This is a genomic window from Sphingobacterium sp. MYb388 (assembly GCF_037479535.1).
Classification (GTDB): Bacteria; Bacteroidota; Bacteroidia; order Sphingobacteriales; family Sphingobacteriaceae; genus Sphingobacterium; species Sphingobacterium anhuiense.
Window position 1 is genome coordinate 1 of the sequence record NZ_JBBGYV010000012.1, and the last position, 57671, is coordinate 57671.

The window sequence follows — 57671 nt, forward strand, 5'->3', positions numbered from 1 at the left end:
TACTGAAAAGAAACTCATAATAATCTGATCTTTCGAGATAGTACTCTGATTGATAGGGATACTATTGGGAATATTTGGAAGTATATATTGCTTCGTAATGTACACCGCTAGCAGCGATGGAAGAATAAATAATGTTGTTGTTTTAAAATCAATTTCTTTTTTGTACACGTGTCCAATGGAGCCTATTAGTGATATTATGCTAATGGTAAATAAAGAATAATCAAGTGCCTGGATGGGCTCTATATGAAATAAGTAAACAAATATAGGTAGTGTTAAAATACTGCCGCCACTGCCCATAATACCCATTGTGAGGCCTACAGCTATTGCTAATGTGTATCCGAGAATGAGTGATAATTCCATCATATTATTCCTTTTTTTTCAAAGGTATGGCCTTATTAAATCATAAAAGGTAACATAAGTTACCTTTGAGTGTTTTATTTTATTCATTAAAGTAGCTGGATATTATTCCTTTGCAATAGAATCCTCCCTTGGTTTTCTAATGATTTTAATATGCGCGATACCACTACACGAGATGTATTGAGGTCATTGGCAATTACTTGGTGTGTGATGTCAATGTCTTGTGATTGAATGATTGTTGCTTTTTCTTTTAAGTAGTTCATGATCCGAACGTCCATTTGCAAAAAAGCGATGTTGTCGACGGTTGTTAGCATCTCATTGAGTCGATTGGAGTAGCTCTCCAAAATAAAATTTCTCCAGGATTTATAATGCCCCATCCAGCCATCTAGATATTGATTGGGTATCATAGCAACTATAGTATCGGTATCAGCAATTGCTCTGATTTCACTTTTTTTTGCCCCAACACAACAAGCTATAGACATGGCGCAAGTATCTCCTTTTTCTAAAAAGTATAATAACAGTTCACCTTCTTTTTTGTCTTCGCGAATAATCTTGATGACGCCATCTAATAGAAGTGGCATAAATTTAATATACTGACCAATGTCTATGATTACTTCGCCTGCTTTAAATTTTTTGACGATGGCAACTTGTTCGATTTCTACGATCAATTCTTTCTCAAAAATTCCAGAAAATGCTTGTTGAACTGTGATCATTTGTTAGTGTTTAATGAGGTAACTTATTTCTTAAAAGGCCATATAACCACGTTCCCAGGAGTGCAAATACCAGTACAATTCCCATGGTCCAATATCCTGCTCCTAGGAGTGTAAACATTGGTCCGGGACATGCGCCGGTGAGCGCCCAGCCTAACCCAAAGATTGTTCCTCCAAGAAGGTAGCGTGTGATACTCCTGTTTTTATCTATGAATTGAATATCTTGGCCACTCGTATCTTTGATATTCTTACGTTTGATTATTTGTACAATTATAATTGCTGTGGTTAAAGCTGTACCAATTATTCCATACATGTGAAATGATCTGAATTGGAACATTTCATATATGCGGTACCAGGAAGCGGCCTCTGACTTATACATGATGATACCAAAGAGTATTCCAATTAATATAAATTTTAACTGTTTCATAAGGATTTAGAAAATAAGTGGGAATATAAATTGAACCATGATGATCCCGCCAATAAAAAAACCGATAACGGCAATCAATGAGGGCAATTGAAAGTTGCTCAATCCGGAGATGGCATGTCCTGACGAGCATCCTCCAGCATAACGGGTCCCAAAACCGATTAATAAGCCACCAATGCTTAAGAGTAAAAACTGAAAAAGTGAGCCATCAAATAGAAACAGACGGTCGGGCATATATCCTTGTAGATTTTCTATAATACCTAACGATTGAAGGTCAAGGACACTTTTGCTGTTAATATCAGGTGTGCTCCCATCACTTAGATAGAAATGCGCTATGAATCCCCCGATTATAGTGCCTAGTACTACTAATAGATTCCAAATCTGTGATTTCCAGTCAAACCGGAAAAAAGAGCTTGTTTTACCTGCCCCTGCTATTGAACACATTGTTCTTAAATTATTGGACATCCCAAAATCTTTGCCCTGTTTTAGTAATAAAAACATGATAAGGGCAATCAATGGACCTGATATATACCAAGGCCATGGTTTTTGAATAATTTCATACATAATAATCAATCCTAATGTGACACAAAGTAAAGGAAGAAAAAAGAGAAAGATTGTAACTTTAGTTACAATCTTTCTCTTTTTATGTATTTGTTACATGTCGTAATATTCTAATTTACTGTCTTTTAGTGATTGACAGAGATTCTTGAGATCATCTTCCGATTCGAATAACTTATTTCTCCAAGCTCTGACGTGCGCTCCGGTTTTTAATTTAATGATGATAAGATTGCCTCCCGATCGTCTTAAATTACGCACATAGTCTATGGTATTGAGCGGTATGATTTTATGAGAAGTGGGATCTTCTATTGTTAGAGATTCATTGTCAATAGTCCAAACTGTTGGTTTTCTTGAGCATTTTACGGCAATATACAAGACAAGAGGCAATGAAAATAAGGAGCCCATTATTTTTACTACTTCGGATAAAGGCAGTCTCGATACGATGTAAACAAGAGCTAGGACAAATAGCATCATGAGCAACATATATCTGCCCCGGTGTAATGTTGCAATCTTAAAGCTCAATTTTTCCATGTTATATTTTTAATGCAAAGAAACAGAAACCTGAGCTAAAACAAAAATGAGACAAGTAATTGCCTCATTTTATTATTATTACTCTGTTTCCATCTTTTGGACGAATTTTCCTTTATGGTCGATATAAAAAAAATCTTCTCCATTTTCTGAGACTAAAGATAACCCAGAATCGAACGGAGCTGCGTACTGATATTTAATGGGCGTGACAGGTTTGCCTTTTAAATCAATGAATCCATATTTTTCGTTCTGCATACAAAGCCAGAGATTCTCCCCACCGTTTGTTATAAATTCGAAAGCTGCACTAAGTTTTTTCTCCTGATGGTCAACTAGGTAATATAGTTCTTCTTCTGATATGACAGCTGTTCCATTTTGAAATTCGTGAATGAGTTCAAATTTAGTAGGAATGATTATCTTCCCAGTCCTGTCAATGACACCTGATCCAGTTTTTGTTGTTACGATGGCATGTTCATTGTCGAATTCACGGGCATAGCTGTATAATGCAGGAATAATGATATGAGCATTCGTATCCATAAATCCGTATTGGTCATTTTTTGAAAATAATAATGGACCATCTTCCGTTCTTGCTAAGTGTTCATATTGACATGGTATAACTTCTTTGCCTTCAAGATTTAATAGACCATAGCTATTATTAGAATCTACAGCTACGGCATATCCTGCAATGTATTCTTGAATAATGCTATATTTAGCAGGTGTAACTTGATTGCCATCCTCATCGGAGATACCAATGTATCCGGTGTTTTCGTCAAAATAGGATACTCTGTTTTCATCTAATTGAGTAGGTTCAAATGTGAATTGTTCTTCAGCTTTTTCGATAAGTTCAAAATCAGCAGGGATTTCAAATAATGAAGGATTTATTTCTGATGCTGTAACTTTAAAAGCTTGAATTCCCATTTCATAGGCTGATATGGATAATGCCGCGCCGGGGATCTTCTCTAAATAACCATATTCTCCCCAGTACATTTTAGGGAGAGCTTTCGTATACCAGACTTCAATAATTGGATTTCCTTCTTCTGTTTCAATTGGAAGTGTGATGATGGCTTTGTTACAGTTGTAGCCTGCAATTGATTTGGATTCTCCTGTTATAAATTCAACCTGTAGATCAGCTGTTGAGATGGGGTCTTCAGTATCAGTGACAGTTAATTTTCCTGATAACAGCTCCTCCTCATAATAGTTTTCATTATCGTAATCTAATGTATAGGCTTTGTGTTTGTTAAAGTCAGATATCTGAACTGTTTTATCCATAAATTTATTTTCTACTCGTAGGAAGTCGCGAGTGGAATAAAGATCTGCTACAGATTCTGCCTCTGCAACTCCGCCCATATGGAGAGCAAATTGAATTTTATACATTTTCTCCTGTGCATTGGAGAAATTAACAAAAATTAATAGCAGGATAAGTGTTTGAAAGTGTTTACTTTTCATTGTTTTTTCTATGAACTGCGAAATTATGCATTTTCTAAATTCTTTTAAGGGGTAAAGTTTGTTGCTGTGATTTTTTCGTTACAGCATTTCTTCAAATTGCTGTTTTAAATCGTTTCTGTATATTTGAAATTCAACCAAAACTAATTCTTTTATAATTCATGAAGAAGACCGCATTATTAATAGTTCTCTGTGTAGCAAAGGTGCTCGCTTTTGCTCAACAAAAGCCAAATATTGTTATTATCATTTCGGATGATCATTCGTACCAGACAATTGGTGCCTATGGTTCTACCTTGGGACATACGCCAAATATTGACAGAATCGCAACAGCAGGTATCCGTTTTAACAAGGCTTATGTAACGAATTCGATCTGTGGACCGAGTAGAGCTACTTTATTAACGGGAAAATATAGTCATAAAAACGGCTTTAAGGATAATGAAACATCAAACTTTGATCATAGTCAAGATTTGTTTGTTAAAGACTTACAAAAGGTAGGTTATAAAACGGCCTGGATTGGAAAACAGCACTTAGGTAATGAACCTCAGGGTTTTGATTATTTTAGCGTGTTGGTGGGGCAGGGACATTATTTTAATCCGACTTTTGTGAACGCAAATAATCAAAGAGAGACCGTTAATGGTTATGTGTCTGATATTGTTACGGATAAGGCAACTCACTGGTTGGATTCTTTAGATAAAAGTAATCCATTTTGTCTTGTTATAGGCCACAAGGCTACCCATCGTACCTGGATGCCTGATCCGCAAGATTTTGGCAAAAATGATGAAAAGGAATTTCCTCTTCCTGCAAATTTTTATGATGATTATGAGGGACGATTGCCTGCCGGGGGGCAAGAAATGTCAATTGACAAAGATATGCAGATGGGATATGATCTTAAAATGTACAACTCTGTAGCGGCAATGAAGAAGGAAGGCAATTTTTCCCGTATGAATGACGATCAGTGGCGTAAATACTTGGCCTATTATAAGCCTATCAAAGAGCAACTGGATATGAAGCAACTTTCTGGAAAAGCTTTGGCAGAATGGAAATATCGTCGTTATATGATTGATTATTTGAATACTGCTGAATCTATGGACCGTAATATTGGTCGCGTGCTGGATTATTTGAAGGAACATGACTTGGAGAAGAATACAATTGTTATTTATTTGTCGGATCAAGGTTTTTATATGGGCGAGCATGGATGGTTTGATAAACGATTTATGTATGAGGAGTCTTTCAGGACTCCAATGATTGCTAAATTTCCTGAAATGATTGCCAAAGGGACGGTATCCGACGCTCAGATTATGAATGTTGATATTGCTCCAACGTTGCTGCAGTTGGCAGGAGTGAAGAAACCCCAGGAGATGCAAGGTCAATCATTTGTTGATGTGCTCACTGGAAAAGATAAACGGGGACGTCAAAATTTGTACTATCATTATTATGAAAATGGAGAACATGCTGTTTCACCTCATTTTGGTGTGAGCGATGGACATTACAAACTGATCCGTTTTTATAAACGTTTCAATTCTTGGGAGTTATATGATCTTACTCAAGATCCATCTGAAATGAAAAATATTTATACTACTGCTCCCGCAAAGATTGTGAAGGATCTGAAAAAGAAATTAAAACGTGAAATCATGAAAGTGGAGGATCATGATGCATTAACTATCTTTAATAAAAAATTATAATGAAATTGGTAAACCACTATATTATTAGTCTGCTGACTTTAGTTGGCTCTGTTACTCAGGTAGAGGGACAGCAACAGAAACCTAATGTTGTTCTGATCTATGTTGATGATCTAGGATATGGCGACCTAGGAAGTTATGGCGCTACAAAATTAAATACCCCCAATCTGGATGCTTTGGCTTCGGAAGGAATCAGATTTACAAATGGTCATGCTACGGCAGCGACTTGTACGCCGTCTCGATATTCTCTAATGACGGGCAATTATCCATTCAGACAGACAGGTACAGGTATTTTACCAGGTGATGCTAAATTGATTATTCCTCAGGATAAAATAACGTTACCCAAAGTATTTAAAGATGCGGGGTATCAAACCGCTGTGATTGGGAAATGGCATTTAGGTCTTGGAAATCAAGTGGATAAGGACTGGAATGGGAGTGTCAAACCAGGTCCTTTGGAAGTTGGCTATGATTATTCCTTTATTTTTCCAGCTACTGCCGATCGTGTGCCAACTGTTTTCTTGGAAAATCATCATGTACTTGGTGTTAATAAGGCAGATCCGATAATGGTTTCTTATAATAAAAAAGTAGGTAGTGAGCCTACTGGTAAAGAAAATCCGGAGTTGCTGAAGATGAAAAATTCTCTTAATCATGGTCATGATAATACCATTGTGAATGGCATAGGTAGAATCGGATGGATGTCAGGTGGCAAAGAGGCTAAGTGGGTTGATGAAGAATTAACGTTAACATTTGCAGATAAAGCGATCCGTTTTATACAAGATCATTATCAAAAGCCTTTTTTCCTTACTTATAATGCCACCGAACCACATGTGCCTCGTATGCCTGCGACAATGTTTAAGGGTAAAAGTGGATTGGGTTATCGCGGAGATGCTATACTGCAACTGGATTATACTGTTGGACAACTGGTTAAAACATTAAAAGATAATAACGTATACGAGAATACGATTATTATTTTTTCTAGTGATAATGGACCTGTGCTGGATGATGGTTATGATGACGGTGCTGTTAGTCAGTTAAATGGACATAATCCATTTGGACCTTATAGTGGTGGGAAATATTCTGCATTTGAAGCGGGGACGCGTGTTCCTTTTATAATCAGCTGGCCAAAAATGATTAAAAAGGGTACTACATCGGATGCTTTAGTTTGTCAGGTTGATTTATTGAGCAGCTTTGCTTCTTTTCTGAATGTTAAATATCCTAAAGGGGAGGCTGTTGATAGTGAAAATACTTGGAAAAGCTTTATGGGTAAAGATCTGGTAGGAAGACCTTATCTAATAAAAGCATCAGGTACTTTGAGTGTATTAAAGGATAATTACAAATATATTAAGGCTGGTAAGGGCGCAAAAAGAAATAGCCTAGTCAATATTGAGCTTGGAAACGACGAGGTTGATCAATTGTATGATCTGCGCACAGATAAAGGAGAAAAAATCAACATTGCAAAAAATAATCCTGAAAAAGTCAATGAGCTGAAAGCGATTCTTGAAAAGGAAATGAATAAATAATTGACGGGGATTAATTTGATAGCTGGTATAAAAAAACGCATTTTTGCAGGATGTCATTTGCAAAAAAAATAATAGAATGGTATCATGATCATCAGCGTGATCTGCCTTGGCGAAATACAAGGGATGCTTATAAAATATGGTTGTCTGAAATTATTTTACAGCAAACCCGTGTAGAGCAGGGCATGCCTTATTACTTGCGGTTTGTGGATCGATATGCTGATGTTTTAGCTTTTGCTAACGCTTCTGAAGATGATATTTTGCATTTATGGCAGGGACTTGGGTATTATTCCCGTGGCCGAAATATGCATAAGGCTGCAGGAATTGTGCGTGATATGTATCAAGGTGAATTCCCTAAATCGTATGTAGAATTAATTAAACTGCCGGGAGTTGGGGAGTATACTGCAGCGGCGATTTCTTCTTTTTCGAATGATGAACAGCAAGCAGTGTTAGACGGAAATGTTTTTCGTGTTTTATCTCGTTATTTTGGTGTAGAGACGGCTATTAATACTCCTGCGGGTAAAAAAATCTTTACGCAATTGGCAAAGGATAATCTTGATCGAGACTATCCGGCATTGTATAACCAAGCGATTATGGATTTTGGTGCTCTACATTGTAAGCCAAAGGCTCCATTATGTGGTGAATGTGAATTGCAATTAGACTGTTTTGCCTATACGCATGGAATGGTGGCTGATTTACCTGTGAAAATTAAAGCTAAGAAAAGCAGAAATCGTTATTTTCACTACTTTATTATTCAAAAGGACGATGAAATTTTAATGTCTAAGCGTGGCGCATCTGATGTTTGGGAGAATTTGTATGAATTTCCTATGATTGAAACTTCTGAGGCTTTAGAAGGGTTGGAAATAACTGCTCATCCAGAGTTTTTAGCTTTATTTGGGCCAGAAGTTACAATAAGTTTGTTGCAACGGAATAAAAAACATGTTTTAAGCCATCAAAATATTTATGCGACTTTCTATAGCGTGTTAAGCTCTAGGGATTTGGAGCAAAAAAAAGTAAATTGGAATTATGTTTTATTAAAAGATTTGGATAAATTAGCTAAACATAAGCTCATATTTTCTTTTTTAGAAACAGCTAAATTATAACCAAATACCTTAAATATTATGTCAGGAGTCAACAAAGTTATTCTAGTAGGCCATTTAGGCAAAGATCCAGAAATTAGATATTTAGACAATAATGTCTCTGTTGCTAGTTTTCCATTAGCAACATCAGAAAATTTTAATCGAGATGGAAAACGTGTAGAGCAAACGGAGTGGCATACAGTTGTTCTTTGGCGTGGATTGGCGGATGTCGCAGCAAAGTATCTGACAAAAGGAAAGTTAGTTTATATTGAAGGACGCTTAAGAACGCGTTCATATGAAGATAAAGAGGGTATAAGACGTTATTCTACTGAAATTGTAGCTGAGAACTTCACCCTATTAGGAAGGAAATCTGATTTTGAACCTCCTACAGCTCCCCCTGCTCAATCTCATGCAGATAAGATTGAGAATAAGGAGGTTGAAGTCGATTTTACAGAGAATGAGAATGATAGTGATCCATTACCGTTTTAGGTGCTGGAATATATTTCGAAAAAGAGCATCTTTTTTAATGATGCTCTTTTTTTGTGATTATTTTTTTGCTCTTGTTACATAAATTTGAACTTCACTTACGAAAACCCTTTATCTTTTATAATATTTTGGTGTATCTTTGAATAATTATGTTGCAAGATAAAATAACGCAGTATACTGAGGAAATTAAGCAATTTGCTCCAACTTCTTCAGCTGATGTAGAAAATTTCAGATTGAAATTTTTAGTTTCAAAAGGTATTGTTAAAAGTTTGTTTGATGAATTTAAAACTGTTTCTGTAGAAGAGAAGCGTGTTTTGGGTATGGTATTGAACGAGTTTAAACAATTTGCTGAAAAAACATACCAAGAGGCTCACGAAAAATTTGGTGCGAATAAATCACAGGCTCAAAAGAGTGAAGGTGATCTTACTTTACCTGGTCAGGGTTTGAAGTTGGGATCCCGTCATCCACTGTCTTTGGTACGTAAAGAGATTGTTGAGATTTTTAAGAAATTGGGTTTTATCGTTTCTGAGGGACCTGAAATTGAAGATGACTGGCATAACTTTTCGGCTTTAAATTTTCCTCCGGAACATCCTGCTCGTGATATGCAGGATACTTTCTTTATTAAAAAACAAGAAGGGAATGATATTACATTGCGTACGCATACCTCATCGGTACAGGTTCGTTTAATGGAAGCTGGTAAGCCACCTTTCCGCGCTATTATGCCTGGTCGTGTTTATCGTAATGAAGCGATTTCTGCTCGTGCACACTGTTTCTTCCATCAAGTGGAGGGATTGTATGTGGATGAGAATGTTTCTTTTGCGGATTTGAAGCAAACATTGTTTCACTTTGTGCAGGAATTATATGGTGAAGGTACACAGGTGCGTTTCCGCCCTTCCTACTTTCCGTTTACAGAGCCATCTGCTGAGATGGATATTTCATGTACAATTTGTAAAGGTGCAGGTTGCCAATTGTGTAAATACTCCGGTTGGGTAGAGATCTTAGGTTGCGGTATGGTAGATCCAAACGTTTTAGATAACTGTGGTATCGATAGTAAAAAATACTCTGGCTTTGCTTTCGGTATGGGGATTGAGCGTGTCACCAATTTAAAATATGAGATTAAAGATTTACGATTGTTTTCTGAAAATGATGTGAGGTTCTTATCTCAATTTGAAAGCGAAATCATTTAATGATAGAACGAATAGATTATTTAATCACATTATCTATACTTTTAATCAAGAAATTGATTTTAAAAGGTATAGATAATGTGATTTCTTTTTTCATTAATGCAAATAAATATGTGTTTGATAATGAAATTTTATTGATGAATAATCGTATTTTAAACGTTGTGGTTGCTCGACGTTTGGTTCATGTACTTAAATTTTCAAGATAAATTTATGGAAGCAGATAAAATTATTGAATCTATCAAAAGATCTGCTCGAGAGCTATTTCGTAAGTACGGTTATAATAAAACCAGCGTTAATGAATTGGCAAAAAGAGCTAATATAGCAAAAGCGACATTCTATAAATATTTTGATAGTAAAGAGCTGATTCTTCACGCTATTTTAATGGAGTATATTCAAGAGAATGTGAAGGATATTCTGAAAAAGAACGTCGGAGAAGAGGATTTGGCAGTTTTTCTTGGAAATACAATTTTGAAAGTTAGCCGCCTTACTTATACAGTCTGTAATGAATTTGTAGGTTGGGAATTTATTCGTGAATCTGCTAATGCGCAGGAGTATTTAAAGACGCTCTCCGATGATTTAGAATTTTTATTGCTGAGTTCTTTTATTCAAAATGATACCATTGCAGCTTCTATCTCCGAAAAGAAGCTGACTTTCCTTATTAAGACGAGCAAAAACATTGTATTTTCATTTGCATTTACAGCGGTTACAGAAGCAGATGTGCGTAAAAATTTCATTTCTTTTCAAAAGGAAATTCTTCCTTATTTAGTTCACGCAACTATTCATTAAAATTCTGATCAAAAAAGCGTAATTTTGCGCCAATATGAGAAGAAGAAATTCACAAGAAAGATTAGTTTTCAACGATATCGCGATTATTGATATTGCAGAAGAAGGTAAGGGTGTTGGAAAAACAGATGATTTGGTATTGTTTGTTGAAAAGGCAATTCCAGGTGATGTGGTTGATGTTGAATTGATGCGCAAAAAGAAAAGCTTTGGTGAAGGTCGTATTCAGACCTTGAAGAAAGCATCTGAATATCGTGTTGAACCTTTTTGTGAGCATTTTGGAGTATGCGGTGGTTGCAAATGGCAACATATGACCTATGATGCACAGCTGTTGTTTAAACAGCAGTCTGTAGAAAATGCGCTCACACGTATTGGCAAAGTTGATACTTCTTCAATGGAGCCTATATTGGCATCTGGGCAGACGGAATATTATAGGAATAAATTGGAGTACACTTTTTCTAATAAGAAATGGTTGACGACTTTGGATGATAATGTGGAAGATATGAATATGGATGCTCTAGGTTTCCACGTTCCGGGAAGATTCGATAAGATTCTTAATGTTAGTCATTGCTATTTGCAAGAAGATCCTTCTAATGTATTGCGTAATAGTGTTCGAGAATTTGCTGTCGCAAATGCGCTATCATTTTATGATTTACGTGATCATAGTGGCGTGTTACGTAATTTAATCATTCGTATTTCTTCAACAGGAGAATTGATGGTGATCGTGGTGTTCGCTTATCCAGAAGAAGGACAAGTTGAGCTATTAATGTCTTTCATTAAGGATAAGTTTCCGTCAATAACTTCTCTTCTTTATATTATTAATCAGAAAAAGAATGATACGATTTTTGATCAGGAAATAGAGATTTATAATGGACGCGATTTCATTTATGAGGAAATGGAAGGTCTTAAATTTAAGGTTGGACCAAAGTCATTTTATCAAACGAACTCTGCGCAAGCTTATGAACTGTATAAAATAACCCGAGATTTTGCAGGCTTGTCTGGTGATGAACTTGTATATGATTTGTATACAGGCGCTGGTACAATTGCAAATTTTGTTGCTAAATATGCTAAGGAGGTTATTGGTGTTGAATATGTGCCGTCGGCAATTGAAGATGCGAAAATCAATTCGGAAATAAATGGCGTGAAAAACACGAAATTTTATGCAGGAGATATGAAAGATGTGCTAACGGCAAGCTTTATTGCTAAACATGGCAAACCTGATGTAGTCATTACAGATCCCCCTCGTGCTGGTATGCATACCGATGTTGTTGCACGACTATTAGAAATGGAATCTCCAAAAATTGTTTATGTAAGTTGTAATGCGGCGACTCAGGCACGTGATTTGACTTTATTGGCTGAAAAATATGATGTGGTTCGTATTAAACCTGTTGATATGTTTCCGCATACACAACATGTTGAAAATGTTGTTTTATTAAAATTAAAGGGATAATTATGGAAATAGAAGAGTGGTTTGGGGCATCGAAAAATAATGAAGATGATAGCCAAAAATCTAGTCCCCTAAAGAGTTTAAAGATCGATTTAGATTATTATAGTGATTCGATTAAGGAGATATCTTTAGAAATTATGGCTGAGGGCTTATCTGCGTATCCAATTTTTATAGCGCACCAACATGTTGTTAATGTCGGTGAATTGATTTTAGATCATGTCGAGCTAAAAACAAACTGGAGTATTAACGCTTCTACATTTGAAGAGCTTGTTGAATCAAATATTATTAAAGAGGATAGGAAAGACGCGTTTATCAAAAAGTTTAAGCGTGCACAGGATTTTATGTGTTTGTTAGTTATTGTTCCTGAAGGTGCAAATTTTGTCTTTTATCCTTATAAATAGGAATTCTTAAATATTTAAACTTTTTTAACAATTGATGTGTCAAACTATTATTACTTTTATTTAAATATGTATAGAAAAATAATTTGCCATATCAGTTTGCTTAGCTTCGTGTTCCTGTTTTTTTTAGGCACAAATGTTCAGGCACAACAAATACAGCGTATCTCAGGGATGGTGTTCGAAAAAGGGACTTCATTGCGTCTTCCGGAGGTGAATGTTCGTAATTTGAGGACAAATAAATCTGTTGTGTCCAATTCATTTGGTGTATTTGTAATTGAAGCATCTATTGGAGATAGTTTATCTTTTTCTAAAATCGGTTACGCTGAGGCGAAAACTTTAATTAGTGATCTTAAAGATTTCTATGTTGAATTGCAATCAGGAATTCGACTAGAGACCGTTATTATAGAACGTAAAACTAAGGAAGCGGAATTAAATGAAGCTATGCGTGACTACGGAAAGAAGGGCGTTTATAATGGTGGTAGTAATAAGTTTGGAACCTACTTGGCTAGCCCGGCCACTGCTCTTTATAACCTTTTTGGGCGTGAGGCTAAAAATGCAAAGCGTTTCAGTCGTTTTCTAGACAGTGAAAAAGAACAGTTGCAGGTGGATAAGGTTTTTTCTAAGGACGCTGTCCGAGAAATAACAAAATTGGATGATAAAGATTTAGATTCCTTTATGCGCATTTATAGGCCATCTCCGAATATGGTTGCAAATTGGCAACATTATGATTTTTTGGAGTATGTGCAACGTTCTCTTGCTGATTTTAATAAAAATGGCCGTCCAGAGGGGCTTACTCTTCCAGATATTGAAGTGAAGACACAGGAAAAATAATCAGTTTAATTTTATATCTGTCAACTATTGTCGACATTTTTGTTACTAAAATCGGCGTTTGTTGGCTATTATTTATTTTTTGGCATTCGGTTTGTTTCATATAGCTTTGGAATCACACTGGAAATATTATTTAAGATATTATAATTATGAAAATGAATAAGAAGTTAGCTGTTTTTGGTCTTACAGTGGCTACATCAGCAATGTTATTTGGGAGTTGTTCAACAATTCAAAATACAAATAATACCACAAAAGGTGGCGTAATTGGTGGGGTTGCAGGAGGTGCATTAGGAGCTTTAATCGGTAACAAGGCTGGTAGTACCGCTATTGGTACTATTGCAGGTGCTGCTATCGGTGGTGCTGCAGGTGTCTTAATTGGTAAGAAGATGGACAAACAAGCTGCCGAGATCGCTAAAACTGTTGAGGGTGCTGAAGTTACTCAAGCGGGTGAAGGTATCGTGGTTAAATTTGATTCAGGTATTTTATTTGATTTTAATAAATCTGATTTGAAAGCTTCTGCGAGAGAAAATATTAAAAACTTAGTTGCGACTTTAAATAAAGAGCAAGGTACTGATATCTTGGTTATCGGTCATACGGATAACGTTGGATCTTTAGATGCCAATCAAAAAGTTTCTGAAAACCGTGCTAATGCGGTTCGTGCATTTGCAGTTTCTCAAGGTTTAGCTTCCTCTCGTATCCGTACGGAAGGACGAAATTTCTCTGAGCCTTTGGAGAGTAATGATACTGAAGCAGGTCGTGCAGCAAACCGTCGTGTAGAAATTGTTATCGTTGCTGGTAATCAAATGAAACAAGAAGCTAAGAGCCAAGCTCAATAGGTCTGAAAAATATTTTATATTTAAAAAAGCGCTGATGTATCATCAGCGCTTTTTTGTTGGTTTTTATATTCATTTAGGTGCAATATTAATATGACAAACTGTCATCAATTCAATATTTATTCCTAACTTTGTAGTCTTTGAATTTTGAGCTATGTTAGATTTTGCGCATACAACTAAGGAACACGACGAGACGCGTCAAGGTGAAGCCTTATTGATTGAAAATAATGTTTCCAAAGGTAATGGACGTAAGTTATATATTGAGAGTTATGGTTGTCAAATGAACTTTTCTGATAGTGAAATAGTTGCTTCTATTTTATTGGAGACAGGATTTGAAACAACGAAAAACTATCAAGAGGCAGACGTGGTCTTTATCAATACATGTTCCATTCGTGAGAATGCTGAGCAACGTGTACGGAATCGTTTGAAAGAATTTGAATTTGCTAAGAAAAGCAATCCTGGTATGATCGTGGGTGTGTTGGGATGTATGGCAGAACGATTGAAAGCTAAATTCTTGGAAGAAGAAAAGTTAGTTGATGTTGTTGTTGGTCCTGATGCTTATCGTGATTTGCCAAATTTAATTTCACAGGTGGATGATGGAAATCGTTCTGTTAATGTATTGCTTTCTCGTGAAGAAACATATGCTGATATTAGTCCTGTTCGTTTAAACTCGAATGGTATCACAGCATTTATTTCGATTATGCGCGGATGCGATAATATGTGTTCGTTCTGTGTTGTTCCATTTACCAGGGGTAGAGAACGCAGTCGTGATGCTGAATCTATTGTGAAGGAAGCGCATGATTTGTTCAATGCAGGATATCGTGAGGTTACTTTGTTGGGACAAAATGTTGATTCATATAAATATACTGCCCCTACAATTGAAGGGCAGGAAGAAAGTGCTCCTGTTAATTTTGCGAACTTATTAGCATTGGTGGCTGAAGTGAACCCGTTATTACGTGTTCGATTCTCGACATCTCATCCAAAAGATATTACTGATGAGGTATTGCATACAATGGCAAGCTATGATAACATCTGTAAATACATTCATTTACCTGTACAGTCTGGAAATTCTAGAGTATTAGAATTAATGAACCGTACTTATGATAGAGATTGGTATATTAATCGTATTGATGCAATCAACCGGATTATTCCGGGTTGTGGTATTTCAACAGATATCATTACTGGTTTTTGTACAGAAACGGAAGAAGAGCATCAAGATACAGTGAGCATGATGGATTACGTGAAGTATGATTATGCGTTTATGTTTGCGTATTCGGAGCGTCCGGGTACATTAGCTGCTAAACGTTATGCTGATGATATTCCAGAAGAAATTAAGAAAAGTCGTTTAACAGAAATTGTTGCGAAACAAAGAGCACATAGTTTTGAACGTTTACAGCAATTTGTAGGTAAAAACCAACGTGTTTTAATTGAGGGTTTTTCAAAACGCTCGGATAAAGATTTTGCTGGTCGTAATGATCAAAATGCAATGGCTATTTTTCCTGTAGATGAACGTTATCAGGCTGGTGATTACGTTACTGTAATGATCGAGTCTTGTACTTCGGCTACTTTACTGGGTAAAATAGTAGATTAATTAGAATATAATAGAGGTCTTTATTCTTAAATTTAGAGGATGGATAATCAAGATATTAAGAATCGATTTGGGATTATAGGTAACTCACCTTTACTTAATAGGGCTATAGATATTGCCCGTCAAGTGGCTCCTACTGATATTTCAGTTTTGATCCAAGGGGAGAGTGGTAGTGGTAAGGAGGTGTTTTCACATATTATTCATCAATTAAGCGCGCGTAAACACGGTGCTTTTATTGCTGTTAACTGTGGGGCTATTCCTGAAGGAACAATTGATTCGGAATTGTTTGGTCATGAGAAAGGTTCTTTTACTGGGGCACATGAAGCAAGAAAGGGATATTTTGAGGTTGTTGATGGTGGTACTATTTTTTTAGATGAGGTAGGGGAGTTACCTTTAGGTACACAGGCTCGTTTGCTACGTGTTTTAGAGTCGGGTGAATACATCCGTGTGGGTTCTTCTAAGGTTCAGAAAACTAATGTTCGCGTAGTTGCTGCGACAAATGTTGATGTTTTTAATGCTGTACAAAATGGTAAATTTCGAGAAGATCTTTATTACAGATTGAACACTGTTCCCCTTCGTATTCCATCATTACGTGAACGTGCGGAAGACATTTATTTGTTATTTAGAAAGTTTGTTGTCGATTTTTCTGATAAATACCGCTCACCAAGCATACAGCTGACTGACGATGCACAACAACTATTGAAGACATACAGCTGGCCAGGAAATGTGCGCCAGTTGAAAAATATTGCGGAACAAATTGCCGTTCTTGAGAAAGAACGAGTTGTGGATGCGCGAATTTTACAAAATTATCTTCCTTCTGAAAGCCGTTCTACTTTACCAGCAGTAGTTGCTAATCAAAGTGGAAAGGATGATTTTTCAGAGCGCGATCTTTTATATAAGGTTCTTTTTGATATGAAGAAAGATATGGTTGATTTGAAAAAATTGGTTGTTGAATTGATTCAAAATGGAGTTAATCCTTCCACGTTTGATGAAAATTCTCCCTATATTAATCGATTGTATCAAGAGGTTGAACCTAGTGCTGATCGGCTTCAAGATCATTTGGCCGCTTCACAGACATTGACTATACATCAACCTAATGTGCTGAAAAGTAACCCGGGTCAAGATGGATATTTAAATTATGATACACAAGATGCCGAAGAAGTTGAAGAATCGTTATCTTTAACAGAGAAAGAATCCGATTTGATTAAAAAAGCGCTTAAGAAGCATCGTGGTAAACGTAAAGCGGCAGCGCAGGAGTTGGGTATCTCCGAAAGAACTTTGTACAGAAAAATTAAAGACTTAAATTTAGATTTATAATCTCGTTTATGAAGAAGCTTAGATCAAGTTTGCTACCGGGTTTTATCATGATAGCGATGTTGTTTTTTACAACAAGCTGTGGTGTAAAATATGGTTTTACCGGTGGATCTATTCCTGATGGGATGAAAACAGTGAGCGTATTGTACTTTGAGAATATTGCATCAATGGTTTATCCAACCTTAAGTCAGAATTTTACAGAAGCCTTAAAAGAGCGTATACGTAATCAATCGCGGTTGAGTCAGGTTAATGATAATGCTGATGCAACTTTTGAGGGTTTTATCACGGATTATACGATTAGTCCCGCTGCTGTTGAGGCAGGAACGGATCGTGCTGCATTAAATCGCCTTTCAATAACGATTAAAGTAAATTATCATAATAAAATCGTTGAGAAGGATAATTTTGAACAATCTTTCACAAGGTTTAAAGATTTTTCTGGTCAATTGCAATCGGCTCAAGAGGAAACATTAAATAAAGAAATTATTCTAATGTTGACAGAAGATGTTTACAATAAAGCATTTGCTAATTGGTAGTGGTTTGAGATATGGAAAATAGACGAATTTCAGACGATATAAACTTGTTTCATCAAGCGATCAACAATCCGTTATCTCTTTCGGAATCTGATTTGTTGTCCTTGATTGCCAAATTTCCATATGCGCAGTCTCTTCGTTTTGCTTATGAAAGACACCTCTACTTGCTAAATAGGGAAGTTCATAATATTTCTTCGACATTGCTTTATGCTGCTAATCCAAATTGGTTATATGAGTATCTGCATAAAGCTGTTCCTGTTGAATTACCTATTGAAGTTGAATCGGATGATTATATTGCTTTCGAAGATACAATTGATGATGTACAGGAGGATTCAACTGCAGATCTTGATAATGGAAGAGAGGAACTAAATGCTTTGATTCAATCCGGTGTAGCGCATGATTTTTTTCGATTGGAAAAAACCGATGATATTCTGGAGGAGATTAAAGATGATATTTCTAATGAACCAATGTTATCTGTGGAGTCGACCTTTGTCATAGGTCCTGTGGATGAAGAAGTGCGTGAGGAAGAGCGGATCAGTGTGTATGACGATGAGCTGATGCCTTATAGTTTTTTATGGTGGTTACATAAAACTCGTTTAGAGCATGCAGATACGTACCAGCCATTTTTGAAGGCCCCAAATTATCATGCCCATTCTGCAGAACAGCATGTGACTCGGTTTAAACAGACGATTGATGCTCAAGTTTTGGATCAACAGATTAAGGAGAATATTTTTCATCTGCAGTCTCCTGAGGTTAAGTTAAGCGAGGAATTTAAAAATACGGTACCATTTCAGGTAGAGAAGAAAAATACGGATCATCTGATCGAACGATTTATCAAAGAGGATCCGCAGATAAAACCTCCTCCTGCTGATAAGATTAATCTGGAAAATAAAGCAAGGAAAAGTTCGGAAGATCAGTATTCGCTGGTGACTGAAACTTTGGCCCGAATTTATATCGAACAAGGATTATATCCTAAGGCTATAGAGGTTTACAAAAAATTAGTTTTGAAATATCCAGAAAAAAATGCGTACTTTGCGTCGGAAATTTTAAATTTAGAAAAGAAATTAACTTAATACATATAGAGAAATGCAAGGAATATTAATTGCTCTTATAATTTTGGCAAGTATTTTATTATCATTTTTAGTTTTAATACAAAATCCAAAAGGAGGTGGTTTATCATCAGGATTTGCTGGTGGAACTAATATTATGGGTGTAAAACGTACAGGTGACTTTTTAGAAAAAGGTTCTTGGGGATTAGTGATTGCGATCATGGTTTTTTGTTTAGCATTTAATATCGTAGCTCCAACTACAACAGCTACTGTGGGTGGTGGTTTGGGTAATCAAATTGAAACTCCTGCACAAACTAGTCCATTGAATTTAAATAATACACAACAACCTGCTCCAGCTCAACAAGCTCCGGCACAGAAAACTGTAACAGATTCAACTAAATAGGTTGTTGTATAGAAATTGAAAGCCCCCAAGTAATTGGGGGCTTTTTTTGTATTGTCAGTTTTGTAGCGTGACAGCCTGACAGAATGTGAATGAAATCTGCCAGTGCCTTGTTTTTTCGATGCAAATTTGTCTCAAAAGTCTGCTCTTGGCTCTTTGGCATAATTGCTGATGACATTTAGATATAATTGAAATAGAACTAAAAATAAAATATATTATGGCATTAAACATTAAACCTATCGGTGACAGAGTAGTAGTTGAAGCTGCTCAGGCAGAAGAAAAAACAGCTTCAGGATTATACATCCCTGATACAGCAAAAGAAAAACCATCACAAGGAATCGTTGTAGCAGTTGGAACGGGTAAAGTTGACGAACCTTTGACTGTTAAAGTTGGTGATAAAGTTTTATATGGTAAATATGCTGGAACTGAAATTACTGTTGAAGGTAAAGAGTATTTAATTATGCGTGAGGCTGATATTTACGCGGTTATTTAATTTTTTTATATAGTATCCAAATGTAAATAAATTTGGTCTCTTCTGGGATCAGGTGAAAATTTCAAAAATTTAAAGATAATGGCAAAACAAGTAAAATATAACGTTGAAGCTCGTGAAGCACTTAAAAAAGGTGTTGACACATTGGCAAATGCAGTAAAGGTAACTTTGGGTCCTAAAGGACGTAATGTAATCATTGAAAAAAAATTCGGTTCTCCGGTTATCACTAAAGATGGTGTTACTGTTGCTAAAGAAATCGAATTGAAAGATGCCTTAGAAAATATGGGCGCTCAGATGGTGAAAGAAGTTGCTTCTAAAACTGCTGATCAAGCAGGTGACGGTACAACTACTGCAACTGTTTTGGCTCAGGCTATCGTAGCTCCAGGTATTAAATCTGTAGCAGCAGGTGCTAATCCAATGGATTTGAAACGTGGTATTGATAAAGCTGTAGCAGCAGTTGTTGCGAATTTAAAATCGCAATCTCAAACTGTTGGTCAAGACAATAATAAAATAAAACAAGTAGCATCAATTTCTGCAAATAATGACGAAGTTATCGGAGCTTTAATTGCGCAAGCAATGGAAAAAGTAGGTAATGATGGTGTTATTACTGTAGAAGAAGCAAAAGGTACTGAAACTGAAGTTAAAACAGTAGAAGGTATGCAATTTGACCGTGGTTACTTATCTCCATATTTTGTTACAAACTCTGATAAAATGGAAGCGGAACTTGAAAATCCGTACATTTTAATCTATGACAAAAAAATCAGTAACATGAAAGAGTTGTTGCCGATTTTAGAAAAACAAGTACAAACTGGCAAACCATTAATCATTATTGCAGAAGATTTAGATGGTGAGGCATTAGCTACTTTAGTTGTTAATAAAATCCGTGGTTCACTGAAAGTTGCAGCAGTGAAAGCTCCAGGGTTTGGTGACCGTCGTAAAGCAATGTTAGAGGATATTGCTATCTTAACTGGTGGTACAGTGATTTCTGAAGAAAGAGGTTTCAAATTAGAAAATGCTGAATTATCTTACTTAGGTCAAGCAGAAAAAGTTGTTGTTGATAAAGATAATACAACAATCATTAATGGTGCCGGTAATGCTGAAGATATTAAATCTCGTGTTGCTCAAATCCGTTCTCAAATCGAAACAACTACTTCTGATTATGATCGTGAGAAATTACAAGAGCGTTTAGCTAAATTATCAGGTGGTGTTGCTGTTCTTTATGTAGGTGCTACTACTGAAGTAGAAATGAAAGAGAAGAAAGATCGCGTTGATGATGCTTTACATGCAACTCGTGCAGCTGTTGAAGAAGGTATCGTTGCAGGTGGTGGTGTTGCTTTCATTCGTGCTACTGACGCTTTAAAAGGATTAAAAGGTGCTAATGAAGATGAGACTATCGGTATCGAGATCATCAGACGTGCTATCGAGGAACCTTTACGTCAGATCTGTTTCAATGCTGGTATTGAAGGTGCTGTTATCGTTCAGAAAGTGAAAGAAGGTACAGGGGACTTCGGTTACAATGCTCGTACTGATGTATTCGAAAACCTAATTGGTGCTGGTGTTATCGATCCAACTAAAGTTTCTCGTGTAGCTTTAGAGAATGCAGCTTCTATCGCTTCTATGTTGTTAACAACTGAATGTGTATTAGCTGATGAGCCAGAAGAAAATAATGGTGCTGGTGCTCCTCCAATGGGTGGTGGCATGGGCGGAATGATGTAAGATCATTCTTCTTTACTAAATATAATAAAAAAGCCCTGTTGCAATTTTGCAACAGGGCTTTTTTGTTTATTTAATTAATGACGGCGTCTATACTTCTCGTAATATCCATCGTAATCAGATGGTGAATAGTTTCTTTTTATTCCCCATTCTTGAAGTTCATTGTTGAAAAAGTATAGCCAGTAGATTCTATATCCTGAAGTTGAATCTGCCGCATTTTCTAATTGTGCAGTGCCATATTCATAAATCTCTAATATACCGTCTTGATATTTTTTTGAGGCTACTACGGCATCCGGCTTTCCTAGTTGCTGAACAACCTTCTCTTTGGTCATGCCAACTTGTATTTTTGTAAAGTCAGGACCTTTTAGCATGCTGCAGCTCACGATTAAAGTGGCAAAAAATAGCATCATCATTGTTCCGCTGATTGGATACGTATAATTTTTAATCATAAAATCAGTGTTTGTTATATAGAGCTGATATGTTTGTATAAGTTTAATTGTTTTAAAAATAATCTATACTATTTAAAATTTAATATACTAAAAACCTGAAGCGGTATCATCACCCCTCGGATCGGCACCTGTCTGGAGTTTTCCGTTGGGTAATATTATGATATTTTCCACTCTGCCTATATTACCTCTAGGTGATATTTTGTACCCTGCATTTTCTAGACTTTTTCTTACTTTGGGAGTTATTGCATTTTTTTCTACATCAATCTGATCGGGTAGCCATTGATGATGAAAACGCGGGGATGAAACGGATTGCTGTGCATTTTGTTGATAGTCAATTACGTTGACTATCGTTTGGAAGACGGAGGTCATAATTGTTGATCCGCCTGGTGTTCCTACTACCATAAATAGCTTTCCATCCTTTTCCACAATAGTTGGTGTCATTGAACTTAACATACGTTTGTTTGGCTCGATGGCATTCGCTTTTCCGCCAACGAGGCCATAGATATTTGGAACTCCTGGTTTAACTGAGAAGTCATCCATTTCATCATTTAATATAAAGCCTGCGCCAGATACAAAGACACGTGATCCATATGAATTATTAAGTGTTGTCGTAATAGAAACGGCATTGCCTTCGGAATCGACGATATTAAAGTGTGTTGTTTCTTCTGATTCATATCCTGGAAATTTCGCAGCCTTTACATCGCTGCTTGCGGTTGCTTTGGTTAAGTTTACGGCTTTTAATCTTTCACTGTTGAAAATAGAGTCTGTCAATTCTTTGACAGGTACTCTTATGAAGTCTGGATCACCTAAATACTTTGCTCTATCTGCATAAATACGACGTTCGGCTTCAACCATTACACGTACAGCGGAATCACTTTGGAATCCCCATTTTCCTAATGGATATTGTGCTACTGATTGTAATAGTGCAACTAAGGCTGGTCCACCACTAGATGGAGGTGCCATACATATGATCTTATGTCCACGGTAATATCCTGTAACGGGTTGTCGCCATACTGCTTTATAATTCTCAAGATCATTATAACTGATAATGCCATTGCCTTTATGCATTTCTTTAACAATGAGGTCAGCTGTTATGCCTTTGTAGAAGCCATCACGACCATGATCAGCAATTCTTCTAATTGTGTTAGCCAGTTCCTGTTGCTGGAATAAATCGCCTTTTTTCCAGCTGGTGGTTTTCAGTATAGGGGCGCCACTTGGGTTATATTTTTGAAAGCTTTCTTTATATTCGTTGAATTCCTCTGCCTGTTGTTTTGTAATCGGAAAGCCTTTTTCAGCTAATGCTATAGCAGGATTTAATAAAGTTTTCCAATCTAATTTGCCATACTTTTTGTGAGCTTCAACCATTCCGTCAACTGATCCTGGTACTCCTGCGGATAAATGGCCATATACACTTAGATCTTCTATTACATTTCCCTGCTTGTCTAGGTACATATTAGCATGTCCTTTTTCTGGTGATTTTTCTCTAAAGTCTAAAGCATTGATTTCACCTTTACTACTTCTGTAGACCATAAACCCACCACCACCTATGTTTCCAGCATTAGGGTAAACTACTGCTAATGCAAATTGTACTGCGACAGCGGCATCAATGGCGTTGCCCCCCATTTTTAGGATATCTACACCAACTTTTGAAGCTAAGGGATGCGCGGTAACAACCGCCGCCTTATTGAAGGTCTTGGCTTTTTTATCAAGTTCTAACGAAACTGTGCACGATTGTACTGACAGCGCCGCCGTAATAATAAACAAATAGAATTTGCTTTTTTTCATAATCTTAATTAGGTAGTTGTTCTATTTTTTCAAAATTTCCATCTACATGGTCAATTTTTATTTTGTATCGCTTAATGTTTGAAGGTGCTGATCCCACTCCAATTCCAATCATTCCACCTCCATATCCAAAACCTGATCCTATGCCTGCTGATATCGAGAAGCTAGTACTGTTTTCTTCTGCTAAACCATAGAAATAGTATTCGTCATTTTCCATTACAAGTGGATAATATCCATAACTTGTGGAGACATAGGTTTCGTCATTATCTACCACGGCATATATCTGTGAATCTTTTAATTTTACTTTTTTCCCTTTTTCATTGGTGTAATAATAGTATTTGATTTTGCCTTTTTTATCTTTCTCATCAACTAGCGGATAATCTGGTTTTTGGTTTTTTAGAGTTTCATAGCTCATATAAATCCCGTCCACGAGATGTTCTGCGGCATATAATGGTAATTTCTCTTTTTCCTTGTAATCAATGTTTTGGATATCATGTAAGGTTAATGATTCGGACGATATGTCTTTTACTTTTAAATTTTTACGAATGAATGAATCTATAATGAGGCTTCCTTTTTTTAATAATTTGTTGGAGACATCGATTCCTGAAACTTGAAAGCTACTGTCGATATGATTTAATGGGAAATAATTGTTCCCTTTTTTTTGATATAGATTTGCTCTGAAATCAAAAAAGCCCTTTTCTTTGATTCCACCACCAATTTCAGAAAATGATAATCTTCGAATTTGCAAAAGCAATGTATCTCTCTGCGTATTTCCATTACTGATTGTTTCTAGATATTTCTGCAATTGATCTTCAAGAGCTGGATTTGCAACTACAGTAGCGGATTTTCCTAATAAACCTTTTTGTATGATTCCGTAATGAGTTGTATCTTTTCTTGAATCCAGGATCTGGATCTTTTGGTATTGGCTACCATTAACGATTTCCTGAGGGTCATATTGAAAGGTAAATTCTTTATTTCTATCTTGTGCTGAAGCGTGTGTTAATCCTGTAAGTAAGATTGCTAAAAGCACATGGTGTTTTAATGTATGGACGTAATGTGTTAAATTCATTTCCAGAGGGAATTAATGATCTGCATTAAAGATAAAGAAATTAAAAGGCTGTATCAAGTTTCTTGATACAGCCCTTCAACAGTTTGCATGCAAACTGTATTAAAATTAATTTGATACTTATATAACGAACTAAATTATAGTAATGTTGTATTACTTTAATTTTTCATTGTTTTTATGTCGATCGGCGTCACGGATTGATTTTTTCTCTAAATTTTTTTCTAGCGCATCTGTTAAATCAATACCGGTTTGATTGGCCAGGCACATTAATACAAAGAGAACATCGGCCATTTCATCCGCTAAATTTACTTCTTTATCAGATTTTTTAAATGATTGTTCGCCATACTGTCTTGCCATAATTCTAGCAACTTCTCCAACTTCTTCCATTAGCATTGCTGTGTTTGTTAATTCATTAAAATAGCGAATACCTGTTGTATTGATCCATTTATCAATGGTCTCCTGTGCTTCTTTTATTGTCATAGTATTAGAAATTATCTTTATCCTGTGTATTCATTATGATGGTAACGGGCCCATCATTTAATAAATCAATTTTCATATCTGCACCAAATATTCCCATTTGCACTTCGCTGTTTATTAAAGTGCTAAGATAGTGGGCCATTTGTATGTACATTGGCTGTGCTTTATCTGGTTTGGCTGCACGGATAAAAGAGGGGCGATTTCCTTTTTTTGTTTGTGCGAATAATGTGAATTGGGATATAAGTAATATTTCACCACGTATGTCTAGCACCGATCTATTCATTAAACCGTTTTCATCATTAAATATTCGAAGATTGACGAATTTTTGTGCCATCCATTTCATATCTTCAATTGTATCTTCCTCTTCGATCCCAATAAGGATTAGTAAGCCGTCTTTAATCTGACCTGTTATTTTGCTATCGACCGAACAGCTCGCCCTGGAAACTCGTTGTATTACTGCACGCATAGGACAATATTAAGAAAAAAATGCCAACTATTGAGTTTGATCTGATTAAGTATTGTTGACGTCATGGATCTTGAAAATGCTGTAAAACAACTTGCGCCTTAAAATAATGTTGAAGGCGCAAGTTGTTTTATTAGAATTTTACGTTTAGGCTTAACATAAAATTTGTTGTAGCCTGTGGATAGTAAAAATTAAAATATTTTCGAGATGTACCGTCCATATAACCCCAAGTATATCCGTTGGTTTGATATTTTTCATTTAGGATATTGTTGACAGTAAGTCCAAGGTCTATATTTTTCAAACCTAATATGGAGAAATTATAAATAGCTCTAATATTGTTTACAAATGAAGGGTCTATACTTCTTACTTTGGCTGAACTATTGTCCAGATATTGTCTTGAAATATATTTTGATAATAGTGCAATTTCTACTGAACGAAGAGGGCGATAAGTGAACTCGCTTGATAAAATAGTTGCCGGAGAAAGTGCAATATCTGTTTTTTTAATGAATTCTCCACTCGTTTCATCCGTGTAATTTTTGATTTTGTTCTGACTTAGTCCCGCTGTTGCTTTCCAACCAAAGTACGCTGAAATTTTCCATGCGGCATCTACTTCTAAGCCTATTCTATAGCTATTTGGGATATTCATTCTCAATGGAGAACCTACATTATTAAGTGCTCCGGTCGGAATAAGTTGATCTTTATAGAACATACCATAAAAGTTCGTACCGATGTTAAATGTTTCATTATTGAAGCGGTAGCCAGCTTCGATATCTTGCATTTTCTCTGGTTTGGGATTGTTTCCTTTTAGATCAACAAAGTCATTTCTGACAGGTTCTTTACTAGCATAGGCATATGAGGCGTATAAATTTGAATTTTCATTGATGAGGTAAGTAATTCCTAATTTTGGATTTACAAAATTGAATTTTCTTTTAAAATCCATTCCTTTGATTTTATCGTCATCACCTTTTACTTGGTAATTAATATTACGATACTGTATATCCGCAAATAATAACCATTTTTCGAATGTAAAGTCTGCTTTCAGAAATGTACTGATGTCATCTTTTTTAGCATCATTGAGATAGTATTTATCCCCTAAGTTGCTGGCGGAAGCATATTTTGCCCAGATTATTTCACCGTAATGATCTCCCTTATATTGATTTGCAGCTCCACCCCATGTCAATTTTATTGTCTGTGAAGGATTATAGTTGAAGGAAAAGGTAGTCCCATAGAAGTAATTATCTAACCATCTTCTCCTTACCAAATCGGTTTGTTTGATGGTATCGGTTCCTGAAATGACTGGTGGTAAATTGTATTTTGAAAAGTCGTCTTCAGGTCGGAATTCTTCGTAATAGCCTGCACCTCTGGTGTAATGTAGTGCCGCATTAAAAATTAGTTTTTCATTGATAAAATTGGTGTAATGTAACTGGTGATGTGTTTGCGTGTAGTTGTCTGTTTGGTTTTTATATAGGTATTTGTTGTAAGTGCGACCAGAATTTAATAGATTTTCTGTTTCTAGCTGTGTATAGCCATCATTGACGGCATAATCTTTCATCCCCGCTACATCATTGTTTAATCTTGGCTCTGGTGTTCCGTACCAAGATTGATATGTTTTTTCCTTGCCAGAGAATACAATGGCCTTTAAAATATGTTTGTCACTATAATAACCTCCATCTACATAAAAAGACTTTAAATCGGAAGATGCTCGGTCGATATAGCCATCGCTCAAGATACGTGAGAGACGAACATTAAAGGCAAATTTATTATTTAGTAGTCCTGAACCTACTTTCAAAGTATTTTTCCAAGAATTATAAGAGCCGAAAGAGTTGTTGAATTCTACGTACGGCTCTTTTTCGAGTGTATTGGATTGTATGTTTAGTGATGCCCCGAATGATCCCGCCCCGTTTGTAGAAGTTCCAATTCCTCTTTGAATCTGGATACTCTCGGTAGAGGATGCAAAATCGGGAAGATTGACGAAGAATGAGCCCATACTTTCCGCGTCATTCAACGGAATTCCATTCAATGTTACATTTATGCGGGCATTATCAGATCCTCTTATTTTCATATTTGTATATCCTATACCTGCTCCTGCGTCCGATCCTATGACGACAGATGGTGTTTGATCTAGTAGGTATGGAATATCTTGTCCGAAATTGTTTTTAGCGATATCTTGTTTGCTAATATTTTTATAGGTTGTAGAAGAGTTGTTTTTGGCACGTGTTGCCATGACCAGGACTTCTTCTGTTTTTATAGCACGTGGTTTTAGAAAGATTTCAAGATCAGTATTTTGTACCAGATCAATCTGCTTCTTTTCTGTACTATAGCCTATGTAAGAGATTGTTATGGCGTATTGTCCATCAGGTAATCCTGAAAACTTTGAAGTGCCATTTCGATCAGTTGTTAAATTCTTACTCTGATTTTTTGTCAGAACGATACTTGCGCCCTGTAACGATTTTTTTGTTTCATTGTCTAAGACTTTGATGGATAAAGCGTTTTGAGCTGATACGGATAATGTTATTCCTAGAAATAGCACTGTGCTGATTAAATTTTTAATCATGTTTTTTAATTGAATTTTGAGTTAAACAAACTATTGCTAGGGGTTACAACAGTTTTTCACTTATTTAACTAACCTTTTCCCTCCGCCAGCATTATCTGGATCAGGTGCACAACACATAAATGTATTGTTGGGTATAATCTCAGCCTTTATTCGTGTTCGTAGAACAAGGCACCCCTTATTGATAATGCGAAGGTATTAAATAAAATCTGTACTAAAAATATAATGTAAAAATGGATGTTGAGGAATTGAGTTTTGGAATATCAATTTGTTTTGCTCGTAAAAATAAGTGGAATAGATTTTCGTTTATAGGATTGTATTATGATGAATGTTGTGTTGCTTTATCTTTAGCTTCTTTCGGATTTTAAAGTAGCTGTATTGATCCGGTTTCTTTTTTTAATAACTAAAAGGATGTCCATTTATAATTCCATGATTTATTGATGCTTCACTGACATAACGTCATTGAATCGCTACAAAAATGAATAAAATTGTGGTTTTTAGATAATATATTGGCTGAATTTAAACTTATTCCCTACCTTCAAAAAATATGCTAAAATTCAAACTTTTAGCTCATGTTAATTATTTTTAGCAACAAGGGAGTTTTTATTAAGGTTTAAATTTATGTTACATTCTTATAAGTTAATTTATCTAAAAGTCTTTGATTTTTATCACGATTAAATAATTAAACTAATTGTGTAAATTTGTTTTTTTTAATGGTAATATTTTTTTTACTAAATTTTGGCACGAATTTTAACGTTAATAACCACAGTTCCTTTGCGTTGACCTGAATGCTAAGTAACTATTAAAGTTTTTATAATAATGAAATATTTTAGCGCTACCTATATCTTACCAATTACATCTTTACCTATTAAAGATGGAGTGGTAAAAGTTAATGATGATGGTGAAATCCTTGGGATTTATGAAAGTAAAGACGTAGAATTGAGCGGCCAGCATATTGAAAAATTTGAAGGAGTTATTGTTCCTGGATTTATTAATGCGCATTGTCACTTAGAATTGTCCCATATGAAGGGTACGATTCCGCAAAAAACTGGATTACCAGCTTTTCTTTCTTCGGTTATGACAAGTCGTGGCACTTCTTTAAAAGTGATTGATAAAGCGATGGCTGCTGCTGATGAAGAAATGTACAATAATGGTATTGTGGCAGTTGGAGATCACGTGAATTCTGATAACACATCTAACATTAAGGAGTCTAGTAAGATTCTTTACCACACTTTTGTTGAAGTCTTCGGAGTAGAGCCGGATGAAGCTGATGGTCGATTGCAGGAGGCTAAGGATTTGATTCATGAATTTGATCCAGCACATTCTTCAATTACACCACATGCTCCTTATTCTTGTTCGAAAATACTTCTGAAGAAATTTAAAAAAGCAGTTTCTGATGTTAATATTATCAGTATTCATAATCAAGAGAGTGATGAAGAAAATAGATTGTTTCGTTATAAAACGGGAGGATTTATCGATTTCTTTAAAGTAATAGGGAAAAATCCTGATTTGTTTAAAGCTCAGGCTAGAAATTCAATTCAGTCATATTTACCATATTTACCTCATCCTAATAAGTTGATCTTGGTTCACAATACGTATACGTCATTGAAAGACCTTGATTTTGTGGACCGAATGGGCCGTGATATCGTATGGTGTTTATGTCCGAAGGCGAATCTTTATATTGAAGGTCAATTGCCAAAAGTAATGAACTTTGTAAACGATAATCAAAAAATTGTAATCGGTACAGATAGTTTAGCATCCAATGATAAGCTTTCAATTTTAGATGAATTAAAAGTGTTACATAAACATTTTGATAATTTAGATTTTCAGCAATCTATCCAGTGGGCTACTATTAATGGGGCACAGGCTTTAAATATCGATGATAAATTTGGTTCAATTGAAGTTGGTAAAAAACCAGGTCTTGTTCTATTAAAAAATATGGAACATTTTAGATTATCTGATAAAGTTACGGTGCAAAGATTAGCATAGTAAAATACTCAAAATCTTCTGTACTTTTGTTGATATGAAACATGTTAATATTTCTATCAAAGGAAAAGTACAGGGGGTTTATTTTAGGTTATCTACCAAAGCAGTTGCCGACCAATTGGGTATTAAAGGGTTTGTTAGAAATTTAGCGGATGGTTCTGTTTATATTGAGGCAGAGGGTGATGATTTTGCTCTAGATTGTTTAAAAGAATTCTGTGAAGAGGGACCTGAGCGCGCAGTAGTGGAAGAAGTGATTTGTGAAGAGGGCGTCTGGGAAGATTTTAAGAATTTTGAAGTGCTAAAAAAATCGTCTAAATAAATCTTAATATCTTGTCTGTTTTTAAGAAATTTGCTGGTCAAACCTTGATCTACGGTCTCAGTACTATCATCTCTAGATTACTGAATTTTGTTTTAACGCCCATTTTCGTTCGTAAATTTGAAGCTTCCACCTATGGAATATTTACGAATATGTATTCTTGGGCAGCTATGATCAATGCATTCCTAGCTTTTGGGATGGAAACAACCTATTTTAGATATTTACAGAAAGTTGAGGAGAAGGATAAATCTAAAGTATTCAATAATAGCTTTGTTGTCACCATTTTTACTTCTTTAATTTTTCTATTAACTCTTCTTATTTTTTCTAATGACATTGCGCATTGGTTTGCAAAAGAAAATATTGACTCTGTAGGTCAATATAAAAGCTATATTTACTTTGTTGGACTTACTTTAGTCGTTGATGCACTTGCTGTTGTTCCTTTTGCCAAAGTTCGTGCTAATGGTCGGCCATTGCGCTACGGCGTATTGAAGTTAGTCAATATCATCACATTTGTTATTTTAAACTTGACATTCATTGTCTTCATACCTTATTTACTTCAAGATTTTCCGGATACTGAACCATATTTTTCTAGCTGGTATATAAACTCATGGTTGGGTTATGTGTTTATTTCTAATTTTGTAGCGAGTGCAGTGACATTGTTGATGCTGTTGCCCGAGATTAGAACATTTAATTTTAAAATTGATCGGGTGTTGTTAGGTGATATGTTTCGATATAGCTTTCCTATTTTGATCGCTAATATTTCATTTATCATAAACGAAAACCTAGATAAGATTTTAATGCCTGAATTATTACCGAAAAGTATTGCTGACCGAGATGTTGGTATATATGGTGCTATTGCAAAGATTGCTGTTTTCTTAAGCATTTTCGTGCAGGCATTTCGTTTAGGAGCCGAACCTTTTTTCTTCTCCTATGCCAAAAATGATAATTCGAAAAAGGTTTATGCAATGATCATGGAATATTTTGTGATTGCTATGATGGTTGTCATGATCGGATTGTCTGTCAATATTGAATGGCTTAAGTATTTTATTCAAGGAGGATCTGCTTCAGAGAGTGCAGAATATTGGTCGGGTCTATTTATTATTCCTGTTATTTTATTCAACTATGTGATGCTTGGGATATATATGAACCTTTCTGTGTGGTATAAACTTTCTGATCAAACACGATACGGTCTCTATATTTCAGGTATTGGGGCTTTAATTACAATTATATTGTGTTATATCCTGATTCCGCGCTACAGCTATGTCGGTGCAATTTATGTGACGACCATAACTTATGGTGTAATGGTATTTTTATCCTATTTTTGGGGACAAAAGAATTATCCAATTCCTTATAAGATCTTTAAAATTGGGGCTTATATGTTGGTTGGTACTATGATCGTTTATATCCATTACATAGTATTTGACCGGAATTTTTGGATTGGCAATATGATGTTGATTGCTTACTTATTGGGAACCGTTTTTGTCGAGAGGAAAACGGTAATGAAGATGTTGAAGTCTAAAAGTTAGAAGAAGCTATTTTTAATAAATAGCTTCTTCTGCAAAGTTATGTTGTATTTCGTCTAACACTTCTTGGATCTCTTCGAATGTCTGAAGACTGACTAATCGCATTCTGTATTCTTTAAAGTCTGGTATACCTTTAAAGTAGTTTGAATAATGACGACGCATTTCGAAAATACCTGTTTTAGGTCCTTTCCATTCAATTGATTTAACCAAATGTGTTCTGCACACATCTACACGTTCAGCAATTGTTGGACCGGCTAAACGTTCTCCTGTGTTGAAAAAGTGTTTTATTTCTCTAAATATCCAAGGATATCCAATTGAGGCGCGACCAATCATAATACCATCAACTTCATATTCCTGGCGCCATGCAATTGCTTTTTCTAAAGAATCTACATCGCCGTTTCCAAAAATTGGAATTTTAATGCGTGGATTACGCTTAATATCACGAATCATAGACCAATCTGCTTGCCCTTTATACATTTGTGATCGTGTACGTCCATGTATTGATAAAGCTTTAATACCGATATCCTGTAAACGTTCTGCCACTTCATAAACATTTTTGGTGTCATCGTCCCAGCCAAGGCGGGTCTTCACAGTAACTGGTAGATGTGTTCCTTCCACGACTGCTTTTGTCATTGCGACCATACGATCGATATCTTGCAATAAACTAGCACCTGCTCCACGGCAAGCAACGTTTTTAACTGGACAACCGTAATTAATATCGATTAGATCTGGATTTGCTAATGTGCAGATTTCGGATGACTGTCTCATGTGTTCGATTTCGGAACCGAAGATTTGTATACCTATTGGTCTTTCATACTCGAAGATATCTAACTTTTTACGTGATTTTGCTGCGTCTCGAATTAATCCTTCTGAAGAGATAAATTCCGTATACATCATATCTACCCCATTTTGCTTACAAACAAAACGGAATGGCGGATCACTTACATCCTCCATTGGAGCTAGCAATAATGGAAAGTCTCCTAAATCTATATTTTCGCCAATCTTAACAGACATATTTGATTTTTTTACAAAGATAACAATTTTGAGATAGTTCTATTTATGGTGTTTTTGATATGAATGTCATATGATGATTTAGGAAATTCATGTTTTATTGTTTATTAATATGCAGGGCAGGTTTCTTGCTAAAATGTGCTTCTTCGTAAAGAGATTAATTAGTAAGGATATATGTTCTGAAGTTTTCAAAGTTGTTCGTATTTACAACGCTCGAATAAGTATAAATAGAAAACAGCTATCAATTTCTTTTGATAGCTGTTTTCTATTTATACTGGTGTGGAATATCACCTTTGCATCGTGTTGATTTTTATAATCTATTTTTGATATCTTCCGAACCTGTTGAGCGTTCTTTTGCTCTGTTATCTGAACCTCCAAATCGGTAATTGAATGATAAAATTGCTGTTCTGCTATCTGGATTTGATTTTCCTATTAATCTCACTGCATTGGATACTGTTTCATATCGACGGTTATTGGTATGAAATATGTCGTTAACGACCAGCTTAATCGTTGCTTTTTTACTTAAAATGCTCTTTTGTATTCCACTGTAAATAAGTCCGTAACTTTTGATATTCGTTAAACCAATGGTCAGACCAGAGTTATAATTTCCTCCAATCTCTACAGACCAATCTTTGGGTAGTTTGAAAGTATTTTGTGTATTTAATGATAACGTATTGCCTGATCTTTTGATTAGTTCATTTTCTTGTGGAATCTCATATTCGTTTCTGTAATAGTTTGCAAAATGTGTAGCTGTCCACCAGGAAAATAATTGTGTAGGAGCCATGAATGATACGCCAAAATTTTTGAATGAACCGATATTTTCGGGTCTTTCAAAAGTGATTTGTTTGTTTGTAGGATCTAATCCTATGATATCATTTACGACATTAGATCTGTCTGCATAATTTAACGTAAATATATATTTGTTAGCTAGTGTATAGTTAGCTTCATAAGCGTGCTCGTAAGCAGGATCTAGTTTTGAATTTCCTTCTGAATAGGAGAAGGGGTCTGTATAGACGCGGAATGGGTTTAGACTCCAGAAGGATGGACGCTCGATGCGATAGCTATAGCTTAGTTGTACTTTATGATTGTTATTGATGCTATAAGATAAAAATGCTGATGGGAAAAACTTTAAATAATCTTTAGAGAACTGTTCATTTAAAGTTATTTGATTACCATCGGTAGATGTGTGCTCTGCTCGTAATCCTACTTGTGTTGAAAATTTGCTCCAAGTTTTTGATAGATTCACATAACCTGCTTGTATCGTTTCTTTATAAATGAAGTGATTACTTGTCGATAGATCTGGAACATAACTCTCATTTAGCAATGTATCATACCGCAAATCGTTTTCTGTCCGGATATGACTTGCTTTCCAACCAGTTTCTAGCTTAAAAGTTTCATTAAAAGGGAGTGTATAATCAATTTTTGCAACATAAACCTTACTGTCTGAGGGAATATCGCCAGTGCGTGATGATAAGGGGCGTATATTATTTTGATTTTCATTACTGTATTTAGTATTTAGTGTTTGATCCATTTTGGAATAATGGTCAATCATATCAAAATCCACTTTTAGTTCATGTCCATTTTCGTTGAACTTCAGGTTATAATTGATGTTATATAACATGTCTTCCCATCTTTCTTTTCCTTCGGTTATGGTTGAAGCCGACCAGATGAGATCTTTTGTCGCATAGTTTCTAAAATAATTGGTGGTTGGTTCATATTTTGGATATTTACCAAAGCCTCCATTTACTAGAAATCCCAAAGTCTGTTTTGAACTTAAATAAAAATCCATACCAACTCTGAAATTATTTGAACGCAGTTTCGGTTGAATTTTGTTTTCCTGTTGGGAGTAGGTTTCTGGTTCTGCTTGCGTATCTTTATAAAAGTAGCGTGTTAATGAATTGTAATACTCTAAATTTTGAAAGTATTGATTGTAATTTCCGAAGATATTTATTTTTTCCGTTCTGTAATTTAGGTCTAAACTACCGCCTAGGTGTAATCCGCGACCTGCTCCCATATTTCCGGAAACAGCTCCGTTCAACCCTTGCTTCAATCCTTTTTTTAATACGATATTGATTATCCCTGATGTTCCTGCCGCATCTTGCTTGGCATTAGGATTAGTCATAACTTCAATTTTTGTTATATCGTTTGAGGATGTACTTCTTAACAAATTGGCTAGCTGATCTGCGGAGAGGTAGGTAAGTTTTCCGTTAATCATGATAGAAGCACCAGATTTTCCTTTTAAACTGAAGGTTCCATTATCATCTAGACTTATACCTGGAATTTTGGTCAAAAGTTCTAATCCACTGTTACCATCTGCTAATGCAGAGTTTTCTATGTTGAAAATGGTTTTATCTTGATGTTGTTCTATAAATTGCTTGCGTTTATTGATGACAACCTCACTCAGATAAGCATTGTTTTGAAGCAATACAATTTTCCCAAAATCATATGCATTCACGTGCTCGCTTAATATGAATTGAGATGTTTTAAAATCTTCGTGTGTCATATTTTTTATATGCACATAGTAATTTCCATATGGTGCATTAGGGAAAATAAAATTCCCTATGCTATCGGCAGTAATAATTTTTGCGACAGTTCCATCATGAACGCGATGTAAAGTTACTTGTGCATGGGGTACAGGTTCGTTCTGTTCATCTAGGACACGGCCCATGATTTTAGCAGAATTTTGAGCACTGGCAACAAATAAAGTAAAAACTAGAAATAAACTAAGTAAGTAGTTGCAATGATGAAACATGTCTGCAAGATTAAGATGTTATTGGATGAATAGATTTTGATTTTTTTACTTTTTTTTTCTTTTTCCCCCACCAGATATAGAAACCAGTAATCGGTAATGTTGCGCAAATAAGTGATGCTAAAAAATATATTATTTTAGTAGCCATTCCCCCAATGAATCCTGTATGTAAGGCATAATTTGCGCGCATTAGCCATTCTGTGGTATTGGCATCATCAATGGGACCTTGTTTTCTGCCTGTTAATTCTAGCGTATTACGATCAAAATTTAAGTCACGCCATATACCGTTTTCCATATCTGTACATGCATATACGGATTTATCCTCGGCTTCAGGGTAGTGGACGATAACGGCTTCTTTGTTATGGCGAGCATATTCATGGCGCACTTTATACCAGATTTGATCAGCAACAATCAATGCATCATTCAAGGGCTGATCATCAGGTATTTCTTTTTCAACTTGTTCTACTTTAGGTTTATTCGGGTATCCTCCGCTGAGCCAAACTACTGATTTGCGCATCCACGGGAAGCTCATGATTAACCCTGTAAGGCACATAACTAAGGCTATGGTTAGTCCGTAAAATCCTAATACATTGTGCAGGTCATAATTTACTCGTTTGAACCGCGCTTTCCATTTGATGGTAAAACTCTGCTCACGAGATCTTTTGTTCCATTTTTTTGGCCACCATAAAATAAGACCAGTGATTAGTAGTGAAAAGAATATAAAAGTACTCCAGCCGACTACTTGACGGCCGATCTTGTTCGGCATCCATAGATGACGGTGCCCCTCATCCATGAAATGAAAGAAATCTTCATGATTAACAACAGCTAGGATCTCAGCTGTATAAGGATTGACATAGACTAAACTATCGGAGTGGTCTAAACTTACTTTAACTGATTTATCTAAACCATAATACCAGGAACTAGCTATTTCTTTGTCTGGAATGGCTGTCTTTACAGCTTTGTAGATTGCAGATGGAGGAAGCTGATCTTCTGATCTTTGTGCTTCTACGCGAATATAATTTGTAGTGAATTCTTTGATGTCATGTTCGAAGACAAGTACACAGCCGGTTATACTTAGGATAACAACAGGTATGCCTGCCGCTAGTCCTAACCAAAGATGTAGCCATGCATTAATTTTGCTGAGCATAATAATTTAAAGCGCTATTTATAAAGTGATAAAATTTATTCTGTCAAAGTATTTCTTTGACAGAATAAATGGATTTTTATTTTTAGTAATTGATTTTACTCATGGACGAAACACCAGATACACCGACAAATTTTAAACCTCTTTTGGCTGTTGCATTATTGATGTCAATTGTATAGGTATAATATTGTTTGTCTTCTAAACTCTGACATGCATAGTAAGCTTTACTGCCATCTTTTTCAACAAATACGACGTCCTTATATCCTTGTTGTTCATGGGCAGGAATTTCTTTGATTTCAGTCATCTTTTTTGTCTGAATATCGACGATGTATAATTTTACTAATCCACCTCCTACACCTTCAGCTTGTTCGCCTTTATTATAAACTGTCATTAAGAATTTATCATCTTTAAGATAACTTCCTCTTGCAATTTTGCCATTTCCTAATGATTCAATATCAAAATAATAGTCTTTATCAAATTCATCAGTTCCTTTCTTAATTCGAAGAAATCCTGATTTGTTTTTAGAAGCTAAAGATGCTTCATTTGCTGAAAACCAAACGTATGCATCACCTTTGTTGTCTACAGCAAGACCTTGTTGTGCCCACCAATTTCCAATATGTGAACCACGTCCATCTCTAATTGTTTTTTCGAATTTTAGCTCAGGATAAGAGAAGATACCGATATAAGTAGTGTCGGTGGTTGTGAAATTACCGCCCCAGTTGTTTGATCCGTCTCCAGATTGAAAAGGAACATATATTTTATTTCCTACTTGAAACACGCCAGTCCAGATGGCCATTCTTTTTCCGCCTAAAACTTTGGATAGATCAACAGTGTTTTTATTTGCTATAGAGAAATTTTGAGCATCGTAATTTCTTAGGGTTGCCACTGGATTAACAATACTTCTATTTGTGGTACCTAATATAATATTTTTGTCTCCAAAATGTCCATAAATACCTGATGTCTCAGCATTTACTTGTTCATCTTTAAGTCTCTGGAACTCACCTTTACTGTCAATGTTGTAAGGGGTTATCGGTCCTTGACCACCATATGTTAGTCCAAAGATATAGTTGTTCTGATTGATAAAGGATTGTTCTGTCGCTGGCATACCGTTACCTACAATACTGAGTGTTCCATCGCTTACATTATCTGTTGACAGGATATAATTACCTGAAGTTCCAGCTTCTCCACTACCTTGTCCATTTACGATAAAAACAAATTTTTCTCTTTTTCCGGAATTTCCGGTATCACTTCCTCCATCAGAAGGATTGTCTTTTGAACATGCAGTGATGGCTAAAACGCCACATGCTAGGGTCAGCATTTTTAAAGTGTTTAACTTTTTCATTGTATTTATTTATTGAATTGTGATTGTTATTTTGTACGTATAAAGTATCTGAACTTAATATTGAAAGATCTACTTGGCTTTTGCATTTCGAAATTGTCGAAACGTGTTGCATCGGTTAGATTATTACATTCTAAAGCGATATTATATTTTCCAGATGCTAAAGAATAGATGATGTTTACATCATGTGATACTTGTGTTGGGATTCTATATCTTTGAGATGGGGTCGCTAAACTTGGCCAATCTAAAAAGAACTCATGTATATATTGAAGATTATATCCTACCGTTAAAGTATTATTCTGTTTACCGACGTTGTGAAAATAGTAAGCCGCGTCAGCATTACCATATAAATAGGGCATATTTGGCATTCTATCTTTGTAGATACTACTTTGTATAATTTGCGAAGGTTCAACTTTAGTTGTGTTGATCAGGTTTTGGTAAGTCATATTTCCTCCGACTGAAAACAGGTTCTTGAAATAATATTTTAAGTTGATATCAACACTATTGTTTCGTACACTTCTTAGATTAGCACTTTTAAGTTCTCTTTTATTATTGCTGCTTAATGGTCCTACATACTGGCGTATAAAATCTTTAGCATTGCGGAATATGTAATTGGCATCTATGATAATTTGTTGGTTTTTTTGTAATTTTAAAGCATATGATAAACCTAAGTTGATATTATCACTACTCTCGGGTCTTAGACCAGGATTACCACTAATATTGATGGCATCACCAAATAATTCGGTATTATCGGGAAGTCGGTATGCTTTCTCATAGGAAGCTTTTAGTTGAATGTCTGGATTCAGGAAATAGGAAGTTGCTAAGCCATATCCAATTTTATTGAGTGATATTTCCACATTCTCATAAGTTTCCTTCTCAAGTTCATTGAAGTATTTTCCATTTTGATTGTAGTTTTTTAGAAAAATATTAGCATCCCAACGATCACGTATGGAGGTTCTATATCCGATTCCTGTAATGTTTTTTATTGTTTTGCGTGGGAGCTTATTAACTTCTAAATCTGGATAGTAATGATCTTTTCCTTTTCTGTCAAATGTTGTCAACAAATGATTGATCATAATGCTATTATTCTTGTTAATTGCATAAGAGATATTGGCCGTAAGATTACCATTGTTGTTTTTGTAGCGGTAATCTGTTAAGTCATTTTCTCCTCCTGGAGCATTTGGATCTTTTGGATTTTTAGGTATACTTTCTCCTGTCCAAGTGAATCTTCTTGGGACGGTATCCAAACTTCTTTCTGTACCGAAATTGTATCGAGCGTTTATCGTTACATCTAAACCTGCTGTCAATAAATTTCTCTTGATGTATTTAAAAGTCGGCTGTACAATGTTTCCTTGGCTTTCTCGACCTCCATATACATCTTCCATATGATTACCCGTTTGGATTTCTTTCTTATTCTGGCCGAGGGTAATACCAAAAAGGAGCTGATCAGCGTATTTTTTATTAGAAACGCCCATATTATATACTAATGTTTCATTTCTGTATGCATCGTGGAAACGTTTTCTTCTTTCGGCGGGGTAAAATTTTCCAGTGTCAAAATTGTATGATCTTACATTTACCAAGTAATTGTTGTCCGAATAATTTTGAAAAGCAGAAAGCATCATTGTAAAACCGTTGTTAGCAATGTATCCGGCATTAACTGAAGTTTTGTGGGTGTTAAATGAGCCATATGAATATGAAGCATCTAAATATTTTCCCGGCTGGTTTTTGGTTACAATGTTGACTGCGCCACCTAATGCATCGCCGCCTAGCCATACGGGAACGACTCCTTTGTAGACTTCAACTCGTTCTGCAAAATTGATCGGTATGTTGTTTAACTGAAAGGACGATCCGAAATTATCCATGGGAATTCCATCAACGAATAATTTAACCTGATTGCCCGAAAAACCATTTAAGCTAAAATTCATGTTTGATCCTACACCACCCGACTCTCGCAGTCTAACACCCGAAACACGATTTAATGCCTGACCAATATCCATTGTTGTATTGTACAATTTCTTCGCATCGATTGCTGTAACATTAAATGGTTGTTTTTGTATTTCTTTTGCTTCGGATCTTGCAACGATCTCGACTTCATCCATTGTTGTCTGTTGTGAAGCCAATTTTATAGATAGCACTTCTGTGTTTTCCTGGTTAATAAGAAAAGTTCTATCCTTGGCTTTGAATCCAACAGCAGATACTCGTATAGTATAGTTGGCAAAAGCGATATTTTTTATTGAAAATAAACCGCTTTTATCAGCTTGGGTCACTTGATTTGTTTCAAGAATTGTAATAGTTGCACCCTCAATAGGTGTATTTGAGGTGGTACTTATTCTTCCTTTTATTTCTCCTCTCTGTTGTGCATAAGCAGTAAACGATATGATTACATATAGACTTAACCATATTATTTTTAAATTCGACATCCCTTTATTTAGATTAATTATACATAGAGATGTTGCGTAACTCTAAATATACCGAAGGTCAGAGTGAGAAAAAGATTGTAAAATGTGCTATTTGCTTAATTTTTAGGCTAATAAAATTTATACATCTAAATTTATTTAGTTTTTAGGCTATTCATTTTTGGAATAGATTTATGAAGATAATGTCAAATTGAAATATCATCATTGATTAGCTGCATAAAAAGATAGATAGCGAATTATGGAGTTAGCAAGAAGAAGAGAAAGGTTTAATACTGTTGTATGGAGACAATATTTCTTGGTCGAAGAGGTTTCAATTTAAAATCAAGTTGATTTTAAATTGATTTATTTAACAATATTCAAATGACAAGTGGTAAGATATTCGGAGCGAATTATTTTCAGTTATAAAAACTAATTTAGTTTGTCTATACGGACAATGAAATCTGTCTCTTTGTCTAATTTTAGTCCGGTACTTATCTTTTTAGTTTGAATATTGTATATCCAAACTTGATGATTATCATCTTTATCGTCAATGGTAATATATGCCTTACCATTCTCCACAAGAACAGATTCTTTGCGAGTTCCTTTATCGTAGGGTAGGGTTAGCTTTGTTGCTGTTTGTTTTAATAAATCTACAACATAATATTCAAATTGATAAGTTGAATGATGATCGCTGAAATCGTTATAAAGGTCTTTTCTTTCACTACGAATGATTGCTTCATTATTCCCTAAGTACCACATGCCATAGGCATGATTTTGATTTGTAGCGGTAAGATTAAAGAAATAGCTTGAATCTACTGTTGTTGTATTATTTGGTATTCTAAATATTGCGGTAGGTTTACTGAGATTGTTTCCTAAAGCAATTCCTGGGCAACTCATAAAATAGAAATTTCCTCTCTCATCATGAAAACTGTAAGACTGTACTGTATTGACTCCTCCTGGGTAGGTGGATCGGTTATCTTTTTGTATGCTTTTTATCTTTAGCGTTTGTGGGTCTAATGTTGCAAAATACATGGTGTCAATAGTCGTAAAATCTGTTTCGTTGATTACTTTATTGTATGTATATCCCAGTATGAGATTATTCTGATGTAATGTGCTGAATCCTATTGAAACTATCGGAAATTTACTTGGAGCAACTGGTAAATGTATTTCTTCTTTTTGTAGGATCTCGAACTTCTTTACATCTATTTTATAGTAATGCAGTTTACTATATGTTTTATTGTCAAGCGTAAAAAGTAATAACGTATCTTTTCCTTGCCAATTCATATTTTCTATATGTTGATTGGACATCGGAATCGCAGCTATTTCTGTTAATGCATTTTCCTGCATTTCGAATTTTATGAATTTTCCACTTTTTATATGATAGAAAAAGCCATTATGTACGATGATGCTTCGATCAAAATATTGTGTTGGTAAGTCGATACCATCTTTCAGAATATTTATTGTTCCCGAATCTATAGAATTAGTTGTTACAATGGTATTTCCCAAATTCTTATTCATAATATACAAGCTGTAGTTGTTGGAACTACTGTTACTTTGGTCTCTACTCGAACAACCAATAATGAAAACTATTAATAAAAGTAGAAGAGTTTTAGAAATAGGTTTTAATTGCATGGGAATTTAAGTTATTAATAGAGGCTTGTTATATAATGTTAAACTGTAATTTAAGCTGATTCTGTATTGTTGGTGCTAAAAAAGTGAGTTCCGATTGGGAGAGAATAATTTGCTTGCCTGTATTTTTGGAGTTTAGAATGAAATAAGTTTCTCCATTTTTTAATTCCTTTTTTTCTCTAGTTCCAATAAAACTAAATTCGAAATCTTTCTTTGGAATAATAACCATTGTACCCATTGAAAAAAATTCTCCAGTTTCTACATTAATTTTTGCTGTAGCATGCTTTCCTAAAATTAGTTCATAACTATTTTTTTCAAAATACTTTGAATTTGCACTTGTGCTATTATCAAAAATGGCATAACTAATTTCTTTATCTATATTGTTTTTATAGATAAAGAGGCCGAATAAAATTACGATTGAAGCAGCGATACTTATGTAACGTATTAGTCTTTTTCTATTATTATCAACTTTAATCGGGGCTGGTTCAATTATATTAGCGGCAATGTTTTCCCAGATCTGTGATTGGATATGGGACTTGTCAAATTGAGGAAGTGATAGTGGAGAAAAGTCCAAATTATCATCTACAAGCCATTCCTCCACAAGAATTCTTTCTTCTGGAGTGCATTGGTTTAAATGATATTTCTCTATCAACTTTTGATCAACTTTCATCGGCTTATATCCTTAATAGCAAAAATACAGGATTTCTTTTTTATTTAATTAATATATTCGGTTAATTCGGTTTTTAGCGTTTTTAAAGCTTTGGAAATGTGATATTCTACAGCTCGCTCTGATATATATAATTTATGGGCTATTTCTTTATTTGTTAAACCTTGATCTCTGCTCATTTGAAAAACATTTTTACATTGAGCGGGTAATTTATTGACTAATGATGAAATCTTCTCCGATAGTTCTTGAGCAATTAAGGGATGCTCTACATAGTGGTTTTCCGCTGTATTAATTATGTTTTCTAAATGATGTTGGCGCGTAACTTTATTACGTATATATTCAAAGGTTTTAAGTTTAACAGCTCTGATTAAGTATCGCTCAACTTCTAGAAGACGAAGATCATCACGCCGTTCCCATAATGATTTAAAAACTTCTTGAACGATTTCTTTTGCAACTTCTTCATCTTGGATATTTTTGATACAAAATGCAAACATACCTTCCCAATATTGAAGGTATATTTGCTCAAAGCTATCTTTATTTATGATAAAAATTTTTGTGTCCAAAATAAGAAGCGGCTACTTAATCTGTGATTTTAAGAAGCAAATATACTCTTATTTAGATTGGATTTAAATAGTTTTTATATTTCTTTTACAAATTCCAATAATGCTTTCCCCGGGTCAGTTGTTTTCATAAAATTTTCGCCAATAAGAAATGAATTATAACCAATGCTTTTTAATTCACGGATTGTTTGAGGGTCTGAAATTCCACTTTCTGAAACTTTAATATAAGTATCTGGAATTTTATTGACTAAGTCGTAAGAGTGCGCTAATGATACGGAGAAGTCTTTCAGATTGCGGTTGTTTACGCCAATGGCATCAACTGTATCAAATAGGTTTCCTTTTAATTCTTCTTCGTTATGAACCTCCAAAAGTACATTCAGACCCAAAGTTTTAGCGTAATTGGAGAGTTCGCTTACCTCTTCATTGGTCAAACATGCCGCTATTAGTAAAATAATATCAGCACCATAGGCTTTTGCTTCAGCGATCTGATATTTATCGATTATAAATTCTTTACGAAGTAAAGGTATGGTTAATACTGATCGGGCTTCTTCCAGATCCTTTAAACTTCCTTGAAAAAAATCAGCATCTGTTAATACTGATATTGCAGAAGCGCCTGCATTTTGATATCCTTTGACAACTTCTGATACCGTGTTAATGTTGTTGATGACGCCTTTGGAAGGGGAGGCGCGTTTGTATTCTGAGATTATTCCCGTACGTTGTGGATCAAGAACGGATTCTTTTAGCGAATAACAAGTTCTACTAAAGAGCGGATATTCACTAAGTTCTTCGATAGAAACTTTTGCTTGAGCTTCTGAGACTTCTACTCGTTTTCGTTCAACTATTTTATCTAAAATTGTCATTTCTATTTTTTTAACCAGTTTTCAATTAGTTTTTTCCCATTCTCTGTCAAAACAGATTCTGGATGAAATTGTAATCCTTTTACGTCAAGGGTCCTATGGGACAGTGCCATGATAACACCATCTTCATCTGTTGCGGTTACTTTTAAGGTTTCAGGAAGAGATGAAGTTTCGACAGCCCAGGAATGATAACGTGCAATTTTACTGTGACTAGCGTAATCTTCAAATAGTTTTTCTGAATGATCTATAATAATTAGATCTGTTGCCACTCCATGTAGCGGTCTCGGCATATTATAAAGTTTAGCTCCAAAAACTTCGGCAATGGCTTGTTGGCCAAGGCAAATGCCTAATATACTTTTTGTATCCGCATATGTGCGGATGACATCTAATAACAGACCGGCTTCTTCGGGAATACCTGGACCTGGCGACAATAAAATTTTATCAAAAGCAGCTACCTCTTCTAATTTGAATTTATCATTTCTCCATACTGTATATTCTTGATCACATTCTTGTAATAGATGAACCAAATTGTAGGTGAACGAATCGTAATTGTCGATTACTAATATTTTATGATTGCTCATGGAAAATTTCTGTTTCTTTATTAATGAAGTGATTGATGATTGATTGGAATACACTTTCTACGAGTTTTCCTTCAATTTTAAAATTAGTTGCCCAATCATTTCTTTGCTCGAACATGTTAATTACTCTTTGTTCCGCTTTAACTTCTTCTAATGAAGATTTATATTGAGCGGCTTGTTGTACATATTGCGCCCGTTGTGCAATAAGTTCAATGATTCTATAGTCGATACAGTCAATTGAACTACGAATGTGTGATAGATTGTCACAATATTCTAAAGGTCTAATCATAACGTTTCTGCTAATTCTAATGCTTTTCTCAAAGCTGCTATTTTATTATTTACTTCTTGTAATTCCATCTCTGGATCTGAATCTAATACAATTCCTCCTCCTGCTTGGTAATTCAATAGATTTTGTTTACTTAAAAATGAACGAATCATAATAGCATGATTAAAATCGCCATTAAAACCCATATATCCAATTGCACCGCTATAGAATGATCTTTGTTGGCCTTCATAACGATCTATTAAAGTAAGCGCCATATGTTTAGGGGCACCACTCAGTGTTCCTGCCGGATAAGTATCACCCACAACATCAAAAGGATTGACTCCTGGTTTTAATTTGCCTGAAACTTTTGAAACTAAGTGGATTACATGGGAGTAGTATTGTGCTTCCTTATAAGATTTTACCTCAACTTGGTTACAATGTCTACTTAAATCGTTTCTTGCAAGATCTACGAGCATGACATGTTCGGCGGATTCTTTAGGGTCATTTTTAAGTTCTTCGGCTATTTTAATATCCTCCTCCATATTACCGGTCCGTTTAAAAGTACCTGCAATTGGATAAATTGTTGCCTCTCCATTTTTAATGGTCAATTGTGCTTCTGGAGAAGACCCAAATAGTTTGAAATTTCCGTAGTCAAAGTAGAATAAGTAGGGGGAGGGGTTGATGGAACGTAAAGCACGATATACATTGAACTCATCGCCTAGAAAAGGCGTTGAAAATGCGCGTGATGGAACAATTTGAAAAACATCACCCCTCTGAATATGTTCTTTTACTTTTTTGACCAATTCGCGATGTTCTTCATCTGATCTATTGGACGCCTCTTCTCCAGTTCTACGAAATGTATATTCGGGAAAGTTCTTATTTTGTATTAAATACTGTAGTTTATCTAATTCGGATTCTTCATCATTTAATAAATGTTCAAATACAAATAGTTCATTTCTAAAATGGTCTATTGCTATCACATATTTATAAACATGATACTGTAAATGTGGAATCTCTAGTTTTGGACTTGGAACTGTAGTTAATTTGATATCTTCGAAATGTTCGATGGCATCAAATGTGAAATAACCAAAAAGACCATTTGAAATAATGTTACGTTCTGTGGAAATGGGTTCGCCAAATGATTTTCTGAATGTAGCAACCTCCTCTTTTAAATTAATTTCTTCCTTATTTTTAAGGATGACTTTTTCGTTCGGATATGCAATTTCTAATTGCGTATTATCAAGTTTGATATGCGCAATGGACTGGCAACAGATGTAACTTATATTGTTGTCTCTGCTGTGGTAATCCGAACTTTCTAGTAAAATGCTATTTGGAAAGACATCACGTAATCTGAGATAGATGCTAACCGGAGTTGTCGTATCAGCGAGCAATTTTTTGAGATTTGTTTTAAACGTGTATTTCATTTTATTCTTAATTTTTTAAACATAAAAAAACCCGATACTGAGTCGCATCGGGTTTGAACTTCCATAAATGGTTTTGGTTGATTATGAAATATTTTGACAATACCAATTAGTCCCCGATGCTTATTGCTTCAGGCCACCACCAATTTGTATATGTTCTAACTGTCGTCATTGTATCACAAATTTATAAAAAAAAATGATTAAGCAAACTTTTTATGATAAATAATCAATAAAATCTGAAATTTATTAGTCATTTAATAAATCTGGTCTTCTTTCTCGGGTGCGGATAAGCTGCTGTTCGTCTCTCCATTGCAATATTTTAGCTTCATGTCCACTAAGTAATACATCCGGAACTTTATGTCCTTTCCAGTCTGCAGGACGCGTATAAATGGGCGCATCAAGTAATCCGTCTTGAAAAGAATCGGATAAAGCGGAAGTTTCATCTGATAAAACTCCAGGTATTAATCTTATAATGGCATCTGTTAAAATTGCCGCTGGTAATTCTCCTCCAGATAAAACATAATCACCCACAGAAATTTCTTTTGTAACATAGATATCTCTAATTCGTTGATCAATACCTTTGTAGTGGCCACAAAGAATCATCATGTTACCTTTTGTAGATAAATTATTCGCGATTTCTTGATTGAGTGTTTCGCCATCAGGAGACATGAAGATAATTTCATCATACGTGCGTTCTGCTTGTAGTTTTTCTATACAAGCCGCAAAGGGCTCGATCTGCATAACCATACCAGAACCTCCTCCATAGGGATAATCATCAACACTTTTCTGCTTATTTGTCGCGTAATCACGTAGATTGTGTACAACAATTTCTGCTAAACCTTTTTTTTGTGCCCGTTGCAAAATAGAATGTGCAAAAGGACTATCTAATAGACTTGGAAGTACGGTAATTATATCAAATCGCATGAGGCAAAGATACACAAAATTGAAAATTACTATTATTATTTCTTTTATAGGAGATGATATTCAATTATCGATAAAGATATATGCTGAAAATTATTGACCATAATTCTTGTTTTTTCTTGTAGTTGTTAGGTATAATCATCCATAAAAATGGTGGGTACTATATTTATAAGATTGATTCGCTTATCTTTGCGGAAAATATAAGCGAATAAAAGTGATTAACGTAAATAATATTTCAGTTTCCTTCGGAGGAACAACTCTTTTTAGTGATGTGTCATTTTCAATCAATGAAAATGATAAAATTGCTTTAATGGGAAAAAATGGTGCAGGTAAATCAACATTATTGAAGATTATTGCTGGTGCAGGTAAACCTACAACAGGTAATGTTTCGGGACCGAAAGATGCAGTTATTGCATACTTACCCCAACATTTATTAACAGAAGATAATGTTACTGTTTTTGAAGAGACATCTAAAGCATTTGGAGAAGTTTATCAGATGCGGGATGAGTTAGAGGAACTAAATGAACAACTTAATGTAAGAACAGACTACGAAACTGATGATTACATGAAGCTGATTGAAAGAGTGTCTGAACTAAGTGAAAAGTTTTATTCAATTGAAGAGGTTAATTACGATGCTGAAGTCGAGAAGGTACTAAAAGGATTGGGATTTGAACGCACAGATTTTACTCGTCAAACTTCTGAATTTTCTGGAGGATGGCGCATGCGAATTGAACTGGCGAAGATTCTCTTGAAAAAACCAGATTTAATTTTATTGGATGAGCCGACCAATCATATGGATATTGAGAGTATTCAATGGCTAGAGGATTTCTTGATGAATTCTGCAAAAGCTGTCATTGTTATTTCTCACGATAGAGCTTTTGTCGATAACATTACAAATCGAACAATTGAAGTAACGATGGGTCGTATCTATGATTATAAGGCTAAGTACAGTCATTATCTTGAGTTACGTAAAGATCGTCGTCTACACCAATTAAAGGCTTATGAAGAGCAACAAAGATTTATTGCTGATAATCAAGAATTCATAGACCGTTTTAGAGGAACTTATTCAAAGACGCTCCAAGTACAATCACGTGTTAAAATGTTAGAGAAATTGGAAGTAATTGAGATCGATGAGGTTGATACATCTGCTTTGAGATTAAAATTTCCACCTTCACCTCGTTCAGGACAATATCCTGTTATGGTTGAGGAGCTTACAAAAAAATATGATGAACATGTTGTTTTTCAAAAAGCAGATATGGTTATTGAACGTGGCGAAAAAGTTGCTTTTGTGGGTAAAAATGGAGAAGGAAAATCAACTATGATTAAAGCAATTATGGGAGAGATTGATTACGAAGGAAGTTTGAAAATTGGTCACAATGCTAAGATTGGCTATTTTGCACAAAATCAGGCCGCGTTATTGGATGGAGAACTTACTGTTTTCGACACGATTGATCAGATTGCAGTAGGTGATGTCCGCGTGAAAATTAAAGATTTGCTCGGCGCTTTCATGTTTAGTGGAGATGATACTACAAAAAAAGTAAAAGTCTTGTCAGGAGGTGAAAAAACTCGTTTGGCCATGATTAAATTGCTATTAGAACCTGTAAATGTTCTTATACTAGATGAGCCTACCAATCACTTGGATATGAAGACTAAAGATATTATTAAAGATGCTCTTCAAGATTTTGATGGAACATTGATCTTGGTGTCTCACGATCGAGATTTCTTAGATGGATTAGCTCATAAAGTCTTTGAATTTGGAAATAAACGTGTTCGTGAACACTTTACAGATATTAAAGGTTTCCTAGAATATAAAAAGATGAATAGCTTAAAAGATATCGAAAAATAATTTTTCTAATCTTTTAATCGCTAATTGAGAGGTAAGTATCCAAGATACTTACCTCTTTTTTTTGAATGTATTGATATCGAGTAGCCTTCGTTGCGATATTTTATTTATGAAGAATATTAAATGTTTTTTGGTTCAAATTAAAATACTAAATTTAGTTTATGTCAAGAATTTTTAAAAAAATTATTTTCACAGTTCTTACCCTTGTATTAATTCATGGGCCCTCATTTTCTTTTGCTCAATATGGCATTGAAGATCTTCCTAATCCTAAAATTAAGGGACAAAATTATTTTGTTTCAAATCCGGATCAAATTATTTCTAATCATGTAGTAGCAGAACTAGATGCTATTTCTTGGCAGATCGATTCGATCACAAAATGTGAATTTGCGATTGTAATAGTTAATGACTATATCGGAGATAGTGATTTTGATTTTGCATTAAATTTATTTAATGCTTGGGGAATTGGTAAAAAAGAGAGTAATAATGGATTACTTCTTTTTATTGCTAAAAACAGACATGAGTATCGATTTATATCTGGATATGGTATGGAGGGTATATTGCCGGATGCCTATCTTAAGCGGATAGGTGAAAAGTTTTTAGTTCCCAATTTTAAAGCGGAGGATTATGATCGTGGCGTTTTAGAATGTTCACGATTTATCCAGACTATCCTGACTGCTCCAGATGCACGAACAGAATTGGATCGCTTAATGCCAGAAACAATACCTTTCTGGAATTTTAAAAATCCACATTTAAAAAATTCATTACTAGTTCTTTTTGCTTTTGTAATCTTATATGTTTGGATATCAGTTGTGACTAAAATGACAAAGGGAAAGATTACAAAAAAAAGTAGTTATTTTCCTCCGTTAGTAAGCGGTTGTGGGTGTATGGGTATGCTGATGTTTTTTACATCTTTTATTTTTGCATTTGTTTTTGAAAATTTTGAACAAGTTTATCAAGTTAGGAATTTACCTTATTTCATTCTCGTGTTCGGTATCATAACTCTTGCTATGAAGTATAATGCGGGTGTAACGACTGTTATGAATTCTTATAAGGATGAAGAAAATATTCAGCAAGCAATTCGTAAATTTTTGAGATGGAACTTTTTTCCAATATTAGTAAGTCCTTTGGCTTGGATAGATTTTGGCAAGTCAAATAAAAGATTATATAAATATGAAGGACGGTTATTACCCCCAGATAATTCTGATAATTGGTTGCGTATAAATAGAGATAATGCGGATTCAAAAATGAGAAATTACCTGGATGCAGGTCAATTAATGGAAGAGAAAATTAATAGCCGTGATTATGAAGTCTGGGTTAATAGTAAAACTAATGAGACTAAATTGATTCCCTGGGATGAAAATAAAACTATCGAACTATGTCCACAATGCCATTATAAAACATTTGAAAAAGATTTACGTAAAACTATTACAAAGGCGACCTATAGTTCTGGTGGATTGGAAGAAAAGTATGATCTATGTAAATATTGTGGTTATACAATCTCTCATGGAACTCAGAGTACTCCGAGATTGGTGAGGTCATCATCAAGCAGTTCAAGTGGTGGATCGGGCAGGTCTAGTGGTTCGGGTAGTGGAAGTTTTGGTGGAGGATCTTCTGGAGGTGGAGGCGCGGGAGGGCGATGGTAAAGCATTGTCCATTAATGTGATAGATGAATTTAGTATTTCATTAAATAAAAGGGATTTCCTAAAATATAGATCTATAAGTCTATATTATTGTTACAATTATCCAATTTTTCAAATTAAATTTCAAAGCTCTTTATTGTGCTCTAAGAGTATAAAACATCATTTCTTTCTGATTTTTTATTTTATGCTTTAGCATTTGTTTAATTTTAAAATATATTGTCTGATCTTTATTTTAAATTAACGTAATTTTATTTATTTTAAACTTATAATTTTATGAAGAAATTGATTTTATCTGCTGCGGCTGCGGTGATTATTTTTGCGTCATGTAATAATACGGATAGCAAAAAAGTAGAAGTAAAAGATACAACTACTCAAGTTAACACTGATAATGGTGTTGCGACAACAACTACTACAGAGACTACTTCGACAACTACAGTACCTAAATTTAGTTCTCCGGAAGTACAGCAATTGGCTGATGATTATACAAAATTTGTGAATGAGTATGTTGCCGCCGCTAAAGGTGGTGATGCGACTAAGCTTCAAGAATTAGCAACTAAACAACAAGAGTGGGCTACTAAAACAGCTACCGCTGCTAGTAAGTTTACAGCTGATGATGCTAAATTGTGGGCTGAATATACTCAAAAATTGGCTACTGAAATTACTGGAGCAGCGACTAAGTAAATCTTACAGCAATAAAATAGAAGAGGCATTCATTTTAATGATTGCCTCTTTTATCTTATGAAGATAGAATAATCTTAATCTTTATTATGTTACCGATTTTATTTCTTACTGATAGCATTGATTATGCCCTGTAAGTTTTCATTAAATTCCAATAATTGAGCAAACATTTTATCATCTTTACCTAGAGCACCATGCTTATTGTCTTTTTGAAAAACCTTTTTGATTGCTTCCCAGCGCTCTTTTTCCTCTTTTGTTAAGATATCTGCTAACTCTTTAAGCTTTAATAAATTTGATTCTGTATCTGCAGTAAGCGTTTGTGATTCACTTTCATAATGTGTTAAAATAAGCTGATTAATTTCTTGATCGTTCATCATAGGAACGACTTGGGCGACCAGTTTGCTCATATTTCGATAAGAACCCTGTAATTTAAAGGGAGGCTCTGTTCGATAATTATCTTGCATAGCAGCACTGTTGATGTAGCTTTGATTTACTTTTATGACGATATTACGAATCTTAAGAAGATGCTGCGAGACTGCAAGGAAGTCATCAACGTCTTGCTTCAAATAGTTTCCTTCTAACTCTGGTAATTGTTCTTCTCTATTTTCTATATACCGTATGAGCGCGTAAAAATCGTTGAAACTTTTACCTGCAATTTTGTCAATTGCAGGATTTTCAACAGCAGCATTTTCAATTAAGCTTAAATTGAATAAGTAATCTGTATCTCCTATAACATCTCCTAAGTTGTATACATCAGCGCGATTGGCTAGCATATCAGGGATTCTAAATTTTGAGCCACTCTCTGTATAAGGATTTCCCGCCATTACGATACAAAATCGATTTCCGCGAAGATCGTAAGTCTTGCTTTCTCCTTCAAAAATACCGTCAATCTTTCTTTGTCCATCGGCTAGTGATATGAATTTTTGAAGAAACTCAGGATTGAGATGTTGGATGTCATCCAGGTACAGCATCACATTGTCTGCCATTTCAAAGGCTAGATTAATTTTTTTAAGCTCCTCTCGTTCACCAGATGTTTTAGCTTCAGAAGGATCGATCGATGTAATGGTGTGACCGATTGTGGGACCATTGATTTTCACAAAGTGTAGCCCCATTGTTTTTGCTAAATACTCCATCAATGTTGTTTTACCATACCCGGGAGGAGAAATGAGAAGAAGCATTCCCATTTTTGCTGTACGTTTATTTTCTCCAGCCACACCTAATTGCTTTGCAAAATTTGTTCCTATTAAAGGAAAGTAAACATCATTAATCAATTTATTTCGAACAAACGAACTCAATACTTTTGGTTCGAATTCGTTTATTTTTAGTTCTTTTTTATAGGCTGTGCTTAATTTTTCTTTTAATATGTTAAATGACTCGAAACGAGGTATATCTATATCGTGAAATTTTTCTAATTTTTGAATGAAAGAGTGAAAATCTATTTGATAACTTTCATTTGTGATCACTGGATGACTTCCTTTCAAATTCGCTACTGAAAGTTGATCCTTGGCTATAATAAGTTCGTAATCAATCTGATCAAACAAGATTAATGCTGCGGTTTCATTAATGTATTTTTCAAATTTAATTAAATGATCATTGCTCTCAATAAAAGCATATAGCCAGTTCTGAATTAAATAATAACGATCTATAAGACTGAAACCTTCATTGTTTATATCTCCTTCAAAATCTTTTAGGGTCTTTCTATCATGTAGGTAACGCGTAAACTCTTGTTTTAAATGATCGGCAAAGTCGGACAATGATAATTTATTGAATTTGCTAAATGTTTTAAAAAGGTATTTTGCAATGTTCTCTTTGTTTATTTGCGATAGATCCAGGTGTGTTTCCCAACGATTGACCTCATCATTCATTTCCTTTAGTATACTTTCGTATCGATTTGAATTTGGAAAATTCTTAAGGATTTGATTAGATGATCGGATAAGAGCTATTAATTTAGAACGAACGGATTGGTCCAATTGCTGCCAAAAAAAATGGGCTAATGTTCTTGTTTCAGGATCAAACTTTAATACATCTAATTTTTCCCCTAGGGTGTGAAGTTGTTCGTAGATCTGAAGGGCATCAAAATTGTGAACACCTTTGATATAAGATTCTACATAGTTTTGTTCTACAGCTTGATTAATGAATTTTTCTGCATTAAAATTGCTTTTGGATTGTGATGCTAGGAAAGTTTTATAAGCTAAATATTCGGCACGATACACAAGTTTGTTCTCAGAAATAATTTCTTGTTCCCAAATATCTTTATAAATATTGATCTCTTGGGCGGTCACTTTTTGATAGAAACTAGTTCCTGTCAAATGATAATATAGTTCGTCTTGACGCCGTATTAATGTTAAACCTAAGCGTTGGTTATTAACTGTGAATTTGTTTTTGCCAAGTTTAATTATATTTTCACCTTCAACATATAGTTCGGACTTATCTCTTAAAACTCTTAACGCATCTTCTTGTGATTTCTTAAGTAAATTCTCAAGGCTTTCGGCTTTAGATACATCTTGTATTGTTTTCAGTTCTGAAATAATATGACGAATCTTGTCGATCATTAAGTCGGTCGAGTAAAAACTTAAAATCTCTTCTTTCGTGAGTAAAGATTTTGCCTTATTTTCGATGTTTTTAAGGACACGCAGTGCTATCTGTTCAAGAGAAGAGGCGCGTTTATTGATTTGTTCAATAATATATTCGCGTTTCCCGTTGAAAGCTTTAATGATTTCATCGCGCTTATCAGCGATTTTTAAAGCAAATTCGTCAAATTCAGAAAACTTGCTTTCGAGTTCTTCTAAGTTTACAACAATCTTAGTATAATACTCGTCAACTTTTTCTGCCGAAGTTGATAATTCCAGGTAGTTAACAATTGATTGCTCTAACAAAGTGAGTTGAGCCGAAAATTCTGCAATGGCTTCAGAACTTTTTAGTGTATTTAATTTACGTGTTAATTGGGCTCGAACCTCATTTAATGAAGCGAAAATAACTGATATTTTTTCAATTATCTTTGTTGTATGTGTTGTGTCATCAATCTTTAAGCTATGAAGTATATCAATTAATAATTCCAAATCACTAGAAATAGCTTTACATCCATCCTCTATGGCTTTGGCATCGATAGCTTTTGTTACTTTGTCGACTTCATTCTTTTGGATGACAACCTTCTGTTCATATGATGTAAGTGCAGCTTCCTGTAATAAGAACTGTATTGTTTTCTCAGAAAGATTAGTCGCTATGTGGTGAAGCTGTTCCTCTAGTTCATTTATCCGATTGTTTTCAATATACTTTACATTGCGCAAGTCAATGACCTCACCTTGTAATTTACGTGTATGTGATAAATTATGTACCAGTTGATCTAACTGTTCATAAATCGAACTATTGACTTTAAAAACAAGATCTTCTATTTTTTTTTCTATTGCTGTTAGAATCTCTTCCGCATGTTTACGCTGAATCTGTACCTTAACGAACTCGTCGATCGCTGTGTTCGCAATTTCTTTTATATGTTGTAATGGTGTACCAAGATTTTGAAGAGCCTCATCATGGACCCAGAAGTACGAATCAATGATGGAATTTGATTTTTTTAGAATATCCTCATATAGGCCTTCATAGGAATCTTCTTTGTTAATCAGTTGAATGACTTCTTGAACTTCAGACATCGCTTGGACAATATCTTTATTGCCAATTTTGTATAAGGGATCATCTCTGCGCGATGCATTTTCTTTCAGAACAGCCATGTATGGAGTCTCCCATATTTGTACTTGATGGTGGCGCGTCGCTTCATTTTCTGTACGAAAATAGATTAAGCTTCCATCTTTAAATATGGTAAATCCATTGCAAACGATTGGGGTTTCTACAGATTGTTGAATAATATTGTAAGACATTAAAATGTATGTATTCGACTGCTCATGAGTGAAAACATATAGGTAGTCTTCTCCGTTAGGAGAGATTACTTTTTTTAGAAACTGAACATTTTCAAGGTTATTCTCAAAGGTTTTATGTGTGCCATTTTGAAGATAATATCCATTTGAGAAAATAATACCTTGATTATCTGGTAGCAAAATAGCAGATTCATTGAGCGTTTTTAGGTTGACAACCTCTTTAGTTCTGATGTTGAAAATGTAAGCGCGAAATTCTTCTTGAAAGGGTTTGATCCTAAGAGCAATCATATTACCTAAGTCAGCATAATGGTATTCTGCATCATCTAGCTGTTGATCAAGATTACTAACCTTTTCAGAATAAATTCCTTTACCTGACTCTGTATTATTTTCAATTTTAAATGTTATATCACCATGAATTGCTTCAATAAATACCTTATCTAAGATAGAAATATGGGGAAACCGACCCAATCTTCGATCTTCAAGGGTAGTTTTTGTCCAATCAAATTCATGTTGATTTGCTTTTTTAACTTCATGTATACTTCGATCATCTAAATAAGTTAATTTTCCATCTTTAATCAACCATTTAAATGCTTTTAGATCTTGTTCATTCTTGGTGGTTTGAAAGATCATATATAAATAGTTCTCTGTTTTTCTAAATTTGGAAAAAATTGAATCTCTATAATATTTGTATAGATTTTGGTAATCATTAACAAAATTTATATCATTTATGAAATCAAGATCTTGGGGAATAAATTGATTATCTTCAAATAAATAGATGCTAAATACGTCTTGTAACTGAATTTCGGTTCGTAATCCAAAATGTACATTATATCCGAATATGCAGATATTACCAATTGCTAAAATACCTCTTGATACGCAGTTATTATCTGTTGATATACGTTGATTTGCCTTTAATATAAAGTTGGTCGAATTAAATATTTCTTTTCTGGCGGTATTTAATAATTGTAATTTATCGGAAAGCGTTTCTTTTTGATGTTGAAGACGTTTTCTGATAATTTCGTAAGATCCAGAGTCTAAAGTATCGTTGTTCGCTTGTGTTTCTTGCATAATTCGAAAATAATCGTGGACTATTTAATCCGTGTTGAATTCTAATTTCTACCTGTGTTAGTATATAGTTAATGTATTGACTTTATGATTTTCATTTGGTGAAGTCAATGTTACATTTACAATGGTGAAAATCTAAATCATCTTTGGAAAATACTATATTATGAACAGTGTAATAAAGCTAATTATATCGTTGTCAACTTGAAAACAATCCGTTATCAAGTTGACATATGTGTAAAAATTAGATCAATTTTTTGTTTGATATTCCTAAGTTTTTGGCTAAACCGAATAACGAGTTGATGAAATTAGTATCTTCATTATCATCCGCATTTTTGGCTGCTTGTTGTAATTGAACCAAGGCAGCGGAGACAGTTAGATTTTTGATATCATTAGATGAAATACCATATTTATCGGCTAAGCCACGTACTTTTTCTGCCAGATCACCTTTTCCGTCTGGACCCAACAATGAATTTTTGATGTCTGTTGCATGTTTTGAATTATTGATTAAATGATCAAATCCTTTGGAATTAGAAACTTGGCGTACAATGTTTTCGAAGAACATAGTCTCACCTCCAACGATATCAATTTTTGCAGTTTTTAACGCTTCTGCCAATACAGATGCTTGTGAAGCTGCGATATCTTTTTGAATGCCTATTTGAGCCAATTCAATATCTTTTTCTTTTTGTAGTTGAAGCTTGAATTCTTCGTGATCTCTTCCAACACCATCTAACTTTTTCATTGCTTCAGCTTTTTCTTGAATACCCGTGGCTTCAGCAATTGCTTTCTCTCGCGTTACCTCTGCCTCCATTATTCCCTGCTTACGGCTTGCTTCAGCTTTTTTCTCGATGATAGATGCCTCTGCAGTACCCTGTATTTGAATTGCTTCTGCTTTCGCTATCATAACTTCTGCCTCAGATAGACCTAAAGCAGCATCCTCTTTCGCTTGTGCTTCGGCAATTATTTTACGACCTTCTGCTTCTTTTACTGATGCTTCTTTTTTCGCATCAGCATCGATTAATAACTCTTGCGCTTTTTTCTCGGCAACTTTTCTGCGGGACTCCGCAAAAATAACATCTTGCTCAGCTTTTTGTTCAGAA

At 34.9% G+C, this 57671-nt stretch carries 50 protein-coding genes (1 of these 50 running past the window's edge); 23 read left to right on the forward strand and 27 right to left on the reverse strand.

Features of this window, described 5'->3' with window-relative positions; genetic code table 11:
* The 6 genes from WH188_RS24310 to WH188_RS24335 all read right to left on the reverse strand — a co-directional run.
* The coding region (locus WH188_RS24310; protein ID WP_339424788.1) for a TSUP family transporter at positions 1 to 363 on the reverse strand (363 nt) is incomplete at its 3' end.
* An 83-nt stretch (positions 364 to 446) separates the two neighbouring features.
* Positions 447 to 1070, reverse strand: a complete 624-nt coding sequence (locus tag WH188_RS24315; RefSeq protein ID WP_132771596.1) for a Crp/Fnr family transcriptional regulator — start codon at positions 1068 to 1070, stop codon at positions 447 to 449.
* 10 nt (positions 1071 to 1080) lie between these two features.
* Positions 1081 to 1494 (reverse strand): DUF6691 family protein, encoded by a 414-nt coding sequence (locus WH188_RS24320; protein WP_021192210.1) that lies wholly within the window; start codon positions 1492 to 1494, stop codon positions 1081 to 1083.
* A gap of 6 nt (positions 1495 to 1500) precedes the next feature.
* Positions 1501 to 2055, reverse strand: a complete 555-nt coding sequence (locus WH188_RS24325; protein ID WP_021192209.1) for a YeeE/YedE family protein — start codon at positions 2053 to 2055, stop codon at positions 1501 to 1503.
* Positions 2056 to 2145: 90 nt separating this feature from the next.
* Positions 2146 to 2580: a hypothetical protein gene (locus WH188_RS24330; RefSeq protein ID WP_132771595.1), complete on the reverse strand. Its 435-nt coding sequence runs from the start codon at positions 2578 to 2580 to the stop codon at positions 2146 to 2148.
* A 78-nt stretch (positions 2581 to 2658) separates the two neighbouring features.
* Entirely contained in the window at positions 2659 to 4020 is a 1362-nt protein-coding gene (locus tag WH188_RS24335; protein WP_132771594.1) for a WG repeat-containing protein, read from the reverse strand.
* A 158-nt stretch (positions 4021 to 4178) separates the two neighbouring features.
* Here WH188_RS24335 and WH188_RS24340 point away from each other — a divergent pair, with 158 nt between their 5' ends.
* The 17 genes from WH188_RS24340 (at position 4179) to groL (ending at position 21335) form a co-directional block, all read left to right on the forward strand.
* On the forward strand, positions 4179 to 5699 hold the full coding sequence (locus tag WH188_RS24340) for a sulfatase family protein (RefSeq protein ID WP_168127911.1): 1521 nt from the start codon (positions 4179 to 4181) through the stop codon (positions 5697 to 5699).
* The gene (locus tag WH188_RS24345) at positions 5699 to 7216 is read left to right on the forward strand and encodes a sulfatase family protein (RefSeq protein ID WP_132843520.1); all 1518 of its coding nucleotides are present in this window, start codon (positions 5699 to 5701) and stop codon (positions 7214 to 7216) included. The genes WH188_RS24340 and WH188_RS24345 overlap by 1 nt, the downstream gene beginning before the upstream one ends.
* A gap of 50 nt (positions 7217 to 7266) precedes the next feature.
* Positions 7267 to 8316, forward strand: a complete 1050-nt coding sequence (mutY, locus tag WH188_RS24350; RefSeq protein WP_021192204.1) for an A/G-specific adenine glycosylase — start codon at positions 7267 to 7269, stop codon at positions 8314 to 8316.
* A gap of 18 nt (positions 8317 to 8334) precedes the next feature.
* Positions 8335 to 8781: a single-stranded DNA-binding protein gene (locus WH188_RS24355; protein WP_021192203.1), complete on the forward strand. Its 447-nt coding sequence runs from the start codon at positions 8335 to 8337 to the stop codon at positions 8779 to 8781.
* Between the two features lie 146 nt (positions 8782 to 8927).
* Positions 8928 to 9965, forward strand: coding sequence for a phenylalanine--tRNA ligase subunit alpha (gene pheS / locus WH188_RS24360; RefSeq protein ID WP_132771591.1), 1038 nt, complete (start codon positions 8928 to 8930; stop codon positions 9963 to 9965).
* Between the two features lie 207 nt (positions 9966 to 10172).
* Entirely contained in the window at positions 10173 to 10748 is a 576-nt protein-coding gene (locus WH188_RS24365; protein ID WP_031289705.1) for a TetR/AcrR family transcriptional regulator, read from the forward strand.
* A 34-nt stretch (positions 10749 to 10782) separates the two neighbouring features.
* Positions 10783 to 12192, forward strand: a complete 1410-nt coding sequence (gene rlmD, locus WH188_RS24370; RefSeq protein ID WP_168127910.1) for a 23S rRNA (uracil(1939)-C(5))-methyltransferase RlmD — start codon at positions 10783 to 10785, stop codon at positions 12190 to 12192.
* A gap of 2 nt (positions 12193 to 12194) precedes the next feature.
* Positions 12195 to 12590 (forward strand): hypothetical protein, encoded by a 396-nt coding sequence (locus WH188_RS24375; protein ID WP_021192201.1) that lies wholly within the window; start codon positions 12195 to 12197, stop codon positions 12588 to 12590.
* Positions 12591 to 12656: 66 nt separating this feature from the next.
* Positions 12657 to 13418 (forward strand): hypothetical protein, encoded by a 762-nt coding sequence (locus WH188_RS24380; protein ID WP_132771589.1) that lies wholly within the window; start codon positions 12657 to 12659, stop codon positions 13416 to 13418.
* Positions 13419 to 13570: 152 nt separating this feature from the next.
* Positions 13571 to 14251 (forward strand): OmpA family protein, encoded by a 681-nt coding sequence (locus WH188_RS24385; protein ID WP_231577295.1) that lies wholly within the window; start codon positions 13571 to 13573, stop codon positions 14249 to 14251.
* Positions 14252 to 14402: 151 nt separating this feature from the next.
* Positions 14403 to 15839 carry a tRNA (N6-isopentenyl adenosine(37)-C2)-methylthiotransferase MiaB gene (gene miaB / locus WH188_RS24390; protein ID WP_132771588.1) on the forward strand — a complete coding sequence of 479 codons (1437 nt, stop codon included), beginning with the start codon at positions 14403 to 14405 and terminating at the stop codon, positions 15837 to 15839.
* 39 nt (positions 15840 to 15878) lie between these two features.
* Positions 15879 to 17153 carry a sigma-54 interaction domain-containing protein gene (locus tag WH188_RS24395; RefSeq protein WP_021192197.1) on the forward strand — a complete coding sequence of 425 codons (1275 nt, stop codon included), beginning with the start codon at positions 15879 to 15881 and terminating at the stop codon, positions 17151 to 17153.
* An 8-nt stretch (positions 17154 to 17161) separates the two neighbouring features.
* Entirely contained in the window at positions 17162 to 17683 is a 522-nt protein-coding gene (locus tag WH188_RS24400) for an LptE family protein (RefSeq protein WP_132771586.1), read from the forward strand.
* 11 nt (positions 17684 to 17694) lie between these two features.
* The gene (locus tag WH188_RS24405) at positions 17695 to 18753 is read left to right on the forward strand and encodes a tetratricopeptide repeat protein (protein ID WP_132771585.1); all 1059 of its coding nucleotides are present in this window, start codon (positions 17695 to 17697) and stop codon (positions 18751 to 18753) included.
* 13 nt (positions 18754 to 18766) lie between these two features.
* Positions 18767 to 19132: a preprotein translocase subunit SecG gene (gene secG / locus WH188_RS24410; RefSeq protein ID WP_132771584.1), complete on the forward strand. Its 366-nt coding sequence runs from the start codon at positions 18767 to 18769 to the stop codon at positions 19130 to 19132.
* Between the two features lie 214 nt (positions 19133 to 19346).
* Positions 19347 to 19622: a co-chaperone GroES gene (locus WH188_RS24415; protein ID WP_021192191.1), complete on the forward strand. Its 276-nt coding sequence runs from the start codon at positions 19347 to 19349 to the stop codon at positions 19620 to 19622.
* A 78-nt stretch (positions 19623 to 19700) separates the two neighbouring features.
* Positions 19701 to 21335: a chaperonin GroEL gene (groL, locus tag WH188_RS24420; protein WP_132771583.1), complete on the forward strand. Its 1635-nt coding sequence runs from the start codon at positions 19701 to 19703 to the stop codon at positions 21333 to 21335.
* 74 nt (positions 21336 to 21409) lie between these two features.
* Here the strand turns inward: groL and WH188_RS24425 are convergent, their stop codons facing one another.
* The 6 genes from WH188_RS24425 to WH188_RS24450 all read right to left on the reverse strand — a co-directional run bounded on the left by WH188_RS24425 (position 21410) and on the right by WH188_RS24450 (position 28123).
* Entirely contained in the window at positions 21410 to 21781 is a 372-nt protein-coding gene (locus WH188_RS24425; protein ID WP_031289700.1) for a DUF3192 domain-containing protein, read from the reverse strand.
* 87 nt (positions 21782 to 21868) lie between these two features.
* Positions 21869 to 23566: a gamma-glutamyltransferase gene (gene ggt, locus WH188_RS24430; protein ID WP_168127908.1), complete on the reverse strand. Its 1698-nt coding sequence runs from the start codon at positions 23564 to 23566 to the stop codon at positions 21869 to 21871.
* A 4-nt stretch (positions 23567 to 23570) separates the two neighbouring features.
* A complete protein-coding gene (locus tag WH188_RS24435) occupies positions 23571 to 24632 on the reverse strand; it encodes a hypothetical protein (protein WP_132771581.1) in 1062 nt (353 codons plus the stop codon).
* 150 nt (positions 24633 to 24782) lie between these two features.
* Positions 24783 to 25109 (reverse strand): nucleotide pyrophosphohydrolase, encoded by a 327-nt coding sequence (locus WH188_RS24440; protein ID WP_021192353.1) that lies wholly within the window; start codon positions 25107 to 25109, stop codon positions 24783 to 24785.
* A gap of 4 nt (positions 25110 to 25113) precedes the next feature.
* Positions 25114 to 25572, reverse strand: a complete 459-nt coding sequence (gene dtd / locus WH188_RS24445; RefSeq protein ID WP_132771580.1) for a D-aminoacyl-tRNA deacylase — start codon at positions 25570 to 25572, stop codon at positions 25114 to 25116.
* Positions 25573 to 25702: 130 nt separating this feature from the next.
* On the reverse strand, positions 25703 to 28123 hold the full coding sequence (locus WH188_RS24450) for a TonB-dependent receptor (protein ID WP_132771579.1): 2421 nt from the start codon (positions 28121 to 28123) through the stop codon (positions 25703 to 25705).
* Positions 28124 to 28939: 816 nt separating this feature from the next.
* Between WH188_RS24450 and WH188_RS24455 the strand changes: the two genes are divergently transcribed.
* The 3 genes from WH188_RS24455 to WH188_RS24465 are packed head-to-tail and all read left to right on the forward strand — an operon-like array spanning position 28940 to position 31948.
* On the forward strand, positions 28940 to 30109 hold the full coding sequence (locus WH188_RS24455) for an amidohydrolase family protein (protein ID WP_206368607.1): 1170 nt from the start codon (positions 28940 to 28942) through the stop codon (positions 30107 to 30109).
* 34 nt (positions 30110 to 30143) lie between these two features.
* Entirely contained in the window at positions 30144 to 30425 is a 282-nt protein-coding gene (locus tag WH188_RS24460; RefSeq protein WP_021192356.1) for an acylphosphatase, read from the forward strand.
* A gap of 11 nt (positions 30426 to 30436) precedes the next feature.
* Entirely contained in the window at positions 30437 to 31948 is a 1512-nt protein-coding gene (locus WH188_RS24465) for an oligosaccharide flippase family protein (protein WP_339424789.1), read from the forward strand.
* Between the two features lie 12 nt (positions 31949 to 31960).
* On the opposite strand, the gene dusB is transcribed toward WH188_RS24465, so the two are convergent.
* From dusB to trmD, 13 genes are all read right to left on the reverse strand, one after another.
* Positions 31961 to 32959: a tRNA dihydrouridine synthase DusB gene (gene dusB, locus WH188_RS24470; RefSeq protein ID WP_339424790.1), complete on the reverse strand. Its 999-nt coding sequence runs from the start codon at positions 32957 to 32959 to the stop codon at positions 31961 to 31963.
* A gap of 307 nt (positions 32960 to 33266) precedes the next feature.
* Complete coding sequence (locus tag WH188_RS24475) at positions 33267 to 35708, reverse strand: outer membrane beta-barrel family protein (RefSeq protein ID WP_339424791.1); 2442 nt, start codon at positions 35706 to 35708, stop codon at positions 33267 to 33269.
* Between the two features lie 10 nt (positions 35709 to 35718).
* Complete coding sequence (locus WH188_RS24480) at positions 35719 to 36852, reverse strand: PepSY-associated TM helix domain-containing protein (protein ID WP_132771574.1); 1134 nt, start codon at positions 36850 to 36852, stop codon at positions 35719 to 35721.
* A gap of 82 nt (positions 36853 to 36934) precedes the next feature.
* On the reverse strand, positions 36935 to 38191 hold the full coding sequence (locus WH188_RS24485; RefSeq protein WP_132771573.1) for a DUF4374 domain-containing protein: 1257 nt from the start codon (positions 38189 to 38191) through the stop codon (positions 36935 to 36937).
* A 26-nt stretch (positions 38192 to 38217) separates the two neighbouring features.
* Positions 38218 to 40608, reverse strand: coding sequence for a TonB-dependent receptor (locus WH188_RS24490; RefSeq protein ID WP_168127906.1), 2391 nt, complete (start codon positions 40606 to 40608; stop codon positions 38218 to 38220).
* Between the two features lie 405 nt (positions 40609 to 41013).
* Positions 41014 to 42102: a DUF4374 domain-containing protein gene (locus WH188_RS24495; RefSeq protein WP_339424792.1), complete on the reverse strand. Its 1089-nt coding sequence runs from the start codon at positions 42100 to 42102 to the stop codon at positions 41014 to 41016.
* Positions 42103 to 42244: 142 nt separating this feature from the next.
* Positions 42245 to 42883 (reverse strand): hypothetical protein, encoded by a 639-nt coding sequence (locus tag WH188_RS24500; RefSeq protein ID WP_021192364.1) that lies wholly within the window; start codon positions 42881 to 42883, stop codon positions 42245 to 42247.
* A gap of 44 nt (positions 42884 to 42927) precedes the next feature.
* Positions 42928 to 43443, reverse strand: coding sequence for an RNA polymerase sigma-70 factor (locus tag WH188_RS24505; RefSeq protein WP_021192365.1), 516 nt, complete (start codon positions 43441 to 43443; stop codon positions 42928 to 42930).
* 74 nt (positions 43444 to 43517) lie between these two features.
* Positions 43518 to 44300 (reverse strand): indole-3-glycerol phosphate synthase TrpC, encoded by a 783-nt coding sequence (gene trpC, locus WH188_RS24510; RefSeq protein WP_168127904.1) that lies wholly within the window; start codon positions 44298 to 44300, stop codon positions 43518 to 43520.
* Between the two features lie 2 nt (positions 44301 to 44302).
* Positions 44303 to 44878, reverse strand: coding sequence for an anthranilate synthase component II (locus tag WH188_RS24515; protein ID WP_168127903.1), 576 nt, complete (start codon positions 44876 to 44878; stop codon positions 44303 to 44305).
* On the reverse strand, positions 44865 to 45164 hold the full coding sequence (locus WH188_RS24520; protein ID WP_021192368.1) for a chorismate mutase: 300 nt from the start codon (positions 45162 to 45164) through the stop codon (positions 44865 to 44867). The genes WH188_RS24515 and WH188_RS24520 overlap by 14 nt, the downstream gene beginning before the upstream one ends.
* A complete protein-coding gene (locus WH188_RS24525) occupies positions 45161 to 46564 on the reverse strand; it encodes an anthranilate synthase component I family protein (RefSeq protein ID WP_168127902.1) in 1404 nt (467 codons plus the stop codon). The genes WH188_RS24520 and WH188_RS24525 overlap by 4 nt, the downstream gene beginning before the upstream one ends.
* Before the next feature lie 243 nt (positions 46565 to 46807).
* Positions 46808 to 47485: a tRNA (guanosine(37)-N1)-methyltransferase TrmD gene (gene trmD / locus WH188_RS24530; protein WP_021192370.1), complete on the reverse strand. Its 678-nt coding sequence runs from the start codon at positions 47483 to 47485 to the stop codon at positions 46808 to 46810.
* A gap of 211 nt (positions 47486 to 47696) precedes the next feature.
* On the opposite strand from trmD, the gene WH188_RS24535 reads away from it, so the two are divergent.
* The 3 genes from WH188_RS24535 (at position 47697) to WH188_RS24545 (ending at position 51646) form a co-directional block, all read left to right on the forward strand.
* On the forward strand, positions 47697 to 49328 hold the full coding sequence (locus WH188_RS24535) for an ABC-F family ATP-binding cassette domain-containing protein (RefSeq protein ID WP_132771568.1): 1632 nt from the start codon (positions 47697 to 47699) through the stop codon (positions 49326 to 49328).
* A 158-nt stretch (positions 49329 to 49486) separates the two neighbouring features.
* The gene (locus WH188_RS24540; protein ID WP_206368605.1) at positions 49487 to 50968 is read left to right on the forward strand and encodes a TPM domain-containing protein; all 1482 of its coding nucleotides are present in this window, start codon (positions 49487 to 49489) and stop codon (positions 50966 to 50968) included.
* Positions 50969 to 51238: 270 nt separating this feature from the next.
* On the forward strand, positions 51239 to 51646 hold the full coding sequence (locus WH188_RS24545; protein WP_132771566.1) for a hypothetical protein: 408 nt from the start codon (positions 51239 to 51241) through the stop codon (positions 51644 to 51646).
* A 98-nt stretch (positions 51647 to 51744) separates the two neighbouring features.
* Here WH188_RS24545 and WH188_RS24550 read toward each other — a convergent pair whose 3' ends face one another.
* Positions 51745 to 56577 (reverse strand): DNA repair ATPase, encoded by a 4833-nt coding sequence (locus WH188_RS24550; RefSeq protein ID WP_168127901.1) that lies wholly within the window; start codon positions 56575 to 56577, stop codon positions 51745 to 51747.
* 238 nt (positions 56578 to 56815) lie between these two features.
* Positions 56816 to 57671 carry the final stretch of a flotillin family protein gene (locus tag WH188_RS24555; protein WP_132771564.1) on the reverse strand. Its footprint extends 1262 nt past the window's final position, so 856 of the gene's 2118 nt are visible here — the last part of the coding sequence; its start codon lies off the right edge, out of view; it ends in the stop codon at positions 56816 to 56818.

Bases quoted from the DNA above. Each gene is read 5' to 3' on its own strand.
- WH188_RS24440 (WP_021192353.1), bottom strand. From the start codon at position 25,109: ATGACAATAAAAGAAGCACAGGAGACCATTGATAAATGGATCAATACA.
- WH188_RS24515 (WP_168127903.1), bottom strand. From the start codon at position 44,878: ATGAGCAATCATAAAATATTAGTAATCGACAATTACGATTCGTTCACC.
- WH188_RS24330 (WP_132771595.1), bottom strand. From the start codon at position 2,580: ATGGAAAAATTGAGCTTTAAGATTGCAACATTACACCGGGGCAGATAT.
- WH188_RS24490 (WP_168127906.1), bottom strand. From the start codon at position 40,608: ATGTCGAATTTAAAAATAATATGGTTAAGTCTATATGTAATCATATCG.
- WH188_RS24345 (WP_132843520.1), top strand. From the start codon at position 5,699: ATGAAATTGGTAAACCACTATATTATTAGTCTGCTGACTTTAGTTGGC.
- WH188_RS24475 (WP_339424791.1), bottom strand. From the start codon at position 35,708: ATGTTTCATCATTGCAACTACTTACTTAGTTTATTTCTAGTTTTTACT.
- WH188_RS24335 (WP_132771594.1), bottom strand. From the start codon at position 4,020: ATGAAAAGTAAACACTTTCAAACACTTATCCTGCTATTAATTTTTGTT.
- WH188_RS24400 (WP_132771586.1), top strand. From the start codon at position 17,162: ATGAAGAAGCTTAGATCAAGTTTGCTACCGGGTTTTATCATGATAGCG.
- pheS (WP_132771591.1), top strand. From the start codon at position 8,928: ATGTTGCAAGATAAAATAACGCAGTATACTGAGGAAATTAAGCAATTT.
- WH188_RS24495 (WP_339424792.1), bottom strand. From the start codon at position 42,102: ATGAATAAGAATTTGGGAAATACCATTGTAACAACTAATTCTATAGAT.
- WH188_RS24550 (WP_168127901.1), bottom strand. From the start codon at position 56,577: ATGCAAGAAACACAAGCGAACAACGATACTTTAGACTCTGGATCTTAC.
- ggt (WP_168127908.1), bottom strand. From the start codon at position 23,566: ATGAAAAAAAGCAAATTCTATTTGTTTATTATTACGGCGGCGCTGTCA.
- WH188_RS24320 (WP_021192210.1), bottom strand. From the start codon at position 1,494: ATGAAACAGTTAAAATTTATATTAATTGGAATACTCTTTGGTATCATC.
- WH188_RS24325 (WP_021192209.1), bottom strand. From the start codon at position 2,055: ATGTATGAAATTATTCAAAAACCATGGCCTTGGTATATATCAGGTCCA.
- WH188_RS24385 (WP_231577295.1), top strand. From the start codon at position 13,571: ATGAATAAGAAGTTAGCTGTTTTTGGTCTTACAGTGGCTACATCAGCA.
- WH188_RS24540 (WP_206368605.1), top strand. From the start codon at position 49,487: ATGTCAAGAATTTTTAAAAAAATTATTTTCACAGTTCTTACCCTTGTA.
- WH188_RS24405 (WP_132771585.1), top strand. From the start codon at position 17,695: ATGGAAAATAGACGAATTTCAGACGATATAAACTTGTTTCATCAAGCG.
- WH188_RS24480 (WP_132771574.1), bottom strand. From the start codon at position 36,852: ATGCTCAGCAAAATTAATGCATGGCTACATCTTTGGTTAGGACTAGCG.
- WH188_RS24355 (WP_021192203.1), top strand. From the start codon at position 8,335: ATGTCAGGAGTCAACAAAGTTATTCTAGTAGGCCATTTAGGCAAAGAT.
- mutY (WP_021192204.1), top strand. From the start codon at position 7,267: ATGTCATTTGCAAAAAAAATAATAGAATGGTATCATGATCATCAGCGT.
- WH188_RS24525 (WP_168127902.1), bottom strand. From the start codon at position 46,564: ATGAAATACACGTTTAAAACAAATCTCAAAAAATTGCTCGCTGATACG.
- trmD (WP_021192370.1), bottom strand. From the start codon at position 47,485: ATGCGATTTGATATAATTACCGTACTTCCAAGTCTATTAGATAGTCCT.
- miaB (WP_132771588.1), top strand. From the start codon at position 14,403: ATGTTAGATTTTGCGCATACAACTAAGGAACACGACGAGACGCGTCAA.
- trpC (WP_168127904.1), bottom strand. From the start codon at position 44,300: ATGACAATTTTAGATAAAATAGTTGAACGAAAACGAGTAGAAGTCTCA.
- WH188_RS24500 (WP_021192364.1), bottom strand. From the start codon at position 42,883: ATGAAAGTTGATCAAAAGTTGATAGAGAAATATCATTTAAACCAATGC.
- rlmD (WP_168127910.1), top strand. From the start codon at position 10,783: ATGAGAAGAAGAAATTCACAAGAAAGATTAGTTTTCAACGATATCGCG.
- WH188_RS24435 (WP_132771581.1), bottom strand. From the start codon at position 24,632: ATGAATTTAACACATTACGTCCATACATTAAAACACCATGTGCTTTTA.
- WH188_RS24460 (WP_021192356.1), top strand. From the start codon at position 30,144: ATGAAACATGTTAATATTTCTATCAAAGGAAAAGTACAGGGGGTTTAT.
- WH188_RS24415 (WP_021192191.1), top strand. From the start codon at position 19,347: ATGGCATTAAACATTAAACCTATCGGTGACAGAGTAGTAGTTGAAGCT.
- WH188_RS24365 (WP_031289705.1), top strand. From the start codon at position 10,173: ATGGAAGCAGATAAAATTATTGAATCTATCAAAAGATCTGCTCGAGAG.
- groL (WP_132771583.1), top strand. From the start codon at position 19,701: ATGGCAAAACAAGTAAAATATAACGTTGAAGCTCGTGAAGCACTTAAA.
- WH188_RS24315 (WP_132771596.1), bottom strand. From the start codon at position 1,070: ATGATCACAGTTCAACAAGCATTTTCTGGAATTTTTGAGAAAGAATTG.
- dtd (WP_132771580.1), bottom strand. From the start codon at position 25,572: ATGCGTGCAGTAATACAACGAGTTTCCAGGGCGAGCTGTTCGGTCGAT.
- WH188_RS24485 (WP_132771573.1), bottom strand. From the start codon at position 38,191: ATGAAAAAGTTAAACACTTTAAAAATGCTGACCCTAGCATGTGGCGTT.
- WH188_RS24375 (WP_021192201.1), top strand. From the start codon at position 12,195: ATGGAAATAGAAGAGTGGTTTGGGGCATCGAAAAATAATGAAGATGAT.
- secG (WP_132771584.1), top strand. From the start codon at position 18,767: ATGCAAGGAATATTAATTGCTCTTATAATTTTGGCAAGTATTTTATTA.
- WH188_RS24340 (WP_168127911.1), top strand. From the start codon at position 4,179: ATGAAGAAGACCGCATTATTAATAGTTCTCTGTGTAGCAAAGGTGCTC.
- WH188_RS24425 (WP_031289700.1), bottom strand. From the start codon at position 21,781: ATGATTAAAAATTATACGTATCCAATCAGCGGAACAATGATGATGCTA.
- WH188_RS24455 (WP_206368607.1), top strand. From the start codon at position 28,940: ATGAAATATTTTAGCGCTACCTATATCTTACCAATTACATCTTTACCT.
- dusB (WP_339424790.1), bottom strand. From the start codon at position 32,959: ATGTCTGTTAAGATTGGCGAAAATATAGATTTAGGAGACTTTCCATTA.
- WH188_RS24450 (WP_132771579.1), bottom strand. From the start codon at position 28,123: ATGATTAAAAATTTAATCAGCACAGTGCTATTTCTAGGAATAACATTA.
- WH188_RS24545 (WP_132771566.1), top strand. From the start codon at position 51,239: ATGAAGAAATTGATTTTATCTGCTGCGGCTGCGGTGATTATTTTTGCG.
- WH188_RS24520 (WP_021192368.1), bottom strand. From the start codon at position 45,164: ATGATTAGACCTTTAGAATATTGTGACAATCTATCACACATTCGTAGT.
- WH188_RS24395 (WP_021192197.1), top strand. From the start codon at position 15,879: ATGGATAATCAAGATATTAAGAATCGATTTGGGATTATAGGTAACTCA.
- WH188_RS24380 (WP_132771589.1), top strand. From the start codon at position 12,657: ATGTATAGAAAAATAATTTGCCATATCAGTTTGCTTAGCTTCGTGTTC.